The organism is Halobacterium sp. CBA1126 (assembly GCF_009741975.1).
GTDB lineage: Archaea > Halobacteriota > Halobacteria > Halobacteriales > Halobacteriaceae > Halobacterium.
The window spans coordinates 1-41,218 of the sequence record NZ_WPCF01000009.1; the positions used below are offsets into that span (position 1 = coordinate 1).

Here is a 41,218-nt window from a genome sequence, read left to right on the forward strand (position 1 = left end):
CGGTGACGGTAGTGCAGCCGGCTCCCGTCACCGCTCGAGAATCGTGCCGCTCGCACCGACCGCGATGTGCGGCCGGCCGACTGCAATTCCGTAGAGGTTCTCACCGGTCGGCGACGCTCGCGTCCACCAATCGAACCACCGCGCGAGCGTCCGCAGCGGCGGGGCCTTGTACCCCATCCGGTGGACGACCGTTCCACTCGCCCCCCACCGCATGCACACACCCACACGCCTCGACTTCCACGTCATGGAGCGCTCCGTCCGCCGCCGACTCCCCGCTCCCACTCGCCGTCCGATCCCACGACGATTGCCCCGCTATCGCCTGCGAGCACGACCGTCTCAGCACTCCGCATCGCAATATCAGTCAGTGTCTCGTCGAACGCCGGCGTCTCCAGCTCGTCCCACGTCTCGCCGTCAGTCGTCTTGAACACCGCATCGTTCTCGTCGACGAGGAACGTCGCCGACGCACTCGCCGCAATCCCAGCTATCGCGGCACCACTTCCCGGCGTCGCCCGCGTCCACGTCCCCGCTTGTCCGTTCTGTTCGGAGACGATGACGTGCCCCGACGCATCGACGAGATAGACCGTGGCGTCGCCTGCCGGGCCGGCCACGGCGATATCCGTAAACGTGGTCGTCACCCCATCCGGCGCCGTCCGATCGGTCACCGACCCCGACGCGGGGTCGTATTCGCCGACAGCGCCACTCGCCCCAGCGACCCACACGCGCTCGCCGCCTGCAGTCGCCGCGACACCACGGAGGTTATTCCCGTTTCCGCTCGGTCCAGAGTCCGTGACGAGCGTCCAGTCGTCCGCCGTTCGGTCGAGTACGACCCCGCCAGCACCGACCGCGACCGCCCCTTCCTCGATGTGGACGACGTCGTGGAGCGTCCGCGCTGTCGGCGTCTCGACGCCGTCCCATCCGCCGTGCGAGTGCTGCTGGTCGGCACCGTGACTGACTGCGAGCGGCGCGACCGCCACACCCGACAGCCGCAGGAACGAACGGCGGGTGGTTCCAGACATCACCCAGCCGTTACCAGTACAGCGGAAAGTGCTCTGTGGCCACTCACGTGGCGCTGCTCACTGCGTGCGCTGGTCGAGGTGCTCGCGGAGCGCGCGGACTTCCTCGCGGACCGCCCGCCACTGGTCGATGCTGCCCGGCACCGACTGGCCGACTCGGCGGCTGCCGGACACCGTGTCGGTGTCGATCGCTTCGTCGACGAGCGAGCGGACGTTCCGCGGGTCGCCGATGCGCCGGTACGTGAACCCACCGCCGCCCGCAATCTCGAACTCGACTGAGCCGTACCCGAACACCGACCCCGTCAGCGACTGCGAGAACGTACTGTTCTGGACGGTGTACAGCATCGCCTGGGACACGCTCCGCGAAAACACGCCCGTCCGCTTGTACAACGCCTCGTCAGTAATCACGTACTGCGTGCGCTGGTTCTGAAGATACCGCCACACGGGAACGGCCATCCCAACCGGCACTAGCAGTGCTGGCAGCACAGAGCCCCCGACGACGACGCCCGCGATTCCTGCCGCGACGAGTACGAGCCCGACCACGACTGCCGGCAGGACGACCGTGACGCGCGGCCGCCCGGTCCACACGACCGTCTCTCCCTCCCCCAGCGGAATCGCCGCATCGACGGACTCGGACGAGGCCTCGGTCATTCGTCGGTGCTGGTGTTCGAGTCGGCGTCGAACAGCGTCTCGTCCGGCGACGGCGCAGCGCCGTCACCGGTGGCTGTCTCGACGTCGTCCTGTGCTTCGAGGGTCGTGCGAATCCCGCGGAGCTCCTCCAGAATCTCGTCGAGGACGTCCGCTTTCGTCTCACCGGACTCCGTGGACGGCTCACCGCGCGTGGCTTTCACGCGCTTGTTGATGGCTTCCTGGACGTGCCGCGGGTCGGGAACGGACTGGAACTGCATCTCGACCCCGGACCCACCCGCGGTCGAAATGTCGACGTTCCCGTACCCGAGCCGCGTCCCGAAGAACCCCTGACTGTACGACGTGTTCTGGACCTTCTCGAAGTCGATCCGCTGGACGTCCCGCGACAACACCCCCCGACTTCCGGTACAGCGCGTCCGTCGTCACCACGTACTGGGTGTTCTCACGGTAGAGGTACGCCGCCGCGATGATCACCACACCGATGAGGAGTATGGACAGCGGAACACCGACGACGAGCGCGGGGATGAGACTGCTCTTGTGCGGTTTCCCCGACCACACGATGTCCTCGCCGTCGTCGAGCGTCAGCCAGTCCGTCGTTTCGGCATCCAAATTGGAGGGCTCTGCCATACCACTCCCTTCCGACGGCGCCGGCAAGAAGCTTCGGCCATCACCACTGTACGGAACTGAGCCCGACGATGCGGCCGCCACCGCCGCTAACACGGCGGAGTCGACGGTGTCAGACCTGGAGTTACGACCGCCAGAACGACCGGTGAACAGGACTAGAACGGGGATGATTTCGACGCGCCCGATCCACATCAGCAGGATCATCGCGGTCTTCGTCGTCCACGGGAAGGCGTGATAGCTCTCGGACGGCCCAGCGAGTCCGAACGCCTGCCCGTTATTCAGGAACGTCGATGCGGCCGCGCTCATCGCTTCAAACTCCGAGACGGTCAAGCCCACGCGGGCCGCATCGACCACGATGAACACCGTCAGCGCGAACACGAAGATGATGCTCAACAGGAGGAATCCGTACACGTCACGGACCGCCGTCTCGTCGATCGCGTTCCCACGAATCCGAACCGGCCGTACAACTTACTCGTGAACCGCGGTAAACAGGTCACGGCGGAACGGCTTCACGACGACCAGCCACCGCAGCGACTTGATCGAACAGGTCGTTGACCCCACCATCGCCCCGAGGAACATACACGCAAACAAGACGTTCTTCGCAGCCGCCGACCACAAATCGAAGTCGGCGCTCGCGAACCCAGTCATCGTAATTGTCGAAATCGTATTGAAAACCGCGTGCCGGACACGCTGCTCGACGCTGAACTGCTGGGTTCCATCGACCGTCAGCGCGAACACAACTGAGAGTGACGCAATCACAACGGTCGCCAGATGGAACTGGAACTCGTCACTCCGCCGGAACCGCCCCAGACCCTGCGTGAACACCCGATACAGGAGAATGAAACTCGTCCCACCGACGAGCATCGCCGCCGCAAGCACCCACTGCACGACGGGCGTGAACGCGCCCGCGCTCTCCGCCTCCGGTGAGAATCCCCGCCGTTGCAACCGCAGTAAACGCGTGCGCAACCTATTGTACAGCGTCATATTCGGCGCGAACCCGCCCCAGACAACGCATACAACACGACAACCACGGCTGCCGTAATTGCGGTGTACAGTCCGAAGAGAATCCGCGCCGTGCTGGCGAGCTGCGGCGTCAACTTCTGGAACGTAGCCGTCCACGTCTCCGACGCCATCAACTGCGCCCCACCAACCCCGACCTCCGACAGAATCACGGTCGCTAGAATCCCCCGCCCACCGATCACTGAATGACCTGCCGCCACATCATCAGCGACCGCGAATGTACGTCGAAATTCACCATCACTGTCGCCCCAGTCGTCGTAATCCCACTTATTGACTCGAACAACGCATTCACCGGATGCACAGTCACACCCGTCCCAGCGACCGGAAACGGGATCGCCCCGATTAGCGCAATCAACAACCAGATCAACGACGCTGCTAGGAACGACTCTCGCGCATACATCGTTCCCCCACCAGTCATTCCGAGTGTGTCTAACCCGTACCCGACGACGAGCGTCACCGCAATCGGCACGAGAAACGGCAGCAGGGGCTCCCCGTAGTCCCCCGCAAGCACCAGTGGAAACGCCAACGGAACCGCAAGCTACGTCAACGACGTTCCAACGAGATCGAGGCCCACCCGCCAGTCAACTCGAACCAACCGGAACATCCACAGCGCCCCCATCTTATCAACCCTCAACACGAGGCAACGAGTAGTAATTTTCCACTCAACCACCCACAATTCGTACGTCTCTTCCATACTGCTTCGCTCCCGGTTATCGGAGTCCTCCCTTGCGTCAAGGCGTCAAATTCTGGTTCCAGAAAACCAGGGCGTTCATTAACGACCTTTATATTCAGTTTGACCTTGTCGACCTTGTAAACAAATCAGCCCCGGAGTCTTCACAGAGGATTGGTTCCCACTGAGCGCCCACCCCTGATTCGGTAATCACGGGGGTTGGATACCGCCGTGAGGGAGTGTCGGCGGGTGGTAGGTTGAGTTAGGCGGGGTTGAGTGCATGTCAGTGCGTGTTTGATAGGGTTCAAGGCGGGCTTGTTGTGGGTCAGCGGCCGCAATACTACCACCCTTAGGGATAGTGGGAGCGCTATGATTGTCGAACGTTGGACGTGGGGTGGCCGGCGGTGAGTCGGCGCCGTCGGATTGCGGCGTTGTTGCTTGCGGCGGCGGTTGTGTCTGCGAGTATTCCCCTGATGGGGGCGTTCACGAGCACGGCAGCTGAGCGGTCGGTGTCTGTCGCGGTTGCAAACGACGACGCTGCCTTCCTGGCGTTGGAACCATCAGAGGGCCCGAATGGTGTGTATGCGACGCAATCTGGTGGGATGCTCGAACTGCAGTTCGATGGGAGTAGCACTGCTGCTGACGGGTTGAACCCGGATGCGACGACGTATGCGGCGGACGTGTTCACCGTCACGAATCAGGGCACACAGGAAGTGTCGGTAACGGTTGCTGCGCCGGCTGAGGGCATCAGCTTCTATGCCAGCGAGGGTGGGAGTGAGCAGCGTCTCGGTGGTGATGCAGGCGGTGTTCAAGTCGGCGTCGGAGAGCAAGTGAACGTCTCTGTCGAGCTCGATACGACGAACGAGAGTGCTATCGAAGCCGTCGACTCGATCACCATCGCTGCGAATGCGACGACGACGGGTGGACCAACGGAGCCGTCTGATGGGGCCGGGGGCGGGACCGTGGAGATGAACGTGTCGGGTGACGTCGTGCGGGCGAGTGGGGCGGCGTTCCCGGGACAGTCGATCCCGCTAGACCTCGGAAAGCTGCCGGACGCCCAGCAGGACGATATCAGCGTTACGTCGGCCGCGATCAATTACACTGCTGGAACGACCGTTGACACCACGGTATCGGTCGTGGACGCTGGGATGGGCGAGAGTCCGCCGACGAGCACGCCGCTTCCCGAGGATACGTCAGCGCTCACGTACCTGAACGTCTCACATCCCGAAACGCCGGCTGCGGCTATCGGAGAGGCTTCGTTCCAATTCACTTTGCCGGCTGGCGACGCATCGTCGGGGTCGGTTGACTTGCTCCGGTATGACGCGACGAACGCGACGTGGGAGACGACTTCGACGCGGATCTCGTTCGTGGAGAATACGAGTGATGGAGATGTTTACGAGGCCCGGACTGACTCACTGTCACTGTTCGCAGTCGTCGAGGCAGTTCGCGGGCAAATTGTGCAGACGAACGGGACGGCATCAGTTGTCGACGCGAGTCTCATTACTGACCCGAACAGCACGTATCCGGTGTTTGCGTACGAGACGTACCGGACGCAGTCGTTGAACGCGTCGTTCTGGGAGCAGGACGCTACAGCGGACGCAGACGACGCAGCCAGCGTTATCCGCGAGAAGCTCCGAATCAACTTGAAGCAGGCGGCGAAGGACACGGCGATTTCGAAGTTCGTGTCGTACGTGGATGGTGTACTTAAGACGACGCTTGGATTGAGTGGGATTGGGACGCTGCTGACGGCAATCGACGTGACGTTGTCCTCGGCCGAGTTCGCCAGCTCACTTGGTCCGGCGATTCAAAAGCAAGCCGTCGCGGTACACGTTGATCCTGGCACGCCGTCCTATCATGATCTCCGCGGAAACCTCGAAGCCCTCGAGGAGAACTCCGCGGCGTACGAGAACGCTGACACGGAACGCGAGCAGGACGCGCTTCTCGAAGAGCGGGCGTCCCTACTCCGGGATACCTACCAGTTGCTGCCGACGTACCTCAACGACGTCCACGAGGATGTCGTCGAGGACACGGCGGGCGGCGAGGACCCCCGTGCGTACAAGCAGATTCGGTCGAACGTCGAGTCTCTCCGTCTCCTCCTCAAAGCCGACTACGAGGAGACGACCAGAGAACGGTACGACGCGCCGCGTCGTTCGCTGGCGCAGGGGACGTCGATGCCAACGCACGGTTGGGTCGCGTTCGGCAGCGCGGAAGTGTACGACACCATGGACCATCCCGATGACTACGTCGTCCTCAGACTCAACGCGAGCGCGGCGGCAGCGACCGAGACGGACGTGAGTATCTCCGTTACCGGTGCTGACGCGGATGCACTCGACGCCACCCTCGTTTCTGAGCGGCCAGACACCCCGCGTGCTGCTAACGGGCGTACGCTGACCGTTGACGGGCTTTCGGAGGTCGATACGGTCATCGAGAATCCGGCGGCGACGTCGTACCTCGTCATCGAACCCGGCAGTACAACCGGTCCCGTGCGGGTGGTCGCGGATGCCGGATCGACACCTGTCAGTCTTAGTGTCGCTGAGCGTGCGGGGCCGGACATTCAGCGACCACACGCTGATCTCGTTACCAGTCCCGATCCGGTTCGGTTACGGGACGGTGACGTGGTGTACGCGAGCGAAGGAGGGGACACTGACCTCGTCTGGTCGTTGTGGGACGACAAGACGCCGACCGACGAGCTTGACTACCGGCTTCGCGTCGCCGGTGGCTCTGGATTCTCTGATTGGACTGCGTGGCGGTCGACGCCCGCTGATGGGCGCGTAACGCCGAACTTGACGTACGATGAGGGACTGACGCGCGTGCAGCTGCAGGTCCGCGACGGCGTCGGGCGGACGACGACGCGAAACGCGGACGTGGTTGTCACGGCGGGACCGCCGCAAACGACGCTCGCAGCGCCGTCGGCCGGTGACCCGGAGACTGGCAAGGTGTTCGTTCGTGTGCTGCCGGATCGACGAGTCGAGCGGATCGACGTCCAGTATCGGGTAAACGAGAGTGCGCCGTGGCGGAATCTGCGAACGGTTACTGATACGGCGGGATTCGAGTCAGTAACACCGCCGCCCGTGGGTACCGTCGACGTTCGGGCACGTGCGGTGAGTCTCGCGAACGAGACCGGTGACTGGGCCCGGGAATCGCTGACGTACGATCCGAGCGGGCCAGCGGATACAACGCCGCCGGATGTTGAGTTGGCGTCTGCACCGGCGGTTGTGCCGACGCGTATTGATGGTGCGGTCGTTGAGCGCCGGGTCGTCTCCGCGGAGTCAGCGACAGTGTCGTGGTCGGCGACTGACGGCGGGACGCCCGACAGTGAACTTGCGTACCGTGTCCGCGTTGGTGACGGGTCGTGGTCGGCGTGGAACGACTCTGGCGGTGGGTTGGTTAGCGTGGAGCCGACGATATCGGCTGACGGAACGACGGTCCGCGTTGAGGTGCGTGATAGCGCCGGGAACGTCGCGTCGCGGTCGGTCACGTTGTTCCGAGATACCGATCGGCCGACTGTCGACGTGGCTGTGACTGCTGACGTGACTGGCGCGGTGGTGAATCCGAGTGCGGACGAGCCGGTGTCGAGTGTTGAGCTACAGTACCGGGCGGTTGACGAGGAATCGTGGACGGACTGGCGGGCGCTCGGGTCAACCACACCCACCGACGTGCACCTCGGTGCAGCGGGGAAATTCGAGCTTCGTGCACGCGGAGTTGACACTGCGGGGAACGTTGGACCGTGGACTGAACCGGTCGCGTTCAGGAGTCTCCCCGCGGAGCGGTCGACACCGATATCAGACGGCTCAGAGCGATTGTCCGACGGCGGTGAGATTGAGTACGACGTTCCGAACGCCTCTGAAGTCGGTGAAGGCGCCGCTCGTGGGTACTTAATGTACAACGCACTCGTCGACCAGATCGACGGGGAACTCCTGCTCGATGTCTACATGGTCGCCCGCGACGGCTCCGAAGTGCAGGTCGACGAGATTGCGCTGACTGAGGAGGGCAACCAGACGGTCGCCGCGGACCTCCCCGCTAACTTCACGACTGCCGATAAGCTGCGTGTGGAAGCCCGCGGTGATGGGTCGGTCGTACTCGCTAGTCTTCGTGCGATCGGTGCTGAACCTGATGTGCCACCGCTGACCGCAGCACCCGCGAACGCGACCGTCGGGGCAGACGTGGTACTTGCGACTGACGGCGGTGAGCAGAATGATAGTTACGTAGACAGCTACGAGTGGGATATTGATGGAGACGGGTCGTACGAGCGCATCACGGATGAACCGACGACAACCGTCGTCTACAACCAATCGCTGACGGTGAACACGACGCTTCGCGTGACAGATATCTTCGGCGCGAGCGTGATGCGGTCCGCGCGTGTCCGCGTGAACGCGCCGCCATCTGCTACTGTCGACGGTGCTACGACGGTTCGGACCGGCGTGGACGCGTCATTCGACGCGACGGGGAGTTCTGACACCGACGGGACGGTCACCGCGTATCGGTGGGATATCGATGAGGATGGTGACGTCGAACGAAATGGAGCGACGACATCCGTTGCGTTCGAAGACGACGGGGTGTACGAAGTTGCGGTGACGGTGGTTGATGACGACGGCGCAACCGACACGACGACGACCAACGTGACGGTGCGTAATCGACCGCCCGAGGCCGCTGCCGGTATCAACGAATCGGAACCGTTGGTCGAGGCGCCTGTCACCTTCGATGCAACCGACAGTGGTGACACCGACGGCACCGTTACAACTGTCGAGTGGGACGTCGATGCTGACGGGGTCTTCGAGCGTGAAGGCGCGACGATACGGCGTGCGTTCAGCGACCCAGGAACGAGGACGGTCACAGCTCGTGTAACCGACGACGACGGCGCGACCAACGAGACGACCGTCACCGTTGACGTGAATGCGCCGCCAACTGCGTCGGTGGCCGTGCCGTCGTCAGTCTACACGCAGGAGACACTAGCAGTCGATGGGACCGACAGCAGTGACCCCGACGGCGAGGTAATCGACTACGACTGGAGCATAGAGGGAGCGTCCGCAGCCGGACCGAACGGGTCGGTATCGTTCAGTGATGATGGCGTCTACGAAGTCTCACTCACGGTGACCGACGACGCCGGGGCGACGGACACGGCCACGGCGAACGTCACCGTGTTGAATCGGCCGCCGGTCTCGGTTGGTATCGTCGAAACTGCCACGCCGGTCGTCGGTGAGCTGGTCGCTTTCAACGCCGCAGGCAGCTTCGATCGTGATGGCGTCGTCGACAGCTACGAATGGGACGTCGATGGTGACGGCGAGGTGGAGGCGAACAGCGCCACCGCGTCGACAATCTACGACACGTATGGGACACAGACAGCCACAGTGACGGCCGTCGACGACGACGGTGCTGGTAACGAGACCGCAGTCACGTTCTACGTGAACGCACCGCCTCAGCCAGTCGTCAACGCGACCGACCCCGCGTACACCGGTGAGCCGATTTCACTCGCCGGGACTGCGAGCACCGACCCGGACGGTACCATCACCACGTACCGGTGGGATATCGACGCAGACGGCAGCGTCGAGCAGACAAATTCGACGACTGCGGTGTCGTTCACCGACGACGGCACGTACCCGGTGAAGCTTACAGTCGTCGATGATAATGGCACGGCGCGGGCGACGACGACGAACGTCACAGTACTGAACCGGCCACCAGCAGCATCAGCAACCGCCAACGAGAGCAATCCAACGGTTGGCACACCCGTCGCCTTCGAAGCGACCGGTAGCCGCGACCCAGACGGAACCATCGCCAGCTACCAGTGGGACGTCGATGCTGACGGAACCTTCGAACGCGAAGGCGCGACGATACGGCGAGCGTTCAACGAGTCCGGTCTGCGAACGGTCACCGCCCGCGTCACGGACGACGACGGCGCGACCAACGAGACGACCGTCACCGTCGATGTGAACGCGCCACCGATTGCCGTAATCAACGGAACGGAACCCGTCTATACCGGTGAGCGGGTCCCCGTCGATGCAACGCCCAGCGCCGACCCCGACGGGGCCATCGAGCGGTACGAGTGGGATGTTGATGGTGACGGTGGTGCCGAGCAGACCGGCGTGAACGGCTCGGTGTCCTTCGAGGATGACGGGGTCTACGAACTAGCGCTGACCGTGGTCGATGACGACGGCGCAGCCGACACGACGACGGCGAACGTCACGGTTCGCAACCGACCGCCCGAGGCCGCTGCCGGTGTCAACGAGTCGGATCCGTTGATCGGGGCTCCCGTCGCCCTTGATGCGGCTGACAGCCTCGACCCCGACGGGGATGTCGCGACCTTCGAGTGGGACCTCGACAACGACAGCGACTACGACCGGTCCGGGGAAGCGGTCGTCGCATCCTTCGACCGGGCTGCCGAGCGAATGATTCCGGTTCGCGTCACGGACGACGACGGTGCAACCGACACGACGACCGTCACCGTCGACGTGAACGCGCCGCCAACGCCCGTGCTTTCGCTCCCCGAGTCCGTGCGTACCAACGACGCGGTCGTGCTGAACGGTACCGCGAGTACCGACCCGGACGGCGAAATCGTCGACTACGAGTGGCTCGTCGACGGATCGGCGAACCGTGCTGGCGACCGGACAAACATCTCGTTCAGTGACGATGGCGTTTACGAAGTGACGCTCGCGGTCACGGATAATGATGGGGCGACTGCAGCCACCACGCAGAACATCACGGTCCGCAACCGCGAGCCGAAACTCTGGCTCACCCGCCTTTCCCCCGACCAGCTCCCGGTCGAGCAGAACACCACCGTCGAATACGCGACGGACACTCTCGACGACGACGGTCGCGTGGTGAACACGACGATTACGTTCACGTCCCCGTCGAACGAGACGCGGACGCTGAACGAATCCGGTGCGTTGCGGGTCGAAGATCTCGGTGAATGGCGCGTCTCCGTGACCGCAACCGATGACGATGGTGCAAAGACCACGGTCAATCGCACGTTCGACGTGAACGCACCACCGCACGCGAGAATCGACGCGCCACGGACTGCGACTGTGGGGGAGCCGGTGCAGTTCTACGCCGAGGCGACCGACGACGGAAGTATCCGGAACTACACGTGGGTGTTCGGGAGTACAACCGTCGGCGGCGAGAACGCGACGTGGACGCCCGAAGCAGTTGGGGAGCAGAACGTGACGCTCGCGGTTACGGACGACGACGGCGCAACGACGACCGTGACCCGCACCCTCGCCGTACACGATCCACGCGACGTCGAGATTCTCGGGCCGGCAACTGCCACGACCGGCGAACCCGTCACCTACCGAGCGGACACAATCGGCTTCGGCGGTGACGTTCGGAGTTACGCGTGGACCGTCGGAGGCGACACGTACGCCGGTGAGAACGTGACGTGGACGCCCGAAGCAGTCGGGGAGCAGAACGTGACGGTGCGTGCGACTGGGCCCGACGGAACAGCGGTGTCAGCGAATCGGACGGTCGTCATCGCCTCAGCGTACGAGCCGGGCCTGTACGTCGACACCGTGCTCGGAGGGCGCGTCCTGTCGGCCAGCACGTATCCCGACTACGACTACGAGCTCGAGGCGGAGGACCTCACCTACGAGTGGGACCTCGATGGGGACGGTGACTTCGAGCGGGAGGGACGGTCGTCACGCGACCGGTTTGTCGACGAACCGGGCACGCACGAGATTGGCGTTCGGGTTAACGCCCCGAACATCTCCGCTGCCACCGAACGCGTGACCGTCACAGTCGATGAGATCGAACCGAACATCACATTCGACTGGTGGCGGAACGACACGGGGGGAACTGTAACGGTGACCGACGATACGGTCCTCGTCGGCGCAGGCGAACAAGACTCGGCCGGCGACCGGGCGACGATTCAAGGACTCGACCGAGGGAGTCTTGCGCTCGCCTGGGAGACCTCCCTCTCGTTCCCACCGTACGAAACCGTCCATCGAGACGATGCGTTGTACGCCATCGGTGAGGGTATTGCTCGAGTCAACGTCGACACCGGGGAAGTCCGGTGGACGTTGTCGGCAATTGAGCATCCGGAGGTGACCGTCGCAGAGGACACGGTGTATGCGTCCAGTGACCGAACCGTCATCGCACTGAACGCGACGACGGGAGCCACGCGATGGACCAAAACCGCCGACGACGATGTCTACGGGACCGTCGCGGACGACGACGTAGTGGTGACTGATAGCCAGTCGTCGGTTGTCGCCCGCGATGCTGACACGGGGGCGGTACGGTGGAACGTCACGCGTGCGGACGCTCCCGGCGTTGAAGGCGTCCTTGACGGACGCGTTCTCCTAGTTGAGGACGGGAACGTGACTGCCCGCGACGCCACGACGGGTGACGTGGTGTGGGCCCAGCCGTTGCCCGCAACCGAGACGTACGAGATTGAGGTCTCCGTTGCCGGCGGCGTGGTCTACGCTGTTAGTAACGGCCCGTCGGCCAAGTCGCTCACCGCAATCGCGGCCGATGGGGAGCGGCTCTGGAGGACTCAGAGAGCTGTTGAAACGCGGATTCGTGTCCATGGCGACACGGTGTACGCGGCATCTAACGATGAGGTCACCGCGCTCGACCGGAGCGACGGAACGGTGACGTGGAACCGCTCAGTCAGCCTTGACTATCCCACCGTGGAGTGGGTTGACGACGAACGCGTCATCGTCGACGGCGACGGGAATCTCACGGCGTTTGATGCGGCAACCGGAGCTCCCACGTGGAGTGCCGAGACAGGGTACATCGCCTACTCTAGCGACTACACCAACGGCACGCTGTACGTCGGTACCGCCGGCGGTGTCTACGCGGTCCCCCTCAAGGACGCCTGACACCCTGCTACAGTTCTCAGTACGCCGCCATCCGTCTGAGGACACAGCCATCTAGAAGCTGGTGGCTAGTTGCCGATTGACGAGTTACTGAATTGCGTCGGAGTGGTGGTTGGTTCTGGCGTTCGTGGGCGGTCCGAATTCCTTTACGTGGACGCGTCGTACGTGTGGGTAATGTCGGAAATTCCTGACTCGTTGCGGCTTCTGTATGAGGCGTCGTTGGAGAAGCGCGGAGACCAGTACGCGATTACGATTCCCGAAGAGGTCGTGGAGGGGAGTTCGCTCACTCCGAACGACGTGTACCGGGTGGCGTTGCTGTCAGCGGGGAACGACGAGCCGTCCGGAACGAGCGGTGGCGAGGCGGCGGAGTCAGGTTCGGAGGATGACGGTGGGTATGCGAGTCCGCCGGTGGAGGAGGGCGAGGTTCGGTCGGTGACGATCGATACGCTCGGCGATCAGGGCGACGGGATTGCGAAGGTCGAGCGCGGATTCATCGTCATCGTGCCGGGTCTGAAGCCCGGGGATGCCGCTGAGGTGGAGATTACTGACGTGAAAGACTCCGTGGCGTTTGCCGAACCCGTAACCAAACCCCAAGTCAGGTAACCGACTCGGGCCCGCTGGTCGCGTCTCACAGGTCAGTTCGCGTCACTTTTCGACAAACCGGTGTCCGAGAGAACCGCCCGTCGCGCGTATTCCCAGACGGCGGTGTACGCGAGGAACGCAGCCACGAAAACGCCCGCGCCGAGCGCAAACGGGCCGAGAGATGGGAGTGCGTTAATGGTACTGAATGCCCCGACGAGTGCGGCTGCTCCGCTCAACCCACCGGTGAGTGCGACCGACGTGAGTCGTGCTGTCTGATTTTCGACGAGTCGCCGCCAACCGTGATACGCAACGCCGAGGACGGTGAGTCCCCCGAGTACCACCGCAACCGTCGCTAGTCGGGGGACGACGAGACCCGCGAGAACGGTGACGAACCCGCCGATGGCGAAGCCGTTGACGGTCTGTGCGAGCATCCTCACCATACCAAGCCCCGGAAGGGTCGTGGCATCGGCGTCCGGCGGCTGGTCGCCGGTCTGCGGTGGCTCGTTGCTGGGAGTGTGGGTGACGCGTTGGCCGACGTGGACGTAGCGACCGGGGCCCGTCGTGGGCTCGTGCCAGTCGGCGGTTTCGGTGACGTCGACGCCGGGTGTGTCGACGGTGGTGTCGTCGAATCGGACGGGGAACCCGGCGGCGAGTTCGAACGTGGGGTGGTCCTGGACCTGGAAGTGGAGGTGTGGTTCCGAGGAGTTGCCGGAGTGCCCGCAGCGGGCGAGTTGCTCGCCGCGCGTGACGTAGTCTCCTGGGCCCACATCGATGCTGCCGGGGATGAGGTGGACGAGGGTGCTGTACTCCTCGGGTGCGTGCCGGATGGTGACTGCGTTGCCGGTGACACTGCGTTTGAGCGGGTGTGAGAACCCGCCGGCGCGCCCGAGTTCAGGGTCGCCATCGTGGACGTCGACGACGCGGCCGTCGGCTGGTGCGACGACCGGTTCGCCGTAGCAGTAGTAGTTCTCGACACTCGTGTCCGTTCCCTGCGGGCGGGTGCGGCCGTCGTCGTCGGTGATGACGAAATCGTAGGCGTACCGCTGGGTCGCCGGGAACCACGAGTGCGAATACGCCTTGATGGGACTGCCGTTGACGACCGTCCACGTGCCCGCCACGGGCAGCCGGTACGTCGTGGACTGCGTGTGCGTGTCTGGAGCGGGGAGCGAGCCGCGGTGTCTGAGAACGGCGGTGAGACTTCCCAGCAGTTGCATCACATCTTGCCGCCCGAGCAACGGATTGAGCACCGAGAGCGGGACGCCGAGGAGGAAAGCGAACAGGCTACGCCACCCGTCGTCCATCGCCAGCCAGTCGCGCGGGTCCGGAGCAGCGGTCTCGTAGCCGAGCGCCTGCTTGAGCGAGTGGACCAGCAGCGAGGCGAGCGGCCACAGCAGGAACAGCCAGAAGACGTGGAACAGTTGTAGAATCTCGAGCTCCGGGACGAGATTCCCGACGACGCCAACGAACCCCAACAGCGACAGCGAAACTGGATTGATGGCGGTGAGTCGTTCCCGCACTTGCGCTCTGAACGACTCGTCGGCAGTGTCCGCTGGCGAGTCCGTCATCACGCTGGGAATCGACTGGTTGGACTGTAAGCGTTCCGTGCGTAACCTCGGACGAGCGCTCGGCACGACGTCGCGGTGGACTGGTGGGAGTAGGCTGAAGTGCGTCCGGTGGGAGGTGAGGGGTGTATGGGGCGTGACTTGTCGTTCGGCAGTTTCCTGAGGGATTTAGGACTGCGGCTCGGCGCGGCAGCTGTCGTTCTCGGGGTCTTCGTCGGTCTCGGCTACGTCAACCGAACGAATCTGTTCGGGCTGTCGAGGCTCCTCGGCAGCCAAGTCGTGTTCTTCGCTGTCGCATTCCTCGTAATCGGACTGGTCTCTATCTGCTGGATTGTCTTCCAGCAATCGAGAGAGTGACGACACACCACCGGCGGGAGGGCCGAACCGCGGGTCGGCGCTCGGAGTAGCAAACTCTGTGGTGCCCGCTTCTCGAGTGGGGTTCGTCGAAATCCTCATCCAACACTGGCTGTACGACTGCGCATGGAGCTGGGTTCGACTGGTGGTGAGCGGCTCGTCGCCGGCGCCCTCGCGTGTGGTCCAGCACCCGCGACGGCGTCGCGCTCGATGACCGGCAGCCCGTCGGTTTCGATCCCGCCACGACCGTCTCGGTGAGCCGCTTGGACGACGAGTACGACGGCTACGTCCTGATCGAGGTCGACCCGCGGCTGTTGAACTGGCTGCTCAGGGGCTCCGAACACGCTCACTGGAGCGACGCCAAAATCGGCTCCCACCTCGCATCGCCAAGCAACCGGACATCTACGAGCGCCAGCTCTACAACTGCCTCGGATCGTTCCACGCCTGGCGGCGAGCGACTCTCTGTCGGTCGCTTCGAGACGTAGGGAAACCGAGCGTGAACTGCGCAGCGTCGGCGGCGAGGGCGCCTACGCCGGGTTCACTGGCGTCGACGAACAGCCCTGGGAGGACTGGACCGACCAAGTCTACGGGTCGAGTTACGACCGGCTCGCCGACGTGAAGAACCAGTACGACCCCGAGAACGTGTTCCAGCAGAACGTCAACATCGACCCACGCGACGCCTAACCGGTGCCGAGACCGGCCACAATTCGAGGCGCGCGGGGGCGAGACGGACGGGGTTGGAATTGCCCCCGTCGCGGGTGAGGGTTGAGGTGCTTGCGGAGCGCGGGTATTACCCGTGTGGCGACGAATCACCGAGTGTCTGCAGATGGACCACGAGGACTCCTCGCACTCCGACCGAGACACCGAGCCGGAGCTACCATCGATGCCGTGTGACGCGTGTGAGGTCGCTCTCCAATCCCCGGAACGGCACGCGCTGTCCTTTCTGCTGCTCGACGAGCTGACAGCCCCGATGCTTGGATGTGACGACCACCTCCAGCGGTTCGCGTCGATCTGTGGCTACACGACTGCGGAGACCGCTGAACTGCTCGACCATCGACCCGCTGGAGGTGTTCACTGTCCCAGTTGTGGTCTCGCAGCGAACACGCCACACCAGGCGCTCGTGCCGGTCGAAGACGGTGCTGTCGCGGTTCTTGCGTGCCCGGAGCATCAATCCGAACTCATCACGCGATTCCAGACCGGACTCGACGCCAGACACCAAATCACAACCCAGCTCGAGACAGCAGAATCCCACGACGTGCTGTAGCGTGGCGATGCCCGCTTGCTGGGTGCTACTGCAGCTGTTCTGCGGTATCTGGGGAAGACGCCGGGTAGTCGTTTCTGTCTCCGTTCTGCGTGTTTCGGATGGTTTTTCGTGACAAAGTTTACTATCTCGACGTTCGATTAGCCGGGTACCTGCTCATGCACGTCGAACAAACGACCCTGGACTACCTCGACCGCGCCGAAGCGCTCTACGAGGACGTCGTCGGAGTCGTCGCGGACGACGGGACCGAGTACACGTACGGCGAGTTCGCGGACCGCGTCCACCGGCTGTCGAACGCGCTGTTGGACCTCGGCGTCGAGCCCGGCGACCGGGTGGCGGTGCTCTCGCCGAACACGCATTACTTCCTCGAGACGGTGTACGCGACGAACCAGCTCGGGGTCACGAACGTCCCGATGAACTACCGGCTGACGTCGGAGGACTACGAGTACATCCTGACGGACTCGGACGCGGACGTGGTCATCGCGGACTACGACTTCGCCGACCGCGTCGAGGCGGTCCGCGACGACGTGCCCGCTGACCGGTTCGTCGGCTACGAGGCCGACGCCATCGACGGCGACTGGCTGGACTACGAGTCGCTGCTCGCCGACGCGAGCAGCGAACCGCCCGAGCGGCCCGACATCGCGGAGGACGACGACGCGACCGTGAACTACACGTCCGGCACCACGGGCGACCCGAAAGGCGTCGTTCGCACCCACCGCACGGAGCACTGGCACGCGCTCGTGCTCAGCCACCACATGGAGATCGCCGAGGACGACACCTACCTCTGGACGCTCCCGATGTTCCACTGCAACGGCTGGGGGCACGTCTACGCCATCACCGGCGCCGGCGGGACGCACGTCTGCCAGCGGACGTTCGACGCGGCCGGGACGCTCGAACGCATCCGCGAACACGACGTCTCCTACATGTGCGGGGCGCCGACGGTCCTGAACCGCCTCATCGACTACGAGGAGAACAACGACGTGGCCGCGACGACCGGCGACCGCGACCTCCGCATCACGACCGCGGGGAGCGCGCCGCCGAAGGCGACCATCCGCACTATCGAGGAGGAGTTCGGGTGGCGGCTCATCCAGCTGTACGGCCTGACGGAGACGTCGCCGCTCATCACCACGTCGAACAGCCCGCGGCGACTCGCCGCCGGCGACGACGCGGTCGTGAAGACCAAGCAGGGCCACGCCGCCCTCAACACCGAGATTCGGGTCGTCGACGAGGACGGCGAGGACGTCCCGCGGGACAACGAGACCATCGGCGAGGTCGTCGTGCGCGGCAACCAGGTGATGGACCGGTACCTCAACAAGCCGGAAGCGACCGAGGCGGCGTTCAACGACCGCGTTGAGGGGTACTTCCACACGGGCGATCTCGCGACCATGGACGGAAACGGCATGATCTCGATTCAGGACCGGAAGAAGGACATCATCATCTCCGGCGGCGAGAACATCTCCTCGATCGAGGTCGAAGACACGCTCTACGACCACCCCGGCATCTCGAAGGCCGCCGTCGTCCCCGCGCCCTCCGACGAGTGGGGGGAGACGCCACGAGCGGTCGTCGTCCCGAAGCCCGACGCCGACCTCACGGAAGCCGAGGTCGTCGAGTACGCCCGCGAGAACATGGCGAGCTACAAGGCGCCGACGGGCGTCGACTTCGTCGACAGCCTCCCCGAGACCGCGACCGGCAAAGTCCAGAAGTACGAACTCCGCGAGCAGTACTGGGAAGACGAGGACCGTATGGTCGGCGAGGGGTGACCCCAGACGACGTGCTGGACGGGGTTGATCCACTCACCCCCCGGGAATACTGAGACAGAGAAGCCGAGCCACTCCTGCAGCATTTCGCTGTACAGGAGGACGGGGATCGACAGGAGTGTCGAGACGAAGAAACGACGGCGGAACATCTGCTCGTGGCCTTCGCGCATCCCGCTATGCCCCTCGCCGTGTCCCTCGTGAGAACCGTGGCTGTGGCCTCGACCCTCGTGTCCGGCGTGCTCGTGCTGCTCGTGGAGTGCCGTCTCCCTCTCCGCAGCGGGGTGAGTGTCTTCCTCCAGTGGCTCCTGTTCTACCCGTCGGTCGTCAGATTCGGCGTCCGCTTTATCGTGGTCGCCGTGTTCGTTCTGGGGACTGTTGGTGTCCTGCTGGTGGCCCCCTCCCGAAGAGGTCTCAGCGGTATCTTCGTGGTCGTCCATGGATCATGTTCTCTTTCCGAGTTTGCTGGACTGCTCCCTGAATGTTCGGCCCGCACAACGACGCCAGCGGGAGCAAACGCCGGTGAGAACGGTGGAATCGTTCACTCGACGTCCGTCGCCTGATAGAAGATCAGCACGCCGATTACGAGGAGGGCGGCGGCATATACGACGGCCCCGCCGAAGTCCCAGGCGTTGACGCTTGACGTGAACGCCGCGTCGAAGAGCGCGTTCGTCGCGTAGTGGCTCGGTAGTAGTGTCGTCCACTCGGGCGCGTCGGTCGCGAGCGGATTCTGGAACAGGAGGACGTCAACCATCGGTGAGAACAGCATCACGTACACCCCGCCCAGTCGACCCAGCACGATGCCGACGACGACGCCGAGGATACCGTACGTGAGCCCGACTAGGAGCGTCGCGGCGACGAACGGAACGATCGATTCGGGCGTAAACGCGAACACGGCGACGAGGACCGACGCCGTCGTGACCACGACGATGCCGAGTCCGAGTGTGCCGACCCGTGAGACGACGAGGTCGGCCGCGGTGTAGCCGGCCAGCCGGAGCCTGTCGTCGGCCGCTTGCGACGTCTGGACGAGGAACAGTCCGACGATACCCGAGAGGATGGCGACAGTGACGGGCGTCATGAACGCCGCCGCGAAGTCCGTCATGGGGACAGCGACCCTCGTTCCGTCAATCGTCGCGGGGACGTCGACATCCGGGACGAGCAGGACGAACGCGCCGATGATGTACGCCGGCAGGAACACGAGCAGCCCCAGGAGGACCGGCGTCCGGCGGAACTCGCGAACGCCCATCCGCACGGCGGTCGTGACGCGGCGGTTCATCAGGCGTCACCCCCTGACTCGAGCTGGTACGTGTACGCGGCCACGCTCAGGAGGGCAAACAGCGAGAGGTGGCCGAGAGCCGGGGTGAGGTGGTCGGTCGCTAGCGAGCCCTCGACGACGGCCTGCGTCACGATGGCGTGGGGGTGCGCGAGCGGTGCGAACTGCGTGACGCTGTCCTCGATGCCGAACAGGCCGCTCGCGAACACGTTGTCCACGTCGGCCAGGATGACGAGCAACAGCGAGCCCTCGAGTTCCCTCGGGAGCACGCTGCCGACGACGATGCCGAGCAGGCCGTATATGGCACCCGCGATTGCGAGTCCACCGAACGCGGCGAGCGGTGCTCTAATCGGGGCGTCAACGAGGACAATCAGAGAGACCGTGGCGACCACACTGACGACGGCGCTCGCGACGGCGACGGTCGCGAACCGTGCGGTGACGAGTTCGACGCCGCGAAAGCCACAGATGGCGAGTCTGCGGTCGGCGTGCCGGGCGCTAATCATCTGGAAGAGCCCGAGGACGCCCGCGAGCGCGCCGGTGGCGAACACGGCGCCGGTGATCCGTCCGACTGCCGCGACCGACCCGCTCACCGCGAAGATTCCCACGTCGGGGAACTGGCCCATGCCGACGCCGTAAATCTGGATCGACAGCGCCGGCAGGACGACCAGCAACACGACGGTGAACGGCTCCCGGACGAACGAACGCGTGCTCGCTTGGATCCCCTCGAGGGTCCGGTGAACGGCGCTCATTCGCTTTCCTCCTGGCCCGCGGTCGCTCGCTGGCCGCTTCCCGCCCCAGTCTCGTCGACAAATGAGGCGGTCCGCTCGCAGGCGACGTCGTCTGTCGGCTCCGAGCTGAGGCTATCGTCGTCGCCGATCTCCTGTCTGTGGAGGTGGCCTTCGTGGAGCTCGTAGACGACGTCGAACCGGTCGCGCTCGTTGATGATGTGAGAGATGATGGCGACGCCGACGCCGCGGGCCCGAAGCTCTTCAGTTAAGTCCCAGAAGGCCAGGAACGTCTCCCAGTCGAACCCGGTGTACGGTTCGTCGAGCAGAAGGAGGTCGGGCTCGTGCATCAACGCGACCGAGAGGTTGACTTTCTGTCGGTTCCCGCCGCTGAGGTGGCGGATCTGCCTGTCACGGAAGCGCTCGAAGTCCAGCACGTCGGTCAGCCACGCTCTGGCGTCGACGATCTCGTCGTCGCTCATCCCGTAGGCAGTTCCGAACAACTCGAAGGTCTCGTCGACGGTCAGCCGGTCGTACAGCCGCGGCTCCTGCGGACACCAGCCGACAGCACCCGTCCGTTCAACCTCGCCAGCGTCGTGGTCGAGGACACCGGCGAGGATGCCCATGAGCGTCGACTTCCCGCTCCCGTTCTCGCCCATAATCCCGACGACCTGTCCGCGCTCGACGCGGAGGGTTGCGCCGTCGAGCACCTCGACGGACCGAGTGAACGGGAGGACTGAGTCGTAGGTCTTCTCGACGCCGTTGGCGCTAACGACGGTCTCGCCAGCACGGTTCGCGGTGCCTTCGGCGTGGTCGACCTCGGAAGTTCCGTTCATCTCGTTCGTATGTACGTACACCTGTTCTAATGCGGTTTCTCTTAGAAAACCCCAGTATTTCCTCCGGTGAACATTAGATTCAAAACTAGTGTCCGTTTTGGCGTTTCGCCACCCGGAGCGTGTCATCGTCGGAAATTCTGTGCGACAGGGACCGACAACTCACCAGTCGTGTCACCGTCCCGTGAAGGTGGTGAGCTCGTGGCAATCTGCTCCAGCCGGCTACGGCGGCGTAAAACCTCGGTGAAGGATCGGGTTCACATTCCAAACTTCTCACCGGGACAACAACGGGAGTCGAAAGACCGACGCGCGAAAGAGTTCGCGATAGAAGCCACAACCGCATTAGGGAGAGGTCTCGTATCGTAGACCAGACGGAGAATGGACAGAACAGATTACGCGATTCTCTCGGCCATCGCCGTAATCACAGTCATCGTCGGCGTCGTCACGACGAACCAACCGCTCGGGACGTTCTTCGCGGAGAGCACGCGGCAGGCCGCGACAACGACCGCCGCGATGGCGTGGATCACCTGGTGGGCGCTCGTTATCGGGTTCGCCATCGCCGGCGGCGTCGAGGCGTGGGTCTCGACCCAGCAGATCTCGGAGCTGCTCGAAGGCCACGGTCCGCAGTCGCTGGGCCTCGCTACGTTCTTCGGGTTCGTGTCCTCGTCGTGTTCGTACTCGGCGATCGCGACGGCGAAGAACCTCTACAAGAAGGGGGCTTCCGCGGCGGCGGCGCTAGCAGCGTTCCAGTTCGCCTCGACGAATCTCGTCATCGAGATCGGGATCGTCATCTGGCTGCTGCTCGGCTGGGAGTTCCTGCTCGCCGACGTCATCGGTGGCCTGCTCCTCATCGGCCTGATGTCGGTCGGCTTCGTCTACGTCGTTCCCGACAAGATTCTCGACGAAGCACGCGAGAACGTCACCGACGACGAGGGAATCACCGTACAGGACCCCGTCTGTGGGATGGACGTCGATCCCGAGGAGACGGACTACTCCATCGAACACGATGGCCAGACGTACTACTTCTGTTCGCAGTCCTGCAAGGACTCCTTCGACCCGGAAGCGGCGAACACCTCTATCCCGGAGAAGGCGACCTCGTGGTCGGGGTGGAAGTCGCTCGCGGACAAACAGTGGAAAGAATGGGCGATGTTGTGGGATGAAATCGCGATCGGGTTCATTTTCGCCGGCCTTATTGCCGGGTTCATCCCCGAATCAGTCTGGACGAGCGTCTTCTCCGGAGCCACGTTCGGCTTGCCGGTGTACGTCCTCTGGACGGCTGCGCTGGGGGCGATTATTGGTGTCGTCACCTTCGTCTGTTCGGTCGGGAATGTCCCGTTCGGGACCGTCCTCTGGACGCGGGGGCTGCCATTCGGATCGGTGCTCTCGTACATCTTCGCTGACCTCATCGTCCCACCGATAATGAAGGCCTACGACGAGTACTACGGAACGACGTTCGCGGCGGTGCTGTCTCTGATGATCTTCGTCGCTGCAGTCATCGTCGGGTTCGTGATTCACTTCCTCTTCCTGAGCCTCGGCCTCATCCCCTCGCGGGCTGCCGCCGAGGTTGCCGAGGTATCCATCGAACTCAACTACAAGCTCGTGTTGAACGTCCTCGCGACGGTGTTCTTCCTGTTCCTCTACTGGCTCCACAAACAGGACTCGGTGGGTGGCGGGGAACCCAGTAGTGAAGACAACACGACGATGATGAACTGACCGTTGGCCAGCTGTCGATAGCGGGTAGGCTCAGGTATCGTTGTGGCGCTCTCTGTACGTCTTCGCTGCGAAAAAGACGTATAGTGCGCCGATAGCTCGAACGGCCGATTTGAATCGCTCGTTCCATTCGATCGACTCCGGACGCTCGTACAGGAAGCGGTGGCAAATCGCCGATACAGATCGGGAAACAGGAAGACGATCGCGCCGAACAGGCCGGTAAGATTCATCAGCCACGCGTATGCTCGCCCGTTAAGAGGGGAAATCGAAGCTATCAGAACGCCCCCCGACCGGACTGCTGGACGTACCCACCCTCTCACCGTTCCCTCGCTCGGATTCGCGATCGCGAGATTCTCGAAGAGCTCGACGATTTCGTCCGGGAACAGCGCTGAGAGAGCGCCAAGGACACCCACGAGTGGTCGAATCATGATGCGGTACGACTGAGACGGATGTAATTCCCGCTGTGATCCCACACTCCCGAGAACGATGGGCGTCCGAACAGTACCGGCTTCGAACCGAAGCCGATACACAGAGACCGTTTTTCGAATGAACGTCTCGGATCCTCAGGGGTTCGGGGCATACAGAGCGTAGAGGATCGATAGCATCCCGGCTGCGGTGACGAGTGCTGCGACGAATCCCGCTTCGAAGATAGACGACGAGGAGTTCGACCGCCGTCACGCCCGACTCACACCAGATGACGGACGGTAGCGGCTGTTCTTTGGCTACTCGTTGACTTCGGTCTTCACGACGGTCGCTGGGCGAGTCGTCAGGCGGAGGACGCGGTCGGTGACACTTCCGAGCAGCGCACGATATTCGTCCGGCCGCCGTTTGGTGCCGAGCACGAGTAGGTCTGCGTCGTGGTCGTCAGCATACTCGACGATAGTTTCAGCAGGGCGGCCGTGGTGCATCGCCGTCTCGACGTCTACGTTGGCCTCTGATGCTCGGCGGCGGAGCTCTGAAAGCGTCTCTTCGCCGTGTTCTTCGAGACCGTGTTCGGGGCCTTCGGCTTCATCTACGTATTCGTCGCCACTGTATGCAGTCACGACGTCCTCGTCGACGACGTAGAGAACGTGGAGGACGGCGTCGTGTGCGGCCGCGAGGTCGAGTGCGTGCGCTTCAGCGCGTTCAGATGCGACCGTGCCGTCTGTCGAAAGCAGGATCTGGTCGTACATTCACTCGGATTTCAAAGGCGCATACAATAAAATCGGCTTCCGATTCTCGATACTTTGGAGGGGGTCACCACGTGTGAAATGCGCTGGGAATCGGCGGAGCCGAAATGAGAACCACGGAAAATACTCTGTACAGCGGGGAACCTTCGATGAAACAGACGTTAGTGGTCGTGGCCCTCCATCACCATCGGATGCCCGGTGGCGTATTCGTCCGGGTCCTCCTCGATATCGACCGTGGAACGACACGGGGCGACAATCAGCAGCAGTTGGTTGTGAAACAGTGATTCTACGGCCGTGTTGAATAGTAAAGGGAGAAGGTTTTGCGTGGCGGGCGAATAGTTGAGTTATCACCGTCCAAGTGTGCGGCAGTGCGTGCCGCGCACGGAACTACGTACTCTACTATGCCCTCAGACACTCGGAGCATCCTCGATTCGTCGGCGATCGCTGCTGTCGGCGATACGGCTTGGCTGACCGCGTACACCGACGCGCTCCACGAACAGTTCGAGACGACTGTTCACCACGTGTCCACAGCATCCGACGCCCACGACCTACTGCGAGAATCGGCCATCGATTGCGTCGTCACCGACTACGCGCTTCCAGACACGACGGGGGTTGATCTCGTGCGTAGTATTCGGGAGACGACCGTCACGCTCCCCGTCGTGTTGGGGACCGCCGACGGGACCGAGGCAATCGCCAGTACAGCCATCGAAGCCGACGTGACGGACTACATCGCCGTGACGGACCCATTAGACGAGACTGTCGCCGACGCGCTCGGGCGCACCGAGCAGGCGTTGCGGGACGCCCAGCGTGCGAGGACACAGCGCGAGCGGGCCCGGCAGTTCGACGCGACGTTCCACGACGCGCGGTCGGCAACGTGGGTGCTCGACCCTGATGGCGCCCTAGAGCGCGTCAACCAGACCGCCCGCGACATGGTCGACGTCGACGCCGACGTCGTCGTCGGCGACCCGTTCTGGACGCTGCCGTGGTGGCCAGACGACGACCAGCCGCGGAGTGACGTCCGCCGGCTGGTCGAGACCGCGAAACGTGGCGAGTTCGGGCACGCAGTCGTCACTCGGGAGGCTGTCGCCGGGGAGCGAGTGCTGGAACTGTCCGTCCAGCCGGTCACTGACGAACGCGGCGACCTCGATTCGATCATCGTCGATAGCGTCGATATCACAGACCGCGTCGACCTCGAGCGCGAACTCCGGCAGTCAGAGGAACTCCACCGCGTCACGCTCAACAACATGACCGACACCGTCCTCATGACCGACGAGGACGGCGAGTACACGTACGTCTGCCCGAACGTCCACTTCATCTTCGGATACACCGCCGAGGAGATCAGGGAACTGGGGACCATCGAGGCCTTGCTCGGCGACGACCTGTTCGACCGCGAGGACCTCGCCGACGACGGCGTGCTGAAGAACATCGAGACGACCGCGACGGACAAGGCTGGCCGGGAACACACGCTGCTGGTGAACGTGCGCGAAGTCTCGATTCAGGACGGCACGCTGCTGTACAGCTGTCGTGACATCACGAAGCGAAAGCAGCGCGAGCAAGCGCTGGCGGCCCTGCAGGAGACCGCTCGGGACTTCCTGTACGCCGAAACGCACCAGGAGATCGCCCAGCACGTCGTCGACGACGCACCGGCCGTTCTGGACCTCGACGCGAGTGCCGTCTACCTCTTCGACGCGGAGGACAACCACCTCCAGCCGGCCGCGTACTCGCAGTCGATGCGAGACGCACACGGCCCGCTGCCGGACGTGCACGCCGACGGGCGCGACCTCACCAGCCACAGCTTCGTCGAGAACGAGCCGCAGTTCTTCGAGGACGTCCACGACGCCGACCGGCTCACGAACCCGGCGACCGACCTCCGGAGTGTCGCGTACATCCCGCTCGGGAACCACGGCGTGTTCGTCGCTGGGTCGACCGAGGTCGGGGTCTTCGACGACGTGACGCGGGAGCTAGCGGACCTGTTGGCGGCGACGGCGGAGGCAGCGCTGGACCGCGTCGACCGGGAGTCCCAGCTCCGAGAGCAGGACCGCGAGCTACAGCGGCAGAACGACCAGCTCACGACGCTCAACCAGATCAACGAGACGATTCGGGAGATCGACCAGGCGCTGGTGCAGTCCGAGACCCGCGAGGAGATCGACCACACCGTCTGTGAGCGACTGACTGCTGACGGGCGGTTCGAGTTCGCCTGGATCGGGACGGTGGACAGCACGACTGAGGTGGTGACGCCGCAGGCGTGGGCGGGGGCCGACCACGGGTATCTCGACGCGCAGTCGTTCCCGGTTGCGGCTGACGGCGTCGAGCCGGCGGGACAGTCGGCGGCGACCGGCGAGGTGACGCTGGTGTCGAACGTCGCGGCCGACCTCCGCGCGGCGGCGTGGCGCAAGGCCGCGATTTCGCGCGACCTGCTGTCCGTGTTGAGTGTGCCGCTCGTGTACAACGACCTCTCGTACGGCGTGCTGACGGTGTACGCGGCGTCTCCGGACGCGTTCGACGACACGGTTCAGACGGTGCTCGCGGAGCTCGGCGAGACGATCGCCGCGGCGATCAGCGCCAGTGAGCGCAAGCGCGCGCTGCTCACGACGTCGATGACGCGCCTCGAGTACTCGGTCGCGGATTCGTCGTTCGTGCTGGCGCAACTGGCGCAGGCCGCGGACTGTACGCTCACGTACGAGGGCGGGGTCCAGCAGACTGCGAGCGGGAACTACGTGTTCGTCACGGTCGCGGACGCGTCGGTCGACGCGGTCGTCGACGTGGCCGCTGGGCTACGAATGATCGAAGATGTCCAGCGGATTCGCGGTGGTGAGACCGGTGGCGTGGTGCGGCTGCGGTTGGCGGCGCCGTTCCTCGCGACGGAGCTGGCAGACCACGGTGCCGTCTTGCAGAGTGCGACGGCGTCGCAGGCGGGGACGGACCTCGTGATCGACGTGCCGGGCGGCGTCGAGGCCAGAACCGTCACGCAGTTCGTCACCCGGCGGTTCGACGACGTCACGCTCACGGCCAAGCAGACGCGCGAGCAGGCGTCCGAGCACGGGTTCTACGCGTCGGTGCTGGATAGTTTGACTGACCGGCAACTGGAGGTCCTGGAGACGGCGTACTACAGTGGGTTCTTCGAGTCGCCGCGGACGGTGACCGGGGAGGCGGTCGCAGAGTCGTTGGACATCTCCCCGCAGGCGTTCTACCAGCACATCCGAACCGTCCAGCGGAAGCTGTTCGCGGCGCTGATCGACGACCACGCCCCGGTCGTCACGCACCAAACGGACTGACACGCGCCTTGCCGAGACCGCCAGTTCGGCGGCTTGTTGAATAGTAAACGCTGCGGGCTCGGGCGGTGTTCAGTTCTCAACGACCGAGTATTCCCTGATACGGCCGCTGTCTCGTAGTAGAGCGCCGACAGCAGGCTGTCGGGCTGCTCAGATATCCATGAGGGACGTCAACCAGAATTCGGCCGAAGAATCGCCGTACGAGTGCTTCGAATGCGGGAACGTCGTGTTTGCCGAGGACAACCCGGGGCAGTGTCCGGACTGCGCTGGCGACATGCGAAATCGACGCACACCGCTCGAATAACCATGGCATCGACGTCGACACCGCACGACGACGAGCCGCCTGCAGAACCGAATGAACCGGAGTCCGCGCTACAGACGGCGCGGCGACAGCTCCAGCACGCTGCCGACCACCTCGACATCGACCCGAACGTCGTCGAGCGCCTCAAACACCCGAAGAAGGTCCAAGAAGTCACCGTGCCCATCGAGCGCGAGAACGGCGACGTCGAGGTCTACACCGGGTATCGAGCGCAGCACGACAGCGTCCGCGGCCCGTTCAAGGGCGGGCTTCGGTACCACCCCGACGTCACCCGCGAGGAGTGTGTCGGCCTCGGGATGTGGATGACGTGGAAGTGCGCGGTGATGGACATCCCGTTCGGCGGGGCGAAAGGCGGCATCGCCGTCAACCCCAAAGACCTCAGTGAGGGGGAGAAAGAACAGCTGACGCGCCGGTTTACCGACGAAATACGGTCGGTCATCGGGCCGACGAAGGACATCCCGGCCCCGGACATGGGGACGGACCCGCAGACGATGGCGTGGCTGATGGACGCCTACTCGATGCAGGAAGGCGAAACCATCCCCGGCGTCGTCACCGGAAAACCACCGATTGTCGGTGGCAGCAAAGGCCGGGACGCGGCTCCCGGCCGCAGCGTCGCCATCATCGCCCGCGAAGCAATCGACTACTACGACAAGGACATTCGAGAAACCTCGGTTGCCGTTCAGGGCTTCGGGAGCGTCGGCGCGAACGCGGCGAAGCTCCTCGACAGCTGGGGTGCCAACGTCGTCGCTGTCAGCGACGTCAACGGCGGGATTTACGACGCGAACGGGTTGGACACGCACTCGATTCCGTCCCACCACGAGGAGCCCGAGGCCGTGATGACCCACGAGGCGCCACAGACAGTGACCAACGACGACCTGCTGGAGCTCGACGTGGATGTCCTGATTCCCGCCGCGATTGGAAACGTCCTGACGGCGGGCAACGCCGACGACGTGACAGCGGACATCATCATCGAGGGCGCGAACGGGCCGACGACGAGTGCCGCGAGCGAGATTTTCGCCGAACGAGACGTGCCCGTGATTCCGGACATTCTGGCGAACGCGGGCGGCGTGACGGTCAGCTACTTCGAGTGGCTCCAGGACATCAACCGACGCGCGTGGTCGCTCGAACGCGTCCACGACGAACTCGAGGACGAGATGCTGGCAGCCTGGCAGGACGTCCGCGACGAGTACGAAACACGCGAGGTCACGTGGCGCGACGCGGCCTACATCGTCGCGCTATCCCGCATCGCCGAAGCCCACGAGACCCGCGGCCTCTGGCCGTGAAACCTGGCCCGCGGGATTCTGAACCTCGCGGCGTTTCGGTTACTTTCTCGCGGATTCCAGTCGCTGGGCTGTCGGGAGGTGCCAGTCGTAGGTCACCGCCACGAGCCGGCTCCCGACAGTCACGGCCGCACAGGCGACCGCAGCGGTCCCCGCAGTTGTTCCGATCGTCGTGGCGGCCCAGTACGCTACCCCTCCGAGGACGGCACAGCTAGCGTAGAAATCCTCGAAGAGGATAAACGGCGCGCGGTCGAGGAGGATGTCGGCGAACGCGCCGCCCCCGACGGCGTTGATTGTCGCGATTGCGACGACGCCGAATGCGGTGACCCCCGCGTCACTTGCGACAATCGCGCCGGTGGTTGCGAAGGCAGCGAGGCCGATTGCGTCGGCGACGAGCGTGACCGGGTGCGTGTCCGGTGACTCCAAGCCGACACTCAGGGCGATGGCCAAGCCAACGCCGAGCAGTCCGAGACTGATTTCGATTGGTGACTGGAGCGCCAGTGGGACGCGAGTCACGAGGAGGTCGCGGGTCGCGCCACCGGCGAATGCCATCGCCAGCCCGACGATGACGACGCCGAGAACGTCGAACTCCTCCCGGATTGCCTTCGATGAACCGACGAGAGCGAACGCTACCAGCCCGATCGTATTCATCACCGCGAAAGGGTCGCCGAAGAGCGTTCGCAGGACGTCGTCGATCACTGTGGTCACCTAGCGTAGCGAGTTCCAGTGTCCTGTCTCTAACGGTTGACGCTATCCGGCTTCTCGGACCCATAGAAGGGGAGGTGCAGATTGCGATACCATAGATATAGTTAAATTCGTGAGTGTTAGACGGAAATCATATCATCATAAGAGGTAAAGACCGTTGAAATATAGGTTTAGCTACTTCAGGGTAAACGCGTAGTCGGACCGACCTCCAGTTAACAGGAGTCGATACGGGACTCTGGCTACGTCGGAGTCGAGGCAGTCGGGATCCGGATTTTGAGAGTCGCGTTCGCTGGATCGACCTGTAGTTCCCCGTCGGATTTCGCCACCGTCCATTCGAGACACCACAGCGCTAGCCCCTCCGCGTGATTGAGTGGTGTCTCGTCGCCGGCGTTGACAGCTTGGACGTCTAATTCTGGAAGCCCATCGGCATCATCGTCGATTCGGAGAACGACGTTTTCTTCGGGGGACTCAGAGTCGTGGACGGAGATCGTGACGTCGACGTGAACGTCGCCATCGTTGTGTGTCGCAATCTGGTGGACAACGTCGGCAACTGCAGTTGGGAACGTCTGTGTCGCTCGAATTGCCGCGTCGTCTGTCCCAGCGTGGAATTCGACATCGGCGCACGTCGTGTCGACATCGACCTCCGCGACCTTCGACGCGATCTCGTCTACGGGTACTGGTTGGGGTTCAGTGTTCTCTTCGGCGAGCAGTTGCTTGATGCGTTGCGTCCGGTCGGAAATCGTACTGAGTTCCCATGCGGCTTCCTGAACGCACTCCAAATCGGCCTGTACAGCCTCGTCATCGACGCGTGAGGCGGCCAGTTCCGCGCGACCAGTAATGATGTTCACCTCGTTGCGAACGTTGTGCCGGAGGATGCGATTCAGTACGTTCACCATCTCGGACCGTTCTTCGAGCGTCGCATTCGAGGCCTCAAGCTCTGCCTGTGCTCTGCGGAGCTCCTTGATGCGCTGCTGGAGGGCATCCCGTGTCGATGCTATCGTCCGATTGAGGTCGCCGAATTCGTCCGGCCGGTCGGTATCGAACGCCACGTCGTACTGCCCATCTTCGATCTGCTTTGCCCGATCGGTTAGCCGAGAAAGTGCCCCGGTCACATCCCGGCCGAGAACGCCGACGACACCCACGAGCGCAACCAGGGTGAACGCTGCGATTCCACCGATCCACCGAAGCGCTTGCTGGGTAATGACGTACGCTTCACTGGCTGGCGCGTGCTCAACGACGATCCAGTCGGTGTTCGAAACAGGTGCATACGCCGCAACGTACTCACCGTCGATACCATCGCGATTCTCGTAAGCTGGTGACTCCGTGAACCCGGAGGTTCCACGGAGACCGCGGCTGACCGCCTGTACGCGACGGTTTCCCTCGCGGTATTGCGTGAGCGTCGCCGTTGCATCATCACTGAACACGACCGTCCCGTTGGAGTTGACCACTCGCGTAAAGCCGCCGTCGACGGGATGTTCGAACCGGTCAAAGATTGTCGCGGTATCGACTTCGACGACGAGGAGCTTCTCCGGCGCCCGACGAATTGGGCTAATGAATCCGATGACGGTCTCGTTTTGCGCGGCGTACGGGTCAGTCATCTGGACGTCGTCGAAATCCTGGAACGCAAACTGTTCCGTCCAGTCGAGTTCTTCGACAGCCTGCCCCTCAAGCTCTGCAGCCGAACTAACCGCGACAGTTTGATTCCGCCGGTCGATTACGTACGCTCGAACGAGCCCCGTTTCCAGTCTCCCGTCCTGCTGTGCCTGTAGATACGCGCGGATCTCCGCGTGGTCGCCTTCCTCGAAGACGGGATGTTCGGAGAGAAGCTGAGCGACGAGGCGGTTCTTGCCGCCCCATTCGCGTAATTCGTCCGCTTCAGTCTCGGCCGCCGCTGTCATCGACTGTTCGACGTTCTCCTCGAGCAATCCGCCAACCTGTACGTACAGGCCTGCTGTGCCGAGACTGATGACGAGAAAGACGACGAGGAGCGCTGCGGTAAGTTTCCGCCGGAACGACGACCGTACACCGTCGATAATCGTTCCGAGGACCGGGATAGAAGACGGGGATCTACGCATCGTCGAGACCCTCGTTCTCTATAAACTGTGTTGCGACCGCGAACGGATGAACTCCATCGAGGAGGACGCGGCTGTTGAGCGCTCGCATCGTTGGCTTATCGAGTGCTGATGCAACGGGCGCGAGCATCTGGAAAATCTCCGGGTGGTCGTCGATAAGTGGTGCGTACGCCGTCGGCGCTGGCTGATAGGGGAGGAAGTAGTCGCGGTCGTCTTCGAGGACGGTGACCGTTGCGCGTCCGAGCTGCGGGTCCGTCGCAAACCCACTCGCAACCTTGACGCGGCCCTGTTCGAGTAGTTCGTACGTCAGCCCGATGGACGTGACGATGAATGGCTCGCCGCTCACAGTTTCGATTCCATAATAGGCAGCGAGTCCACGCCACCCGTCCTCTCGGTGATAGAACTCCTCGTTGACCGCAACACCGGGCGTATTCCCCCCGTTGCGGATGAAGGCTGCCAAGTCGCTGATGGTCGATATTCCGGTCTGTTCCGCCCAGCTCGCGTCAGCGACGATGACGTACTCGTTCGAGAGCGGTGCCGGGTCAGCTAACTGGAGTTGCTGGGAGTTAGCGTCCGCTTGCACGCGCTCGAACAACAACCCGGGGTCGGTAATTCGTTCCTCGTGTCGAGGCGGGAGTTGGAGCCACGCTGTACCGGTGTACTCCCAGTACAGGTGTTGGTCGCCGGTTGCTGTGGCGTTCCAGTTCGACAGCGAGTTGCCGGCGCCAATCCCATCTACGGCCCGAACCCGCTCGACTTCTCGTAGTCGTTCGTAGGCGAGGTACCCAAGGATTCGCTGCTCAGCGAACGGCTTCGACCCGATTCGAACAGTCACCGGTTCTGCTTCAGGTCGTGCCCTTTCAACACACCCTCCAAGTACACTCACCGCAGCCACGCTGCCAGCTTGTCCAACACGTCGCAAGTACTGGCGGCGCGTGGACGGCATATCACCGTATATGTAACAGCGAATGACATATAACCACGGGCCGGCTCGACCAGCAATTGCTAGCTAAACAGACGCCGAGTACGTCTCCTTGGTCAAGCCGTCGTAATCTCGAAGCGCGCACCACCCCGAGCTCCGTTCGAGGCAGTGACTGTCCAGTCGTGCCGACTGGCGACTTCCTCAACGATACTGAGGCCAAACCCTGTCCCGTTGTCAGCTGTCGTGTACCCGGCGTCAAACACCTGCTCGCCCGCTGAATCGGGAAGTCCAACCCCATCGTCAGCGACGTAGAACCCGTCCGTAGTGTCTCCAATTGTGACTGTCACAGTTGGCCCGCCGTGCTCGACCGCGTTCCGGAGGAGATTGGTGAGCAGTTGCTGGAGCTGATCGCGGTCCGCTTCGACAGTCCGCTCGGTATCAATATTCAACGTCGCGTCTGTCCCCGACAGTGTTTCCCAGCACGTCTTCGCAAGGTCCGATAACTTGACCGTTTCAATCGTCATCGCTTCCTCCCCGGTTTGGGCGAGCGTCAGCAAATCCGCAATCATCGAATCCATGCGTTCCAGCGCGTGATCGATGTCGTCGATGTGGTCGCTGTCGCAGTCGTCTCGAAGTAGTTCGAGGCGGCCCTTCGCCACTTGCAGCGGGTTCCGCAGGTCGTGGCTCACGACGCTCGTGAACCGGTCTAATCGCTCGTTCTGTTGGACGAGTTCGCGTTCGCGGCGCTTCTGGTCGGTGATGTCGCGGTCCATCGCCACGAACCGGTCTTCGCCGTCCAAGTTGAGGCGGATGAGGTGGATCTCGATGGGGAACGTCGACCCGTCTTTGCGTTCGAATTCGCCCTCGAAGCGGTGTGGGGTGTTCGGCGGGAGTGTCTCCCAGAACGACGACGCGCGGTCGCGGTCTACCGTCGGGTCGATGTCCCAGACGTACTGGCCGACGAGTTCCGATTCAGTGTAACCGAGCTCGTCACACAGCCGCTGGTTGACGTCCCGAATCTTGCCGTCGATGTCGTGGACCGCAAACATGTCCGGGGAGTGTTCGAACAGCGCCTCGAGCCGCGCGCTGTGGGACTGTAACTGCTGCTCGTTCTGTTTCCGTTCCGTGACGTCATCCTGGAAGCCGACGAAGAGTTCGAGGTCGCCGTCGTCGTCGAACACGGGGGCGACGCGGACGCGGTTCCAGAACATCGTGCCGTCCTTCCGGTAGTTCCGCAGCTCGACGGTTACCGGTTCCCGGTTATCGACCGCCGTCCGGAGTTCCTCGAGAGGTTCAGCTGCGGTCTCCTCGCCCTGGAGGAATCGGCAGTTCCGGCCCACGACCTCTTGTTGCTCGTAGCCAGTGAGGGCCGTGAACTTGTCGTTCGCGTAGATGATCGGATTGTCGTCCTGATACGGGTCGGTCAGGACGATACCGACGGGCGCTTCGTCCATCCCCTTCGCTTTCGCCGACAGGTGGTCCGTGCTCGCGTCGGTCGGTGCTTGTGGGCTGAGCGTGCAAATGAGTGAGTCGTCTGCAGTGTAGGAGAGCGTGTGTTCGACGTCGAGTTCCTCGCCGTTCTTCCGGACGAACGTCGTGGTGCCGTGCCAGCCGCCGTCGCGTGCTTCCGGGAGCAGGGTGTCGTAGACGTACTGGACGTCGTCGTCGTGGTAGAGGACCTCCCAGTGGAGGCCGGTGAACTCCTCGCGGGTGTACCCGAGCATCTCCGCGCAGGCGGCGTTCGCGTACTCGATGTAGCCGTCCTCGTTGAGAATACTGATTCCGTCCTTCGCAGTCTCGATGGCCTCGAGACCACGGTTCATGTAGCGTTCCGCCCGGTAGCCCTCGACCGCGTTCTGGATGCGGTTTGCGAGGACGCTGTACTGCTCGGTCCCACCGGATTTCTGCAGGTAATCAGTGACACCGGCCGTGATGGCCTCGCTGGCGATCTCCTCGCTGCCTTTCCCCGTGAAGAGGACAAACGGAAGGTCAGGATAGGTCTCTCGTACTCGTTCGAGGACCGCCAAGCCGTCCAACTCCGGCATGTCGTAGTCACTGACGATACAGTCGACGGAGGACTCCTCGGAGTCGAGAACCGCGAGCGCGTCACGAGGACTGGTTTCTGTGCGGACGGTAATCGCGTCATGTTCGCGTTCGAGGAACGTCGCGACGAGGTCGGCGAAATTCGCGTCGTCGTCGATGTGGAGGACCTCTATTTCCTGTGAGGCTAAGAGCGGTAGTGAGTCCGGGGGGACGCCAGCGTCACCGGTCATAGTCTCCGTTCGGACCCAACCGGTAATAGTCTTATCAGTTGTCACGTCGCCAGCGCTGGAAGAATAGCGCTCGCGTTCCGCCGGGGAAAGCCGGTCTTTCCGGTCGCACGAACGCTCTAACAAAGCGTCCGGCCCGCCTTCACACTCTATCACCCGTTACTTATCGGTCAGTGCGGCAGATTTATTCTTCGAGTTTGTCTGTTACCGTCTCGAAGAGCCGGTCTGTCCGCTCTGGGAAGACGAGGGCAGCGAGGGTTCCAACGACGACACCAACAACAATACCCTGTGTGATATCTTGGAGAACTGTCGTTCCGAGCGCAGCTCCGAAGGTCACCCCAACCAGTATTGCGAAGACGACCCGTTCTCCGTCAGGGTCGTCGGAATCCTCAGACATCTGTATCGGACATGTCTCCGAGAGGTAAAAGAGACTGGGGCAGCGTTGCGTGAGCTGAAATGACTGTTCGAGTCGTGTACTGAACTACCCAGCAGTTTCACCCAATTTCCCGGATAAAACCCGTATAGCGAACTCCTGCTAGGTTTCGCGATACGCTGTTGGGTTCGTCCTTGAAACCTTCGAATCGGTGCCGGAGCGTTGGTTACACTCGCCGAGTGAGGTGGTCGCGGATGGCGAGTTGGCTGTCGGCGCACAGCGTCTCCACGTGGACGCCCGCCGAGAGGACGGGGAAGGCGACAGGGAGGTCGTAGTAGAGGTACCGGACGAGTGTTCGGTGGCTCATCCCCTCTTGGCCGTCGATCTTCGGGGACTTGTCGAGGAACCGTTGTCGGTCGGCGAGCAGGCGGCTGCAGCGCTCGCGGTGGGTGGCAAGTGTCTCGTGGCGTGCTCGGAGCTCGTCGAAGTCGAGGTCGGTGAGTGGGGTCTCGTCGGTGTCGATTAGCCACTCGAGAATCTGGTCGAGGGTGTCGGCTGCATCTCGTAGGTGGTCGAGTTCGGCGTCGAGGCCGGTCTGCATCGCGCGGGCTTCGAGGCGTTGGGATTGCGTGGCGGCGACGATGGCGTCGCGGAGGCTCTCGGTGAACGAGGCGTCGGTCGTCGGGGCGACGGCGACGGCGATCGAGTCGGAGAGCTCGGAGCGAATCGTTTCGAGGAGTGGTTCGTCGTCGTCGAGGTCTGCGACGCTGTACGGCCGGATGGTGTCTCGGAACGCGGCGCGGACGCTGGCACAGCCGGTGTCGGCGTTGGCTGTCGTTTTGGCGGTTTGGGCGCCGCCGGTGGCCAGTGCTGGCGCGCTCTGGCTGGCGTGGGTAGCGTCTATCGAGAGGTTCTGGACGCGTGCGGTGAACTGGTCGTAGGCCTCGAGTTTCGCGGTGACGGCCTCGCGCTCCGAGCGCGCGAGGTCGCGGGCGTCGTCGAGGTGGCGGTCGGTTGGCATGGTCTGTGAGTGGGTTTGTCGTGGGGTCGGCTGGGCCTGTATCGGTTGGACGTGCGAGTCGCTCGGGTTCCGCGAGCGGTCGTGGTGGACCGCTCCCGGCAATCGTTCTTTAGGTTAACCTAAAACATGATAAGCGTTCCGACGCGAGACCCCGACCGAAACCAGGGACGGACACCCACCGCCCGTCGAACCCACCAACCCGAAAGGAGCCCACGGAGCAGGCAAAACGAGTGACCTTTTTCACGGTGTACAGCGGTAGGCCACACAGAGGACCACATGGACGAGGGAACCGACGTCCCGCCGACTGACCGACTGACGGAGTACGTCGAAACGGGCGCCCACGACGCCGCGGTAACTGCCCTCGAACAGTATACGGCCGCGGACTCCGACGCGCGCCACGAGGCGCTGCAAGCCCTCCACGACCTCGCAACGACACAACCCACCGTGTTCACGTCCGTACTCCCGGAGCTCGCCCCGTTCCTCGACGACCCGAAGCGGTCGGTCCGGTTGACCACCGCGAAGGTGTTCGTCGCCGTTGCCGACGCAGAACCGGCCGCCGTCGGCCGGGTGTCCGAGCCGTTGCTCGGACGACTCGCGGACGACGAGGAGTTCTACTACGTGCGCGCTCGCGCTGCTGAGGCACTCGGCTACGTCGCTCGCGACGAGCCACGGGCCGTCGATTTGCGGGCGTTCCTCGCGGAACTCCGCGTCGGGCTCTCCTTCGACGAGCCCGAGGTCGTGGCGAAGTTGGCGAAAGCCCTCGAATGCGTCGCGCTCGGCCGCCCGCAACGACTCACCCACCACACCGGAGAGCTGGCTACACACCTCGATGACGACGCTGAACTCGTTCGATATCACTTGCTGACGGCGATTGCCGTCGTCGGCTGTGAGCGGCCGTCGGCGCTTGCGGATTGTCAGGCGGCGCTCGGGGCGTGTCTCGAGGACGAGAGTCCGTACGTTCGCGGTCGTGCCGCGGAGGCACTCGGGTTGGTCGCGCGGGCCGACGAGTTGGAGTGTGAGGTTCCGGAGGCACGGCTCGCGTCGCTGGCTGACGAGGAGTCGTCGTTCGCCGCTGAACGGGCGCGGTACGCGCTCGACGCTCGTGATGAGGGCAGTGCCGAGGCAGTCGTCGGGGTTGGCTCTATTCGAGGTATCCGGGAAGAGACGGAGGAAGTCGTTGCGGACATCACGCGGCCGGGTGAGGCTATGTGTCGGGAATGTGGGCGTGCGTTGCCCAACCATGGGCCACCGGTGTGTCCAGAGTGTGGGCGGCCGTCGTGACCGTGGTCTCGTTCCCGCCGACGAACACGGAGACCTGTACCCGGAAATTCCGGCCCGGGAACAACTGTTCGACCGCCAGCGACCGCTGTCGGCTAGGTTTTGGCGCCTCGACTGTAGCTCCTGCAACGAGACGCCGGGATACCAGCACCCCTATGACTGCTGGTTATTCTGCAGTTGCCGTTAGCAGAAACGTCTCCGGTCGCACCGCTTCGAATTCGATTGTGAATCCGTGCTGACGGAGCGCACTCGCCGCCTCAGTGGCGGAATACCGCTCGTCGACGGGTGGGCCGTGATCCCCACTTCCGGAAGCCGCCCAGTCGACGGTGACGAGCGTGCCCTGTGCCGTGAGCACGCGACTGAGTTCGCTCAACGCCTGCTCGCTCGCGAACTCGTGGTAGGTCATCGTCGAGAACGCAGCGTCGAGACTGCTGGTCTCGATTGGGAGGTCGTCGACGCCGCTGGTCACGAGGTCGACGTTCTCGGGGACGCCCTTCTCCCGGTAGTAGTCGTGCATCGCCTCTTGGATGTCGATAGCGTACACGTGGTCGACAGCTGGTGCGACGTCGTCGGTGTAGAAGCCGGTCCCGCTCCCGAAATCGGCGACCGTCTCGTCCCCATCTGGTGACAGCGCCCGGAGGAGTTCCTCCGCCGAGAGGAAGCGGTACCGGCGCTGTGCGTCCTCGAGTTTGTCGGCGCGGTCGGCGTCGAACGTGTGATATCCCATGTTAGAGGTTCGCGAACGCCTCGTCGACGAGTTCGCCGGTGTCAGCTACGATATCGGCCATCTCCTCGTTGTCCGGCGCCATGCCGACAAGGCGAGCGATGCGCATGATGGAGACGTGGTAGACGACCTGTTTGCCAGGCTCTTCTTCCCAGATGACGACGTTACAGGCCATGAGCGCGCCGAGTTTGTTGTCGGTTGCGTCCAGCGCGCGGTCGGCAACCTCTGGGTTGCACGCGCCGAGCACGTAGTAGGGGTCGCGGCCCGCGTCGACCTTCTCGTTGAGCATCTCGGAGGGCGAGAATTCGACGGGGACGCCGAACCCGGCGTCCGTGAACACGTCCCGGACGTGTTCGATCGCTTCCTCGTGGCTCATCTCGAGTGTCGCCTGTTCTTCGCCGATGTCTTTCGAATCGATCTGGCTCGGGTCGATTGGGAGCGTCATTCGTGTGTTATATTGGGCTGATAGCACAAAGTCCCTTCGGGTATTTTTCGTGAGCCTGGGATTTTGGAGCGGACAAAGCCTACTTCCTGATGCCAACCAGAGTAGAGTAGACACATTATATTGTGTAAATAGAGCAAGACTATTAAGGGGGCGGTGCGTACCGGCTAATAATGGCAACACAGGCAGCAGAGACAGATAGTGTGATTTCGCTTGATGACGACGACATCAAAACCGTCGTCGAAGACAGTAGCGTCGCGCTCGTGGAGTTCTACACGGAGTGGTGTGGCACCTGCAAGCGGATGAAGCCGGTTCTCGAAACACTCGCGGAAGACACGGACGCGTCCGTCCTGACAATCGACATCGAATCGAATCTCGAAACAGCAATCGAGTTCGGTGCCCAGAGCACGCCCACGTTCGTCCTGTTCGTCGACGGGCAACCGGTGAAACAGATTCGCGGCGGCCAGACCGAACAGACGCTCCGCGACCTGATTGCTCAGTACAACGACTAACTCACCGACAACGAGATGAACCCGAGAGAACTCCGCGCCGACACGCCCGCCCTGCACGAGGATGTCTACCTGAATTTCGGCGCTCACGGGCCGAGTCCACGGTACGTCGTCGAGGCTGCTGACGAGTTCGTCCGGGCACACGAATACGAAACGAGCACGCAAAACGACCCCTACGAGGCGGCGTTCGACGCCTACGACCGCGTTCGTGAGCGCGTCGCCACCTTCGTCGGTGCGGACACCGACGAGATCGCGCTCACGGAGAGCACGACCGCGGGCATCAACGCTGTCGCGACCGCCATCGACTGGGAACCCGGCGACACCGTCGTTCGAACCGACCTCGAACACCCTGCCGGGACGCTCCCGTGGCAACGCCTAGAACAGGAGGGCGTCGAGGTTCGCGTCGTCGAGACGGAGAACGGCCGCATCGACCTCGACGCCTTCGCCGATGCTGTCGCCGACGCGCGTCTGGCCTGTTTCAGCGCCGTGACTTGGACCCACGGCACCCAGTTGCCGGTCGCCGACCTGGTCGACATCGCTCACGAAGCCGGCGCGTTCGCGCTCGTCGACGCTGTCCAGGTGCCTGGACAACTCCCGATGGACGTCGGCGAGTGGGGTGCGGACGCCGTCGCGGCGGCCGGCCACAAGTGGCTGCTAGGGCTGTGGGGCGGCGGCTTCCTCTACGTCGACCGGACAGCTGCTGACTCCCTGCTGCCGACCACAGTTGGGTATCGAAGCGTCGAGACGCCGACTGCAGACCCCTACGAGTTCGCAGCCGGCGCCCGCCGGTTCGAGGTCGGCTCGGCGAACCCGGCTCCGCACGTCGCCCTGGCGGAGGCCATCGACGCGATCGACGAGGTCGGTGTCGACCGTATTGCGGACCGGATTCAGGAATTGGCTGGCCAGCTGGCCGATGGCGTCCCCGACGACCGGCTCCTCAGTCCTGCAGACCCCGAGTCGGGACTCGTGACAATCGACGTGGACGACCCCGAAGCGACCGTCGAGCGACTCGCGTCGGAGGGAATCGTCGTTCGTGCGGTGCCGACGCCGGACGCTGTCCGTGCGTCGGTCCACGCGGTCAACACTCACGCCGAGGTCGAGCGGCTGCTGGACGCACTCGAATCTGAGTGGACCTGACAACCGTAGAAGGGTTCACTTCGACTGTCGCATTTCGTCAGGCTGAATCAGTAAACCGCCCATCTGCCGGGGCAGCGTGAGCGTTTAGGTTCCTACCGAAGACCATTCTTTCCCCTCTGTTGGCACTAACTTTCTCGTGCGGCCTCGGTGGTCCTCGCGCCGAGAGGTTACAAACCTGGTGTATCTCCTAGCCCGGACTTTTCTACTTCATTCATAAAAATATATTCTTATCTACAAAAACCTTTTCGGGGAACACCGAAATCCGGGAATCGCCTGGTGGCTAATCATATTGTGCCCAGCAACGCCTAATCCATGGTCCCAGCGACACTTCTGTCCACCGTCGACCTGGGGTGGATGGCCTTGCTCTCTCCAGAAACCGCGAGCCGTATGCAGTTTGGATGGACGATCTCCGTGCACATCATTTTTCGCGTCTCTCTCGATTGGGCTCGCACCGTTTATCATCTACTTCACTTGGAAAGACGTCCGGACTAACGAGCAGCAGTATGCGCGGTTACGCTCGTTTTGGGTGAAGGTGTTCGCCGCTGGCTTCGTGATGGGAACGGTCACCGGTATCCCGATGAGTTTCCAGTTCGGGACGAACTTCCCGCAGTTCGCCACAATCGCCGGTGAACTGATCGGTGGGCCACTCGCGTTCGAGGCGAAGATGGCGTTCTTCTTGGAAGCCGTCTTTCTCGGCGTGTTGCTGTACGGCCGCGAGCGGATCGCGGACCGAACGTACGTCCTCTCCTCGGTCCTCGTCGGCGTCGGTGCTTGGCTGTCGGGGTTCTGGATCCTGGTCGTCAACGCGTGGATGCAGACGCCTCGGGCTCGACGAGATGGTCAGCCCGCAACGGGATGGAGATCGCCAAGCTCACTGACCCGGTCGCAGCGG

The 41,218-nt window shown here is 63.3% G+C and carries 32 protein-coding genes and 2 pseudogenes; 16 read left to right on the plus strand and 18 right to left on the minus strand.

Annotated features, from left to right (window positions below):
• Positions 1-27 precede the first annotated feature (27 nt).
• The 5 genes and pseudogenes from GJ634_RS02155 to GJ634_RS16830 form a co-directional block, all read right to left on the minus strand.
• The gene (locus tag GJ634_RS02155; protein WP_157500293.1) at positions 28-213 is read right to left on the minus strand and encodes a hypothetical protein; all 186 of its coding nucleotides are present in this window, start codon (positions 211-213) and stop codon (positions 28-30) included.
• A gap of 29 nt (positions 214-242) precedes the next feature.
• Positions 243-974, minus strand: coding sequence for a hypothetical protein (locus GJ634_RS02160; protein WP_157500294.1), 732 nt, complete (start codon positions 972-974; stop codon positions 243-245).
• A 99-nt stretch (positions 975-1,073) separates the two neighbouring features.
• A complete protein-coding gene (locus GJ634_RS02165; protein ID WP_157500295.1) occupies positions 1,074-1,664 on the minus strand; it encodes a PH domain-containing protein in 591 nt (196 codons plus the stop codon).
• Positions 1,661-2,050 (minus strand): PH domain-containing protein, encoded by a 390-nt coding sequence (locus GJ634_RS15270; RefSeq protein ID WP_197425361.1) that lies wholly within the window; start codon positions 2,048-2,050, stop codon positions 1,661-1,663. Before GJ634_RS15270 ends, GJ634_RS02165 begins: the two co-directional genes overlap by 4 nt.
• A 359-nt stretch (positions 2,051-2,409) precedes the next feature.
• A pseudogene (locus GJ634_RS16830) lies at positions 2,410-3,831 on the minus strand (TrkH family potassium uptake protein).
• Positions 3,832-4,448: 617 nt separating this feature from the next.
• On the opposite strand from GJ634_RS16830, the gene GJ634_RS02180 reads away from it, so the two are divergent.
• The gene (locus tag GJ634_RS02180; RefSeq protein WP_157500296.1) at positions 4,449-12,782 is read left to right on the plus strand and encodes a PKD domain-containing protein; all 8,334 of its coding nucleotides are present in this window, start codon (positions 4,449-4,451) and stop codon (positions 12,780-12,782) included.
• 171 nt (positions 12,783-12,953) lie between these two features.
• Complete coding sequence (locus GJ634_RS02185) at positions 12,954-13,382, plus strand: TRAM domain-containing protein (RefSeq protein ID WP_157500297.1); 429 nt, start codon at positions 12,954-12,956, stop codon at positions 13,380-13,382.
• 32 nt (positions 13,383-13,414) lie between these two features.
• Here GJ634_RS02185 and GJ634_RS02190 read toward each other — a convergent pair whose 3' ends face one another.
• Entirely contained in the window at positions 13,415-14,926 is a 1,512-nt protein-coding gene (locus tag GJ634_RS02190) for a M23 family metallopeptidase (protein WP_157500298.1), read from the minus strand.
• A gap of 126 nt (positions 14,927-15,052) precedes the next feature.
• Between GJ634_RS02190 and GJ634_RS02195 the strand changes: the two genes are divergently transcribed.
• The 6 genes from GJ634_RS02195 to GJ634_RS15275 all read left to right on the plus strand — a co-directional run bounded on the left by GJ634_RS02195 (position 15,053) and on the right by GJ634_RS15275 (position 18,855).
• Complete coding sequence (locus GJ634_RS02195) at positions 15,053-15,280, plus strand: hypothetical protein (RefSeq protein ID WP_157500299.1); 228 nt, start codon at positions 15,053-15,055, stop codon at positions 15,278-15,280.
• Between the two features lie 173 nt (positions 15,281-15,453).
• The gene (locus tag GJ634_RS02200) at positions 15,454-15,762 is read left to right on the plus strand and encodes a hypothetical protein (RefSeq protein ID WP_197425362.1); all 309 of its coding nucleotides are present in this window, start codon (positions 15,454-15,456) and stop codon (positions 15,760-15,762) included.
• A gap of 16 nt (positions 15,763-15,778) precedes the next feature.
• Positions 15,779-15,961, plus strand: a complete 183-nt coding sequence (locus tag GJ634_RS16835; RefSeq protein WP_394350865.1) for a BBE domain-containing protein — start codon at positions 15,779-15,781, stop codon at positions 15,959-15,961.
• Between the two features lie 142 nt (positions 15,962-16,103).
• Positions 16,104-16,541, plus strand: a complete 438-nt coding sequence (locus GJ634_RS02210) for a hypothetical protein (protein ID WP_157500300.1) — start codon at positions 16,104-16,106, stop codon at positions 16,539-16,541.
• Positions 16,542-16,696: 155 nt separating this feature from the next.
• Positions 16,697-18,298, plus strand: a complete 1,602-nt coding sequence (locus tag GJ634_RS02215) for a long-chain-fatty-acid--CoA ligase (RefSeq protein WP_157500301.1) — start codon at positions 16,697-16,699, stop codon at positions 18,296-18,298.
• A gap of 173 nt (positions 18,299-18,471) precedes the next feature.
• Complete coding sequence (locus tag GJ634_RS15275; protein WP_197425363.1) at positions 18,472-18,855, plus strand: hypothetical protein; 384 nt, start codon at positions 18,472-18,474, stop codon at positions 18,853-18,855.
• Here GJ634_RS15275 and GJ634_RS02220 read toward each other — a convergent pair.
• The 3 genes from GJ634_RS02220 to GJ634_RS02230 are packed head-to-tail and all read right to left on the minus strand — an operon-like array spanning position 18,834 to position 21,126.
• Entirely contained in the window at positions 18,834-19,568 is a 735-nt protein-coding gene (locus tag GJ634_RS02220) for a hypothetical protein (RefSeq protein ID WP_157500302.1), read from the minus strand. The two genes, GJ634_RS15275 and GJ634_RS02220, sit on opposite strands and share 22 nt — an antisense overlap.
• Positions 19,568-20,314 carry a hypothetical protein gene (locus GJ634_RS02225; protein WP_157500303.1) on the minus strand — a complete coding sequence of 249 codons (747 nt, stop codon included), beginning with the start codon at positions 20,312-20,314 and terminating at the stop codon, positions 19,568-19,570. The genes GJ634_RS02220 and GJ634_RS02225 overlap by 1 nt, the downstream gene beginning before the upstream one ends.
• Positions 20,311-21,126, minus strand: coding sequence for an ABC transporter ATP-binding protein (locus GJ634_RS02230; RefSeq protein WP_157500304.1), 816 nt, complete (start codon positions 21,124-21,126; stop codon positions 20,311-20,313). The genes GJ634_RS02225 and GJ634_RS02230 overlap by 4 nt, the downstream gene beginning before the upstream one ends.
• 375 nt (positions 21,127-21,501) lie before the next feature.
• On the opposite strand from GJ634_RS02230, the gene GJ634_RS02235 reads away from it, so the two are divergent.
• Positions 21,502-22,836 (plus strand): permease, encoded by a 1,335-nt coding sequence (locus tag GJ634_RS02235; RefSeq protein WP_157500305.1) that lies wholly within the window; start codon positions 21,502-21,504, stop codon positions 22,834-22,836.
• 719 nt (positions 22,837-23,555) lie between these two features.
• Here GJ634_RS02235 and GJ634_RS02245 read toward each other — a convergent pair.
• Positions 23,556-24,005: a universal stress protein gene (locus tag GJ634_RS02245; RefSeq protein ID WP_157500306.1), complete on the minus strand. Its 450-nt coding sequence runs from the start codon at positions 24,003-24,005 to the stop codon at positions 23,556-23,558.
• Between the two features lie 398 nt (positions 24,006-24,403).
• Between GJ634_RS02245 and GJ634_RS02250 the strand changes: the two genes are divergently transcribed.
• From GJ634_RS02250 to gdhB, 3 genes are all read left to right on the plus strand, one after another.
• Entirely contained in the window at positions 24,404-27,277 is a 2,874-nt protein-coding gene (locus GJ634_RS02250) for a bacterio-opsin activator domain-containing protein (protein ID WP_157500307.1), read from the plus strand.
• A 157-nt stretch (positions 27,278-27,434) separates the two neighbouring features.
• Entirely contained in the window at positions 27,435-27,578 is a 144-nt protein-coding gene (locus GJ634_RS02255; RefSeq protein ID WP_157500308.1) for a rubrerythrin-like domain-containing protein, read from the plus strand.
• A gap of 2 nt (positions 27,579-27,580) precedes the next feature.
• Positions 27,581-28,876, plus strand: a complete 1,296-nt coding sequence (gdhB, locus tag GJ634_RS02260) for a glutamate dehydrogenase GdhB (RefSeq protein WP_157500309.1) — start codon at positions 27,581-27,583, stop codon at positions 28,874-28,876.
• Between the two features lie 39 nt (positions 28,877-28,915).
• Here gdhB and GJ634_RS02265 read toward each other — a convergent pair whose 3' ends face one another.
• The 6 genes from GJ634_RS02265 to GJ634_RS02290 form a co-directional block, all read right to left on the minus strand.
• Entirely contained in the window at positions 28,916-29,524 is a 609-nt protein-coding gene (locus tag GJ634_RS02265) for a trimeric intracellular cation channel family protein (protein WP_157500321.1), read from the minus strand.
• Between the two features lie 293 nt (positions 29,525-29,817).
• Entirely contained in the window at positions 29,818-31,653 is a 1,836-nt protein-coding gene (locus GJ634_RS02270; protein WP_157500310.1) for a HAMP domain-containing protein, read from the minus strand.
• Entirely contained in the window at positions 31,646-32,485 is an 840-nt protein-coding gene (locus tag GJ634_RS02275; protein ID WP_197425364.1) for a glycine betaine ABC transporter substrate-binding protein, read from the minus strand. The genes GJ634_RS02270 and GJ634_RS02275 overlap by 8 nt, the downstream gene beginning before the upstream one ends.
• Before the next feature lie 203 nt (positions 32,486-32,688).
• The gene (locus GJ634_RS02280; RefSeq protein WP_157500312.1) at positions 32,689-34,845 is read right to left on the minus strand and encodes a PAS domain S-box protein; all 2,157 of its coding nucleotides are present in this window, start codon (positions 34,843-34,845) and stop codon (positions 32,689-32,691) included.
• Positions 34,846-35,026: 181 nt separating this feature from the next.
• Positions 35,027-35,239, minus strand: a complete 213-nt coding sequence (locus GJ634_RS02285; protein ID WP_157500313.1) for a hypothetical protein — start codon at positions 35,237-35,239, stop codon at positions 35,027-35,029.
• Between the two features lie 202 nt (positions 35,240-35,441).
• Positions 35,442-36,236 carry a hypothetical protein gene (locus GJ634_RS02290; RefSeq protein ID WP_157500314.1) on the minus strand — a complete coding sequence of 265 codons (795 nt, stop codon included), beginning with the start codon at positions 36,234-36,236 and terminating at the stop codon, positions 35,442-35,444.
• A 276-nt stretch (positions 36,237-36,512) separates the two neighbouring features.
• Here GJ634_RS02290 and GJ634_RS02295 point away from each other — a divergent pair, with 276 nt between their 5' ends.
• On the plus strand, positions 36,513-37,517 hold the full coding sequence (locus GJ634_RS02295; RefSeq protein WP_157500315.1) for a HEAT repeat domain-containing protein: 1,005 nt from the start codon (positions 36,513-36,515) through the stop codon (positions 37,515-37,517).
• A 163-nt stretch (positions 37,518-37,680) separates the two neighbouring features.
• Here GJ634_RS02295 and GJ634_RS02300 read toward each other — a convergent pair whose 3' ends face one another.
• Together GJ634_RS02300 and GJ634_RS02305 are read right to left on the minus strand one after the other, a co-directional pair.
• Complete coding sequence (locus GJ634_RS02300; protein WP_157500316.1) at positions 37,681-38,241, minus strand: class I SAM-dependent methyltransferase; 561 nt, start codon at positions 38,239-38,241, stop codon at positions 37,681-37,683.
• A gap of 1 nt (position 38,242) precedes the next feature.
• Positions 38,243-38,683, minus strand: coding sequence for a DUF302 domain-containing protein (locus GJ634_RS02305; protein WP_157500317.1), 441 nt, complete (start codon positions 38,681-38,683; stop codon positions 38,243-38,245).
• A 170-nt stretch (positions 38,684-38,853) separates the two neighbouring features.
• Between GJ634_RS02305 and GJ634_RS02310 the strand changes: the two genes are divergently transcribed.
• The 3 genes and pseudogenes from GJ634_RS02310 to GJ634_RS02320 form a co-directional block, all read left to right on the plus strand.
• The gene (locus tag GJ634_RS02310; protein WP_157500318.1) at positions 38,854-39,192 is read left to right on the plus strand and encodes a co-chaperone YbbN; all 339 of its coding nucleotides are present in this window, start codon (positions 38,854-38,856) and stop codon (positions 39,190-39,192) included.
• A 15-nt stretch (positions 39,193-39,207) separates the two neighbouring features.
• Positions 39,208-40,326: an aminotransferase class V-fold PLP-dependent enzyme gene (locus GJ634_RS02315; protein WP_157500319.1), complete on the plus strand. Its 1,119-nt coding sequence runs from the start codon at positions 39,208-39,210 to the stop codon at positions 40,324-40,326.
• A 312-nt stretch (positions 40,327-40,638) separates the two neighbouring features.
• Positions 40,639-41,218 (plus strand): annotated as a pseudogene (locus GJ634_RS02320) (cytochrome ubiquinol oxidase subunit I); the annotation flags it as partial.

Bases quoted from the DNA above. Each gene is read 5' to 3' on its own strand.
- GJ634_RS02155 (WP_157500293.1), bottom strand. From the start codon at position 213: ATGCGGTGGGGGGCGAGTGGAACGGTCGTCCACCGGATGGGGTACAAG.
- GJ634_RS02165 (WP_157500295.1), bottom strand. From the start codon at position 1,664: ATGACCGAGGCCTCGTCCGAGTCCGTCGATGCGGCGATTCCGCTGGGG.
- GJ634_RS02180 (WP_157500296.1), top strand. From the start codon at position 4,449: ATGGGGGCGTTCACGAGCACGGCAGCTGAGCGGTCGGTGTCTGTCGCG.
- GJ634_RS02185 (WP_157500297.1), top strand. From the start codon at position 12,954: ATGTCGGAAATTCCTGACTCGTTGCGGCTTCTGTATGAGGCGTCGTTG.
- GJ634_RS02190 (WP_157500298.1), bottom strand. From the start codon at position 14,926: ATGACGGACTCGCCAGCGGACACTGCCGACGAGTCGTTCAGAGCGCAA.
- GJ634_RS02195 (WP_157500299.1), top strand. From the start codon at position 15,053: ATGGGGCGTGACTTGTCGTTCGGCAGTTTCCTGAGGGATTTAGGACTG.
- GJ634_RS02210 (WP_157500300.1), top strand. From the start codon at position 16,104: ATGGACCACGAGGACTCCTCGCACTCCGACCGAGACACCGAGCCGGAG.
- GJ634_RS02215 (WP_157500301.1), top strand. From the start codon at position 16,697: ATGCACGTCGAACAAACGACCCTGGACTACCTCGACCGCGCCGAAGCG.
- GJ634_RS15275 (WP_197425363.1), top strand. From the start codon at position 18,472: ATGCCCCTCGCCGTGTCCCTCGTGAGAACCGTGGCTGTGGCCTCGACC.
- GJ634_RS02220 (WP_157500302.1), bottom strand. From the start codon at position 19,568: ATGAACCGCCGCGTCACGACCGCCGTGCGGATGGGCGTTCGCGAGTTC.
- GJ634_RS02225 (WP_157500303.1), bottom strand. From the start codon at position 20,314: ATGAGCGCCGTTCACCGGACCCTCGAGGGGATCCAAGCGAGCACGCGT.
- GJ634_RS02230 (WP_157500304.1), bottom strand. From the start codon at position 21,126: ATGAACGGAACTTCCGAGGTCGACCACGCCGAAGGCACCGCGAACCGT.
- GJ634_RS02235 (WP_157500305.1), top strand. From the start codon at position 21,502: ATGGACAGAACAGATTACGCGATTCTCTCGGCCATCGCCGTAATCACA.
- GJ634_RS02245 (WP_157500306.1), bottom strand. From the start codon at position 24,005: ATGTACGACCAGATCCTGCTTTCGACAGACGGCACGGTCGCATCTGAA.
- GJ634_RS02250 (WP_157500307.1), top strand. From the start codon at position 24,404: ATGCCCTCAGACACTCGGAGCATCCTCGATTCGTCGGCGATCGCTGCT.
- GJ634_RS02255 (WP_157500308.1), top strand. From the start codon at position 27,435: ATGAGGGACGTCAACCAGAATTCGGCCGAAGAATCGCCGTACGAGTGC.
- gdhB (WP_157500309.1), top strand. From the start codon at position 27,581: ATGGCATCGACGTCGACACCGCACGACGACGAGCCGCCTGCAGAACCG.
- GJ634_RS02265 (WP_157500321.1), bottom strand. From the start codon at position 29,524: ATGAATACGATCGGGCTGGTAGCGTTCGCTCTCGTCGGTTCATCGAAG.
- GJ634_RS02270 (WP_157500310.1), bottom strand. From the start codon at position 31,653: ATGCGTAGATCCCCGTCTTCTATCCCGGTCCTCGGAACGATTATCGAC.
- GJ634_RS02280 (WP_157500312.1), bottom strand. From the start codon at position 34,845: ATGACCGGTGACGCTGGCGTCCCCCCGGACTCACTACCGCTCTTAGCC.
- GJ634_RS02285 (WP_157500313.1), bottom strand. From the start codon at position 35,239: ATGTCTGAGGATTCCGACGACCCTGACGGAGAACGGGTCGTCTTCGCA.
- GJ634_RS02290 (WP_157500314.1), bottom strand. From the start codon at position 36,236: ATGCCAACCGACCGCCACCTCGACGACGCCCGCGACCTCGCGCGCTCG.
- GJ634_RS02295 (WP_157500315.1), top strand. From the start codon at position 36,513: ATGGACGAGGGAACCGACGTCCCGCCGACTGACCGACTGACGGAGTAC.
- GJ634_RS02300 (WP_157500316.1), bottom strand. From the start codon at position 38,241: ATGGGATATCACACGTTCGACGCCGACCGCGCCGACAAACTCGAGGAC.
- GJ634_RS02305 (WP_157500317.1), bottom strand. From the start codon at position 38,683: ATGACGCTCCCAATCGACCCGAGCCAGATCGATTCGAAAGACATCGGC.
- GJ634_RS02310 (WP_157500318.1), top strand. From the start codon at position 38,854: ATGGCAACACAGGCAGCAGAGACAGATAGTGTGATTTCGCTTGATGAC.
- GJ634_RS02315 (WP_157500319.1), top strand. From the start codon at position 39,208: ATGAACCCGAGAGAACTCCGCGCCGACACGCCCGCCCTGCACGAGGAT.